The organism is Streptomyces venezuelae, from assembly GCF_008642275.1.
GTDB lineage: Bacteria > Actinomycetota > Actinomycetes > Streptomycetales > Streptomycetaceae > Streptomyces > Streptomyces venezuelae_E.
The window spans coordinates 2,229,000-2,285,502 of sequence record NZ_CP029189.1; the positions used below are offsets into that span (position 1 = coordinate 2,229,000).

Annotated in this window: 50 protein-coding genes (1 of these 50 running past the window's edge); 27 read left to right on the forward strand and 23 right to left on the reverse strand. The window is 72.8% G+C overall.

Features of this window, described 5'->3' with window-relative positions; all coding sequences use genetic code 11:
• The 5 genes from DEJ51_RS09430 to DEJ51_RS09450 all read right to left on the reverse strand — a co-directional run.
• Positions 1-434, reverse strand: partial view of a hypothetical protein gene (locus DEJ51_RS09430; protein ID WP_150257188.1) — the 5' portion only. Its footprint begins 31 nt before the window's first position; only the first 434 of its 465 coding nucleotides appear in the window; its start codon is at positions 432-434; its stop codon lies beyond the left edge, outside the window.
• Between the two features lie 2 nt (positions 435-436).
• Complete coding sequence (locus DEJ51_RS09435; RefSeq protein WP_150257189.1) at positions 437-931, reverse strand: hypothetical protein; 495 nt, start codon at positions 929-931, stop codon at positions 437-439.
• A gap of 29 nt (positions 932-960) precedes the next feature.
• Positions 961-2,268, reverse strand: a complete 1,308-nt coding sequence (locus DEJ51_RS09440) for a hypothetical protein (protein ID WP_223835736.1) — start codon at positions 2,266-2,268, stop codon at positions 961-963.
• A gap of 30 nt (positions 2,269-2,298) precedes the next feature.
• Positions 2,299-2,832, reverse strand: coding sequence for a hypothetical protein (locus tag DEJ51_RS34465; RefSeq protein ID WP_190620274.1), 534 nt, complete (start codon positions 2,830-2,832; stop codon positions 2,299-2,301).
• Positions 2,833-2,959: 127 nt separating this feature from the next.
• Positions 2,960-5,947 (reverse strand): bifunctional [glutamine synthetase] adenylyltransferase/[glutamine synthetase]-adenylyl-L-tyrosine phosphorylase, encoded by a 2,988-nt coding sequence (locus tag DEJ51_RS09450; RefSeq protein WP_150257191.1) that lies wholly within the window; start codon positions 5,945-5,947, stop codon positions 2,960-2,962.
• 220 nt (positions 5,948-6,167) lie between these two features.
• Here DEJ51_RS09450 and DEJ51_RS09455 point away from each other — a divergent pair, with 220 nt between their 5' ends.
• Together DEJ51_RS09455 and DEJ51_RS09460 are read left to right on the forward strand one after the other, a co-directional pair.
• The gene (locus tag DEJ51_RS09455; protein ID WP_190620276.1) at positions 6,168-8,918 is read left to right on the forward strand and encodes a PIG-L family deacetylase; all 2,751 of its coding nucleotides are present in this window, start codon (positions 6,168-6,170) and stop codon (positions 8,916-8,918) included.
• A 241-nt stretch (positions 8,919-9,159) separates the two neighbouring features.
• Positions 9,160-11,226 carry a PIG-L family deacetylase gene (locus DEJ51_RS09460; protein ID WP_150257193.1) on the forward strand — a complete coding sequence of 689 codons (2,067 nt, stop codon included), beginning with the start codon at positions 9,160-9,162 and terminating at the stop codon, positions 11,224-11,226.
• A 13-nt stretch (positions 11,227-11,239) separates the two neighbouring features.
• Here the strand turns inward: DEJ51_RS09460 and DEJ51_RS09465 are convergent, their stop codons facing one another.
• Both DEJ51_RS09465 and DEJ51_RS09470 read right to left on the reverse strand, forming a co-directional pair.
• Positions 11,240-11,764, reverse strand: coding sequence for a hypothetical protein (locus DEJ51_RS09465; RefSeq protein ID WP_150257194.1), 525 nt, complete (start codon positions 11,762-11,764; stop codon positions 11,240-11,242).
• A 135-nt stretch (positions 11,765-11,899) separates the two neighbouring features.
• Complete coding sequence (locus DEJ51_RS09470) at positions 11,900-13,261, reverse strand: glutamine synthetase family protein (RefSeq protein ID WP_030772013.1); 1,362 nt, start codon at positions 13,259-13,261, stop codon at positions 11,900-11,902.
• Positions 13,262-13,432: 171 nt separating this feature from the next.
• On the opposite strand from DEJ51_RS09470, the gene DEJ51_RS09475 reads away from it, so the two are divergent.
• The 4 genes from DEJ51_RS09475 to DEJ51_RS09490 all read left to right on the forward strand — a co-directional run bounded on the left by DEJ51_RS09475 (position 13,433) and on the right by DEJ51_RS09490 (position 15,831).
• Positions 13,433-13,819, forward strand: coding sequence for a hypothetical protein (locus tag DEJ51_RS09475; protein WP_150257195.1), 387 nt, complete (start codon positions 13,433-13,435; stop codon positions 13,817-13,819).
• Between the two features lie 57 nt (positions 13,820-13,876).
• The gene (locus DEJ51_RS09480; RefSeq protein WP_150257196.1) at positions 13,877-14,578 is read left to right on the forward strand and encodes a DUF3105 domain-containing protein; all 702 of its coding nucleotides are present in this window, start codon (positions 13,877-13,879) and stop codon (positions 14,576-14,578) included.
• Between the two features lie 26 nt (positions 14,579-14,604).
• Entirely contained in the window at positions 14,605-15,285 is a 681-nt protein-coding gene (locus DEJ51_RS09485) for a DUF305 domain-containing protein (RefSeq protein WP_150257197.1), read from the forward strand.
• 126 nt (positions 15,286-15,411) lie between these two features.
• Positions 15,412-15,831, forward strand: a complete 420-nt coding sequence (locus DEJ51_RS09490) for a CBS domain-containing protein (RefSeq protein WP_150257198.1) — start codon at positions 15,412-15,414, stop codon at positions 15,829-15,831.
• Here the strand turns inward: DEJ51_RS09490 and DEJ51_RS09495 are convergent.
• Positions 15,816-16,721 carry an alpha/beta fold hydrolase gene (locus DEJ51_RS09495; RefSeq protein WP_223835737.1) on the reverse strand — a complete coding sequence of 302 codons (906 nt, stop codon included), beginning with the start codon at positions 16,719-16,721 and terminating at the stop codon, positions 15,816-15,818. The genes DEJ51_RS09490 and DEJ51_RS09495 overlap by 16 nt on opposite strands.
• Positions 16,718-17,419: a DUF998 domain-containing protein gene (locus DEJ51_RS09500; protein ID WP_150257199.1), complete on the reverse strand. Its 702-nt coding sequence runs from the start codon at positions 17,417-17,419 to the stop codon at positions 16,718-16,720. Before DEJ51_RS09500 ends, DEJ51_RS09495 begins: the two co-directional genes overlap by 4 nt.
• Positions 17,420-17,491: 72 nt before the next feature.
• Here DEJ51_RS09500 and DEJ51_RS09505 point away from each other — a divergent pair, with 72 nt between their 5' ends.
• The 4 genes from DEJ51_RS09505 (at position 17,492) to DEJ51_RS09520 (ending at position 22,747) form a co-directional block, all read left to right on the forward strand.
• A complete protein-coding gene (locus tag DEJ51_RS09505; RefSeq protein ID WP_150257200.1) occupies positions 17,492-17,947 on the forward strand; it encodes a hypothetical protein in 456 nt (151 codons plus the stop codon).
• A gap of 92 nt (positions 17,948-18,039) precedes the next feature.
• A complete protein-coding gene (locus DEJ51_RS09510; RefSeq protein WP_150257201.1) occupies positions 18,040-19,683 on the forward strand; it encodes a multicopper oxidase family protein in 1,644 nt (547 codons plus the stop codon).
• Between the two features lie 95 nt (positions 19,684-19,778).
• A complete protein-coding gene (locus DEJ51_RS09515) occupies positions 19,779-20,921 on the forward strand; it encodes a DUF4352 domain-containing protein (protein WP_150257202.1) in 1,143 nt (380 codons plus the stop codon).
• A gap of 71 nt (positions 20,922-20,992) precedes the next feature.
• A complete protein-coding gene (locus DEJ51_RS09520) occupies positions 20,993-22,747 on the forward strand; it encodes an NAD+ synthase (RefSeq protein WP_150257203.1) in 1,755 nt (584 codons plus the stop codon).
• Positions 22,748-22,811: 64 nt separating this feature from the next.
• Here the strand turns inward: DEJ51_RS09520 and DEJ51_RS09525 are convergent, their stop codons facing one another.
• On the reverse strand, positions 22,812-23,840 hold the full coding sequence (locus DEJ51_RS09525) for an endonuclease/exonuclease/phosphatase family protein (protein WP_150257204.1): 1,029 nt from the start codon (positions 23,838-23,840) through the stop codon (positions 22,812-22,814).
• A gap of 288 nt (positions 23,841-24,128) precedes the next feature.
• Between DEJ51_RS09525 and panB the strand changes: the two genes are divergently transcribed.
• The 3 genes from panB to DEJ51_RS09540 all read left to right on the forward strand — a co-directional run bounded on the left by panB (position 24,129) and on the right by DEJ51_RS09540 (position 26,979).
• Positions 24,129-24,998 (forward strand): 3-methyl-2-oxobutanoate hydroxymethyltransferase, encoded by an 870-nt coding sequence (panB, locus tag DEJ51_RS09530; protein WP_150257205.1) that lies wholly within the window; start codon positions 24,129-24,131, stop codon positions 24,996-24,998.
• A gap of 110 nt (positions 24,999-25,108) precedes the next feature.
• Positions 25,109-26,131, forward strand: coding sequence for an ATP-binding cassette domain-containing protein (locus DEJ51_RS09535; RefSeq protein WP_190620278.1), 1,023 nt, complete (start codon positions 25,109-25,111; stop codon positions 26,129-26,131).
• Positions 26,128-26,979, forward strand: a complete 852-nt coding sequence (locus DEJ51_RS09540; RefSeq protein ID WP_150257207.1) for an ABC transporter permease — start codon at positions 26,128-26,130, stop codon at positions 26,977-26,979. The genes DEJ51_RS09535 and DEJ51_RS09540 overlap by 4 nt, the downstream gene beginning before the upstream one ends.
• Positions 26,980-27,035: 56 nt before the next feature.
• Here the strand turns inward: DEJ51_RS09540 and DEJ51_RS09545 are convergent, their stop codons facing one another.
• Entirely contained in the window at positions 27,036-30,410 is a 3,375-nt protein-coding gene (locus tag DEJ51_RS09545; RefSeq protein ID WP_150257208.1) for an AfsR/SARP family transcriptional regulator, read from the reverse strand.
• A gap of 73 nt (positions 30,411-30,483) precedes the next feature.
• Here DEJ51_RS09545 and DEJ51_RS09550 point away from each other — a divergent pair, with 73 nt between their 5' ends.
• A complete protein-coding gene (locus tag DEJ51_RS09550; RefSeq protein ID WP_150257209.1) occupies positions 30,484-31,284 on the forward strand; it encodes a site-2 protease family protein in 801 nt (266 codons plus the stop codon).
• Between the two features lie 26 nt (positions 31,285-31,310).
• Here DEJ51_RS09550 and DEJ51_RS09555 read toward each other — a convergent pair whose 3' ends face one another.
• A complete protein-coding gene (locus DEJ51_RS09555; protein ID WP_150257210.1) occupies positions 31,311-31,502 on the reverse strand; it encodes a hypothetical protein in 192 nt (63 codons plus the stop codon).
• Positions 31,503-31,740: 238 nt separating this feature from the next.
• Here DEJ51_RS09555 and DEJ51_RS09560 point away from each other — a divergent pair, with 238 nt between their 5' ends.
• Positions 31,741-33,795, forward strand: a complete 2,055-nt coding sequence (locus tag DEJ51_RS09560; protein WP_190620282.1) for a TerD family protein — start codon at positions 31,741-31,743, stop codon at positions 33,793-33,795.
• A gap of 60 nt (positions 33,796-33,855) precedes the next feature.
• On the opposite strand, the gene npdG is transcribed toward DEJ51_RS09560, so the two are convergent.
• Complete coding sequence (gene npdG / locus DEJ51_RS09565) at positions 33,856-34,560, reverse strand: NADPH-dependent F420 reductase (protein WP_150257211.1); 705 nt, start codon at positions 34,558-34,560, stop codon at positions 33,856-33,858.
• 94 nt (positions 34,561-34,654) lie between these two features.
• Between npdG and DEJ51_RS09570 the strand changes: the two genes are divergently transcribed.
• Positions 34,655-35,266 carry a hypothetical protein gene (locus DEJ51_RS09570; protein WP_150257212.1) on the forward strand — a complete coding sequence of 204 codons (612 nt, stop codon included), beginning with the start codon at positions 34,655-34,657 and terminating at the stop codon, positions 35,264-35,266.
• Positions 35,267-35,269: 3 nt separating this feature from the next.
• On the opposite strand, the gene DEJ51_RS09575 is transcribed toward DEJ51_RS09570, so the two are convergent.
• Positions 35,270-35,518 (reverse strand): hypothetical protein, encoded by a 249-nt coding sequence (locus tag DEJ51_RS09575; RefSeq protein ID WP_150257213.1) that lies wholly within the window; start codon positions 35,516-35,518, stop codon positions 35,270-35,272.
• 69 nt (positions 35,519-35,587) lie between these two features.
• Here DEJ51_RS09575 and map point away from each other — a divergent pair, with 69 nt between their 5' ends.
• Complete coding sequence (map, locus tag DEJ51_RS09580) at positions 35,588-36,445, forward strand: type I methionyl aminopeptidase (protein WP_150257214.1); 858 nt, start codon at positions 35,588-35,590, stop codon at positions 36,443-36,445.
• 128 nt (positions 36,446-36,573) lie between these two features.
• On the opposite strand, the gene DEJ51_RS09585 is transcribed toward map, so the two are convergent.
• From DEJ51_RS09585 to DEJ51_RS09600, 4 genes are all read right to left on the reverse strand, one after another.
• Complete coding sequence (locus DEJ51_RS09585; protein WP_150257215.1) at positions 36,574-37,221, reverse strand: heme oxygenase (biliverdin-producing); 648 nt, start codon at positions 37,219-37,221, stop codon at positions 36,574-36,576.
• 149 nt (positions 37,222-37,370) lie between these two features.
• Positions 37,371-38,042: a PhzF family phenazine biosynthesis protein gene (locus DEJ51_RS09590; RefSeq protein WP_150257216.1), complete on the reverse strand. Its 672-nt coding sequence runs from the start codon at positions 38,040-38,042 to the stop codon at positions 37,371-37,373.
• A gap of 19 nt (positions 38,043-38,061) precedes the next feature.
• A complete protein-coding gene (locus tag DEJ51_RS09595; RefSeq protein ID WP_150257217.1) occupies positions 38,062-39,510 on the reverse strand; it encodes an HtaA domain-containing protein in 1,449 nt (482 codons plus the stop codon).
• Between the two features lie 49 nt (positions 39,511-39,559).
• The gene (locus DEJ51_RS09600) at positions 39,560-40,972 is read right to left on the reverse strand and encodes an HtaA domain-containing protein (RefSeq protein WP_150257218.1); all 1,413 of its coding nucleotides are present in this window, start codon (positions 40,970-40,972) and stop codon (positions 39,560-39,562) included.
• 115 nt (positions 40,973-41,087) lie between these two features.
• Here DEJ51_RS09600 and DEJ51_RS09605 point away from each other — a divergent pair, with 115 nt between their 5' ends.
• From DEJ51_RS09605 to efeU, 6 genes are all read left to right on the forward strand, one after another.
• Positions 41,088-42,104, forward strand: a complete 1,017-nt coding sequence (locus DEJ51_RS09605; RefSeq protein WP_150257219.1) for a hemin ABC transporter substrate-binding protein — start codon at positions 41,088-41,090, stop codon at positions 42,102-42,104.
• Between the two features lie 40 nt (positions 42,105-42,144).
• Positions 42,145-43,521 carry an iron chelate uptake ABC transporter family permease subunit gene (locus DEJ51_RS09610; RefSeq protein ID WP_411757298.1) on the forward strand — a complete coding sequence of 459 codons (1,377 nt, stop codon included), beginning with the start codon at positions 42,145-42,147 and terminating at the stop codon, positions 43,519-43,521.
• Between the two features lie 116 nt (positions 43,522-43,637).
• Positions 43,638-44,465 carry a heme ABC transporter ATP-binding protein gene (locus DEJ51_RS09615; protein WP_150261799.1) on the forward strand — a complete coding sequence of 276 codons (828 nt, stop codon included), beginning with the start codon at positions 43,638-43,640 and terminating at the stop codon, positions 44,463-44,465.
• A 188-nt stretch (positions 44,466-44,653) separates the two neighbouring features.
• The gene (efeO, locus tag DEJ51_RS09620; protein WP_150257221.1) at positions 44,654-45,805 is read left to right on the forward strand and encodes an iron uptake system protein EfeO; all 1,152 of its coding nucleotides are present in this window, start codon (positions 44,654-44,656) and stop codon (positions 45,803-45,805) included.
• A 31-nt stretch (positions 45,806-45,836) separates the two neighbouring features.
• Positions 45,837-47,111: an iron uptake transporter deferrochelatase/peroxidase subunit gene (gene efeB, locus DEJ51_RS09625; RefSeq protein ID WP_150257222.1), complete on the forward strand. Its 1,275-nt coding sequence runs from the start codon at positions 45,837-45,839 to the stop codon at positions 47,109-47,111.
• A gap of 26 nt (positions 47,112-47,137) precedes the next feature.
• Entirely contained in the window at positions 47,138-47,995 is an 858-nt protein-coding gene (gene efeU, locus DEJ51_RS09630) for an iron uptake transporter permease EfeU (protein WP_150257223.1), read from the forward strand.
• A 50-nt stretch (positions 47,996-48,045) separates the two neighbouring features.
• Here the strand turns inward: efeU and DEJ51_RS09635 are convergent, their stop codons facing one another.
• From DEJ51_RS09635 to DEJ51_RS09645, 3 genes are all read right to left on the reverse strand, one after another.
• Positions 48,046-48,609 carry a GNAT family N-acetyltransferase gene (locus DEJ51_RS09635; RefSeq protein WP_150257224.1) on the reverse strand — a complete coding sequence of 188 codons (564 nt, stop codon included), beginning with the start codon at positions 48,607-48,609 and terminating at the stop codon, positions 48,046-48,048.
• A 73-nt stretch (positions 48,610-48,682) separates the two neighbouring features.
• A complete protein-coding gene (locus DEJ51_RS09640; protein ID WP_150257225.1) occupies positions 48,683-49,546 on the reverse strand; it encodes a PhzF family phenazine biosynthesis protein in 864 nt (287 codons plus the stop codon).
• 64 nt (positions 49,547-49,610) lie between these two features.
• On the reverse strand, positions 49,611-50,372 hold the full coding sequence (locus DEJ51_RS09645) for an SDR family oxidoreductase (RefSeq protein WP_150257226.1): 762 nt from the start codon (positions 50,370-50,372) through the stop codon (positions 49,611-49,613).
• A gap of 108 nt (positions 50,373-50,480) precedes the next feature.
• Here DEJ51_RS09645 and DEJ51_RS09650 point away from each other — a divergent pair, with 108 nt between their 5' ends.
• Together DEJ51_RS09650 and DEJ51_RS09655 are read left to right on the forward strand one after the other, a co-directional pair.
• Positions 50,481-51,806: a multidrug effflux MFS transporter gene (locus DEJ51_RS09650; RefSeq protein WP_150257227.1), complete on the forward strand. Its 1,326-nt coding sequence runs from the start codon at positions 50,481-50,483 to the stop codon at positions 51,804-51,806.
• Between the two features lie 119 nt (positions 51,807-51,925).
• Positions 51,926-52,924, forward strand: a complete 999-nt coding sequence (locus tag DEJ51_RS09655) for a small ribosomal subunit Rsm22 family protein (protein ID WP_150257228.1) — start codon at positions 51,926-51,928, stop codon at positions 52,922-52,924.
• Positions 52,925-52,930: 6 nt separating this feature from the next.
• On the opposite strand, the gene ddaH is transcribed toward DEJ51_RS09655, so the two are convergent.
• The gene (gene ddaH, locus DEJ51_RS09660) at positions 52,931-53,803 is read right to left on the reverse strand and encodes a dimethylargininase (RefSeq protein ID WP_352338090.1); all 873 of its coding nucleotides are present in this window, start codon (positions 53,801-53,803) and stop codon (positions 52,931-52,933) included.
• 80 nt (positions 53,804-53,883) lie between these two features.
• Here ddaH and DEJ51_RS09665 point away from each other — a divergent pair, with 80 nt between their 5' ends.
• Both DEJ51_RS09665 and DEJ51_RS09670 read left to right on the forward strand, forming a co-directional pair.
• Complete coding sequence (locus DEJ51_RS09665; protein ID WP_150257230.1) at positions 53,884-54,495, forward strand: TetR/AcrR family transcriptional regulator; 612 nt, start codon at positions 53,884-53,886, stop codon at positions 54,493-54,495.
• Positions 54,496-54,665: 170 nt separating this feature from the next.
• The gene (locus DEJ51_RS09670; protein WP_150257231.1) at positions 54,666-55,418 is read left to right on the forward strand and encodes a bifunctional DNA primase/polymerase; all 753 of its coding nucleotides are present in this window, start codon (positions 54,666-54,668) and stop codon (positions 55,416-55,418) included.
• 120 nt (positions 55,419-55,538) lie between these two features.
• Here the strand turns inward: DEJ51_RS09670 and yaaA are convergent, their stop codons facing one another.
• The gene (gene yaaA, locus DEJ51_RS09675) at positions 55,539-56,342 is read right to left on the reverse strand and encodes a peroxide stress protein YaaA (protein WP_150257232.1); all 804 of its coding nucleotides are present in this window, start codon (positions 56,340-56,342) and stop codon (positions 55,539-55,541) included.
• Positions 56,343-56,503 lie beyond the last annotated feature (161 nt).

The following is a 56,503-nucleotide window of genomic DNA, read 5'->3' on the forward strand; positions in this document are numbered from 1 at the left end:
CAGCCGGCCCTGAGGACCGTGTTCTGCAGGGGGTTCCTCACCAGTCCCGTGTCGAAGCGGAACGTCTCCACCTTGCGGCGGCGGCCGTCGGCGCCCCGCTGGAGCTCCCACTGCTTGTAGACCGCCTTGCCCGGACCCCGGCCGTACTGCTGGCCGGAGTGCTCCATCGCGGGCTCCCAGCGCTCTTCGAGCACGCGCACCTCGTGCTTCGCGGGGACCAGTCGCATGCTGGTCTTCAGGGTCAGCCGCATCTCGCTGACGCGGCACTCCACCACCAGGTCGGCACGCTCCCGCGAGGTGCCCTCGCGGACGGCGAACAGCTGGTCCGAACCCCCCAGCGCGAGCAGCGCGTCCCGCAGCTCCTCGGCGGCCCCCGGTGTCACCCCCCGCGCCGGGTGCCTGGTGCCCGTACGGCTGTCCCAGAATCCGCCCACCGTCAGCCCACCGCCCCGGTGTCCGGGCGCACGGTGCGCACGAAGTCCTGGAAGTCGCCGAGGACACTGTCGTGCTGGGCCGCCGTGGAGGTCAGGGCCAGGCGGATCATCGCCCGCTTGCGCGGGTCCCCGGTGTCCACGAGGGACAGGTAGACCTGGGACTGGGTGAGCTCGCGGGCCACGCCGTCGGCCACCGCGGAGAAGCTCAGCCGCTGGGTCAGGGCGGGCGCGTCCTCGGAGCCGACCTCGCGGCGGTGGACCAGCTCCACCGACTCGGCGAACTCGCCCAGTTGCGCCACCGACGCATCGGCGATCTCGGCCAGGGTCACCCCGTCCTTGGGGAACCCGCCGTCGATGGTGATGTTGGCCGTGAACCCGGCGTCCGGCCGCGGATGCACCGCGGCGAAGGCCACTCCTGGGTCGAACTCCTCCGGGCGGGCCGGGAGCCAGCCCTCGGGCAGCCGGAATTCGATCGGTACCGGCAGTGTCGTGGGCATCGGGGGCCCTCCTTCCATGGATACGGACATCAGTCGAGCAGCCAGTCCTTGAAGTCGCCCGCGGCGTCGCCGACGGCGTGCGCCGTGTCGCCCACCGCGTCGGCCACGTCACCGGCGGTCTTGGCCACCTTCGCGGGGTCGACGGTGATCTCCAGGCCTATGGAGCCGCCGAGGAGCGGTGAGGCGCCGGCCTTGCCGCCGAGCTTGTACACCCCGGTCTCCTCGTCCTTCTTGTAGCCCCACCAGGCCTCGGCACCGGGACCCGCCCAGCCTTCGGCCGTCACACCGACGCCGATACCGCCGGACTCCACGCCTCCGTTGAGACTGCCCTTCGCCCCGGCGAACGCCTTGGCGCCGACCGTCACTTCCTCCTTGGTGAACTTGGCGCTGCCCGAGACCTCGCCACCGACGAACCCCTCGGCCCGTCCGTAGGCGCTCTGGTAGTCGCCTCCGACCCGGCCTTCGGCCAGGGCCCGGATTCCCGCGGACCCCTCGGCCTTGGCCACGAATCCCTTGTCGGTGATGCCCCAGTTCGCGGTGGCCCGGCCTCCGCCGTAGATGTCGGCGACCCCGGAGAGCTGCATCGCCCCCCAGCGCCCCTCTCCCTTCGCGGTCTCGTGGAAGAGGTCGGCGTAGGCCTTGACCGAGCCTTCCTTGCCGTACTGGCCCCAGCCGGTACTGCTGAAGCCGGTGTCCCAGGTGTCGGGCCTGGTCTTGATGTCGGCCTCGGCGTGCTTCTTGGCCTTCGCCAGGTCACCCTCGGCGTAGTTGTTGAAGCCCATGAGGCTTTCGTCGGCGCCGCTGCCGCGGCCCATGGCGTCCTTGTTGGTGTCGTACACGGCCGACTCAAGGGCGTCCTTGATGTGCTGGTCGGCGTCGGAGGCGGCCTTGACCCGGTCGTCGATGTGCTTCTGCCACTTGCCGACCGCGGTACGGATGGCCTCCTGGCCGTCGGGGTCGTGGTGGTAGGCGCTGCGCTCGGAAGCCGTCAGCTTGGAGTAGTCGAAGGCGACGCGCCCCTGCTCCGAGACGGTCATGCCGGCGGCGACCGCGTCGTCGCGGGCGCTCTCCAGCTTCTTCTTGAGGTCGGTGAGCTGTTCGTGGGCGCCCCGCAGCAGGCTCGCCACCGCCTTGGCCTGGTTCTGCGCGGCGCCGTACTCGTAGCGGGTCGCCGTGAACTTCACGTGCGCCGCGCCGGAACTGACACCGACCCAGTCGTCGCCCATGGTGATCTTCTGGACGGTGTCCCCGTAGCGGGTCTCGACCTTCTTCAGCTCGCTCGCCATGAGGTCCCACTTGGCGGCGGCCGTCGTGAGCAGGCCCAGGTCGGTGGTCATCACTTCGTAATAGCTCAGCACCACAACCCCCTACATTCCGTGCAGTTGCGACTGCGACGCGAACTGGCTGCCCAGCCCGATGTCGGTGCCGGAGATGGACGCCGAGGCGCGGCGCAGCGCCACCTTCTCCCCGGCGAGGCGGCCCATCAGGGAACCCACCTGCTGGTCCCACGTGTCCGCGACCTTCTTCAGGCCGGCGGCCGTCTCCCAGCCGTCGAAACCCTTCTGGGCCTTGCCGGTGGCCTCGTCCGCGTGCTCCGTCGCCTTCTTGGTGGCGTCCTCCAGCTCGTTCTCGATCGTGTTCGCCGCCGCCTTCTTCGCCGCGGGCGACGAGGCGAAGTCCTTGGGGCCGCCCGTGAGGAACAGGCCCGAGGAGGGCGGGGTGACGCCGGGAGCGTAGGGGACCACCGTCGGTGCGGTGGCGCCCGGAGCGTGCGGGCCGGGCGTCGTGGGCGTGACTCCCGGAGCGTACGGAGTCATCGGCGGGGTGACCCCCGGAGCGTACGGACCCAACGGCGGTCCGCTGTTCAACCGCATGTCCACCTGGCCGAGATCATCTGACATGGTCACGCCTCCCCGTAGTTGAGGGTGATCATATGCAAAATCGCGAAGGAATCGGCCAGCGCCGCCCGGCCTTTCGGGCGGCTCGCCCCGGCGGCCCGGACACGGCCGCCGGGGCGTACGGGAGCGGCTACGCCCCGTAGAACAGTTCGTCCACCACCGCCCGCGCGCGGCGGGTGATGCGGCGGTAGTCGTCCAGCAACTCCCCGACCGTTCCCTCGGCGTAGCCGAGGTAGCGGCCCACGGCCGCGAGTTCCCGGGCCTCGGTCGGGAAGGTGTCCCCGGCCCGCCCGCGCACCAGCATCACGGCGTTGCGGACCCGGGTCGCCAGGACCCAGGCCTCGTCGAGGATCTGTGCCTCCTCGGTCGGGATCAGCCCGGCCGCGTGGGCGGCCGCCAGGGCCTCGCGGGTACGGGTGGTGCGCAGGCCCGGTTCGGCCCACGCGTGCCGCATCTGGATCAGCTGGACGGTCCACTCGACGTCGCTGAGGCCGCCGCGGCCGAGTTTGGTGTGCAGGGTCGGGTCGGCCCCGCGCGGCAGCCGCTCCGACTCCATGCGGGCCTTGAGCCGGCGGATCTCGCGTACGGCGTCCTCGCCGAGCCCCTCCATCGGGTAGCGCAGCGGGTCGATCAGCTCGATGAAGCGGGTGCCGATGTCGGCGTCGCCCGCGACCGGTTCGGCGCGCAGCAGGGCCTGGCTCTCCCAGGTCAGGGACCACCGACGGTAGTAGGCGGCGTAGGAGGCCAGCGTGCGCACCAGCGGGCCGGAACGGCCTTCGGGGCGCAGGTCGGCGTCGATGAGCAGCGGCGGGTCGGTGGTGGGCAGCTGGAGCAGCCTGCGCATCTCGGCGATGACGGTCTGGGCGGCCTTGGCGGCCTCCTGCTCGTCGACGCCCTCGCGGGGTTCGTGGACGAACAGGACGTCGGCGTCGGAGCCGTAGCCGAGTTCGTGGCCGCCGAAGCGGCCGACGCCGATGACGGCGAAGCGGGTGGGCAGGGTGTCGCCGTAGTGGCTGTGGACGGCGGCGCGCAGGGCCCCGGCGACGGTGGCGGCGGTGAGGTCGGAGACGGCTCCGCCGACCCGGTCGACGAGGGCTCCGTGGTCCTCCTCGGCCGGGTTGTCCTCCGTACCGTACGAGCCGATGATGTCGGCCGCGGTGGTCCGGAAGAGCTCGCGGCGGCGCACCCCGCGGGCGGCGGCGACGGCGGCCTCGGGGGTGTCGGCGCGGCCGACGGCGGCGAGGACCTCCTGCTCCAGGGCCTCGTGGGAACGGGGCTGCAGGCCTTCGGGGTCGCCGAGCAGGGCCACGGCCTCGGGGGCGCGCATCAGCAGGTCGGGGGCGAGGCGCCCGGCGGACAGGACGCGGGCGAGGTTCTCGGCGGCGGCGCCCTCGTCGCGGAGCAGGCGCAGGTACCAGGGGGTCTTGCCGAGGGCGTCGGAGACCTTGCGGAAGTTCAGCAGGCCGGCGTCCGGGTCGGCGGAGTCGGCGAACCAGCCGAGCATCACGGGCAGCAGGGTGCGCTGGATGGCGGCCTTGCGGGTGACGCCGGAGGCGAGGGCTTCGAGGTGGCGCAGGGCCGAGGCCGGGTCGGCGTAGCCGAGGGCTTCGAGGCGCTGGCCGGCGGCGCGCGGGGAGAGCCGGGTCTCGCCGGGCGTGAGCTGGGCGACGGCGTCGAGCAGCGGCCGGTAGAAGAGCTTCTCGTGCAGGCGCCGGACCACGGAGGCGTGCCGGCGCCAGGCCTTGTTGAGCTCGGCGACCGGTTCGGTGCGCAGGCCCATGGAACGGCCGAGGCGCCGCAGGTCGTTCTCGTCCTCGGGGACGAGGTGGGTGCGGCGCAGCCGGTAGAGCTGGATGCGGTGCTCCATGGCGCGCAGGAAGCGGTACGCGTCGTGCAGTTGGGCGGCGTCGGCGCGGCCGACGTAGCCGCCGGCGGCGAGGGCGTGCAGGGCGTCGAGGGTGCTGCCGGAGTGCAGGGTGGCGTCGCTGCGGCCGTGCACGAGCTGGAGCAGCTGGACGGCGAACTCGACGTCGCGCAGGCCGCCGGGGCCGAGTTTGAGCTCGCGGTCGACCTGGGCGGCGGGGATGTTGTCGACGACGCGGCGGCGCATCTTCTGGACGTCGGCGACGAAGTTCTCGCGTTCGGCGGCCTGCCAGACCAGCGGGCTTATGGCGGCGATGTACTCGGCGCCCAGGGCCTCGTCGCCGGCCACGGCGCGGGCCTTGAGGAGGGCCTGGAACTCCCAGGTCTTGGCCCAGCGCTGGTAGTAGGCCAGGTGGGAGGAGAGGGTGCGGACGAGGGGGCCGTTGCGGCCCTCGGGGCGGAGGTTGGCGTCGACGGGCCAGATCGTGCCCTCGACGGTGGTCTCCGAGCAGATCCGCATCAGGTGGGAGGCGAGACGGGTGGCGGCCTGGAGGGCCTTGGCCTCGTCGGCGCCGGGGGCCGCGTCGCCGACGAAGATGACGTCGACGTCGGAGACGTAGTTCAGCTCGTTGCCACCGCACTTGCCCATCGCGATGACGGCGAGCCGGCACAGCGCGGCGTCCTCGGGGGCGGCCGCGGAGGCGATCCGCAGGGCCGCGCGGAGGGTCGCGGTGGCCAGGTCGGCGAGCTCGGCGGCGGTCTGGGCGACGTCGATGGTGCCGCAGACGTCGCGGGCGGCGATGGAGAGCAGGCAGCGGCGGTAGGCGACGCGCAGGCCGACGGGGTCGTGCGCGTCGGCGAGTCCGACCTCGAACTCGGGGAGCCCGGGGTGCAGGTCGGCGGCCTCGTAGGTGACGAGGCCGAGCCAGTCGCGGGGGTGGCGGGCGAGGTGGTCGCCGAGGGCCTCGGAGGCGCCCAGCACCCCGAGCAGCCGGTCGCGCAGCGGCTTGGCGCTGACGAGGGTGTCGAGGAGCCCGGGCAGTTCGCCGTCGGGCTGGGCCTCGGCGAGCCGGACGAGGCCGAGGAGGGCGAGGTCGGGGTCGGCGGTCGCGCCGAGGGCGTCGAGCAGCACGGGATCGGCGCGTACGGCCGCCAGCGCGTCGGCGTCGAGCAGCCGGGCGGCGGCGGTGGGGTCGGTGAAGCCGCTGCGCAGCAGCCGGATGAAGGTGCTGCTCCTGCGTCCCGGGACCGTCATCCCGCCGCCTCCCGCGGTTGTCGCTGCCACTGCTTGCCAGTCTCTCCTGAGCCTAGGCCCTGGGACCTGTCGGCGGAGTCCCGCCCTGGCCGCGGTGGAGATTTAGGCGTGTCCGGAGCAAATGTTCGACTGGCGGCACATACGATGCCAAGATTCGTCTGATCATCGGTTTACTTATCGCGCCATGGGGTACTCCCGTCGGCCGGCCGGGAGGAGCCACGTGTCCGACTCCTGGCAGGGCCCCGGGGAACGGAACCCGCAGGGCGTACCGAGCGGATCGGGGTGGGAGCGACAGACCCGGCCGCCGGAGCGGACCCAGCAGCAGCCGCACCCGGCGGAGCAGATACCGCAGCCGTACCCGCCGGAGCAGGCCGCGAGGCCGCACCCGCCGGAACAGGCCCACCGACCGCACCCGGCGGAGCAGATACCGCAGCCGTACCCGGCCGAACAGGCCGCGAAGCCGCACCCGCCGGAGCAGGCCCACCGACCGCACCCGGCCGAGGAGATACCGCAGCCGTACCCGCCGGAACAGGGCTCGCAGGCGCACCCGGCCGAGCGGTCCTACCAGGGGCGCCCGCAGGAGCCGCACCCTTACGCGCACCTGCCCCGGCAGGTCCACCGGGCGGTGTCGCACGGCGAGTTGGCTGCCCCGCGGGCCGAACCGCCCGTCGTGGCCGGGCCGGCCGCCCCGGCTCCGCGCGCCGGAGCGACCGAGGCTCCCGAAGTCCCCGCAGCCCGCGAAGCATCCGCACCCGCACCCGAGGCGTCGGCGGCCGCCGAGGCCGAGACGTCCGGCAGCCGCCGTCAGGCGCGCCGCCGGGCCCGGACCCGCGGCAAGGACGGCGGCGCCGGCGACGGCGCCCGAACCCGGCCTCGCCGTCGCCGCCGCCGGGCCGGCCTCCTCAAGGTCGTCGCCTTCTGCGTGGTCACCGCCGTCGGCGGCCTCCTCCTGCTCCGGGGCAACGAACTCCTCGACCGCCTCGGCTCCCCCACCGCCCCCGACAAGGCGGCCGGCACCCCCACCCCGGCCCCCGATCCGCCCGACCCCGGCCGGGTGCTCCAGGTCGTCGCGCACCCCGACGACGACCTGTACTTCATGAACCCGGACCTGCGGTACTCCATATCCGCCGGCCGGCCCGTCACCTCCGTCTACCTGACCTCCGGCGAGGCCGACGGCATCAACGCCGGCGCCGCCAAAGCGGCCGTCACCAAGCCCGACAAACCCGCCTACGCCGAGGCCCGCCAGAACGGCATCCGCGCCGCCTACGCCAAGATGGCCACCGGCGACCGCGGCAGCCCCTGGACGCGTACCGTCGTCCCGACCAGGGGCGGCGGCCAGGCCGAAGTCGACGTCCTCGTCGCCAAGCCCCAGGTCAACCTCGTCTGGCTGCAGCTCCGCGAGGCCGGCACCGTCTACGACAGCGCCCCGGACAGCCTGCACGGCCTGTGGGACGGCAAGGTTCCCCGCCTGGACTCCATGCTCGCGTCCGGCAGCCCGGTCACGCAGAAGTTCTCGTACTCCAAGGACCAGGTCGTCCAGACCCTCGTCGGCGTCCTGGAGCAGTACCGGCCGACCACCGTCCGTTCCCAGGACCCGACCCCCGGCCGGTACCACGACACCAAGCGGTACACGGACCACCAGGACCACTTCTACGGCGCCCGGTTCGTACAGCTGGCCACCGCCGCCTACGCCGCGGACGTCACGGACCGCCCGCACTTCGCGGTGCAGAACTACGCCGGCTACATAAACGGCTCGCTCCCCAGCGCCCTGGACCCGGACGAGGCCAGGGAGAAGCTGGACATCCTGGGCACCTACGCCTGGCTCGACCAGCAGAACCACTGCAACAGCCCCGCCGGCTGCGGCGACCTCAAGATCTCCGACCAGCCGGGCGGCAACCGCTGGTCGGACTCCATCAACTACACCCGCGGCACCAGCACCAGCTGGCTCACCTCCGACGCCGGGCACGGGCTGTGGGCCTTCAAGGTGCTGGACGGCCAGGTGGCGCTCTGGCACCGGCCCGGTCCCGCCGGCCGCTGGAAGGGCCCGGACCTGCTCCCCGGTACCGGCATGGACCCGGGTGTGAGCACCGTGACCCTGCCGGACGGCCGGATAGCCGCCTTCGGCACCCGCACCTCCTTCGGCGCGAAGCCCACCGACTACACGCGTGAGGTCGTCTACGCCGTCCAGAAGCAGCCGGGGGCCGAGGAGTTCACGCAGTGGCAGTCGCTCGGCACCCCCGAGACCGCGGACGAGACGTGGACCTCCGACATCAGCGCCCCGGCCGTATCGGTCGACGGCACCGGCCAGTTGGCGGCGTACGTCCGTGACGGCGCGAACAGCCTGCGCGGCCGGGTGCAGCGGGCGGACGGCAGCTGGGGGCCCTGGGAGAAGTACGGCGGCACCGACCTGCACGGCTCCCCGGCCACCGCGACCGACGGCGCCGGGCGGCGCATGGTGTTCTCCGCCACCTCCAAGTCGGTGGTGGGCTGGACGCAGCCGAAGCCGGGCGAGCCGCTGGGCCAGGTCACGGCCACCGGACTGCCGGACACCACGCTGCCGCTGACCGCGGACGGCCGCGAGGGCGGGGTACGGCTGTGGTTCCGCAAGCCCGGCTCCGGCAACGTCCGTACCGCGCTGATCACGGGCGAGGGCGGGCTGAAGGTGAGCCAGATGACCGACCTCGGCGGCCTCCAGGGCTTCGGCGCGGTGACGGCGAGCGGGCACGTGCTGGCGGGCCGCACGGCGGGCGGCCAACTGGGCTCGGAGGCCGGGCCGGGACGGCCGTGGGAACGCTCCCCGGTGCTGTTCGTCGGTGCGCCCTCCTCCACGACGACCGGCAAGGGCATGGTCAGCCTGGCGGTGGTGGGGCTCGACGCCCGCCTGTACGTGACCTCCTCGGCCGACGCGCCGAACGCGCACCTCGCGCCGTGGCAGCCGGTGGGCCCGCGCAACGCACCGCCGTCTCCCTGAGGACCGCCCTGGCTCCGCGCCGGCCGTCCCGTCCACGCGCCGGCCGCCCTGGCTCCGCGCCGGCCGCCCTGGCGCGCGCCGGCCGTCCTGCCTGCTGCCGTAGCCGGACGGACAGCGTCCGCATTTTGTTCCGGAAGAGCACCTTTCATCTGCGCATTCGGTGAACCAAGTCCGCTGATTCGCCCTCTCTCTGACTGTTCGACGCTTTCTCCCGACCAGACCGAGCCCGAGGCGTGACCCGATGCCCGTGACCCGTCGCCGCTTCGCGGCCCTGCTCACCGTGCTGACAGCCGGCGCCGCCGGCGTGCTCTCCGTGGCCACCGGGCAGCTGACCACGGCCGAAGCCACCCAGGAGAAGAACCCGGACCCGGCCCGGCCGGCGAGCGTCACCACCGGCCCGGTCGTCCAGATCGTCGCCCACCCCGACGACGACCTGTTCTTCATGAACCCGGACCTCAGCCGATCCCTGCTGTCCGGCACCCAGGTCACCACCGCCTACCTCACCTCCGGCGAGTCCGACGGCCGCAACGAGGCCCACGGCGGCGCCGCCACCGACCCCGAACAGCCCGCCGACCGCGCCCACTACGCGGAGGCCCGGCAGAACGGCATCCGCTCCGCGTACGCGCAGATGGCCACCGGGGACCGCACCAGCGCGTGGAAGCGTACGGTCATACCCACCGAGGGCGGCGGACGCGCCGAGCTCGACGTCCTCATAGCAAAACCGCAGGTCAACCTCGTCTGGCTGATGCTGCGGGAGGCCCGCACCACCGCCGAGGAAACCCCCGAGAGCCTGCGCGGCCTGTGGAACGGCCGGATACCCGCGCTGGACTCGCAGCTCACCTCCGGCACCCCGGTCAAGCAGCCGTTCTCGTACACCAAGGACCAGCTCGTCCAGACGATAGCCGGGGTCCTGGACCGCTACCGGCCGACGACGATACGCATGCAGGACCCGACGCCGAACCGGTACGGCGAGAACGGGACCGGCCGGTTCACCGACCACCAGGACCACATGTACGGCGCCCGCTTCGTGCAGGCCGGCACCGCCGCCTACGCCGCCCAGGTCAGCAGGCGCCCGCACTTCACGGTCCAGAGCTACCTCGGCTACCACAACAGCACCCTGCCGCACTCGCTGGACCCGCAGACCGCCGAGACCAAGACCGGCTTCCTGAGGACCTACGCCTGGCAGGACCGCCAGGACTACTGCGGCAGCCCCTCGGGCTGCGGCGACCGCAAGGTCGCGGGCAACCCGACCGGACGCAACTGGGCCCAGTCGCTGCGCTACACCCGCGCCGACAACACCTCCTGGCTGACGGAGGGAACACCCGGCCGCCTGTGGGCCTTCGCCACCCTGGACGGCCAGACCGCGTACTGGACCCGCACCCCCGGCGGCGACTGGGCGGGCCCGGTGTTGCTCCCGGGCACGGGCATCGACCCGGGCGCCACCGCCGCCCGCCTCCCCGGCGGCCGCGTCGCCGTCCTCGCCACCCGCACCGCCTTCGGTGCCGCGCCCAGGGAGTACCGGCGCGAGGTCGTGTACGCCGTCCAGGCCGTGCCCGACGGCCCGTTCGGCCCCTGGCAGTCGCTCGGCACCCCGGAACGCACCGACGACGAGGGCACCTCGGCGATCAGCGCACCCGCGGTGTCCGTGGACGCGCGCGGCGCCGTCACCGTCTACCTCCGCGACTCGCGCCGCACCCTGCGCGCGAGCACGCAGCAGCCGGACGGCGGCTTCTCTCCGTGGGAACGGCTCGGCGGCGAGGACCTGCAGAGCGACCCGGTGACCGCGATCGACGCGGCCGGGCGGCGCCACGTGTACGCGACCACCACCGACTCCGTCCTCGCCTGGACCCAGCGCACCCCGGACACCCCGCTGCTCGGGCCCGCACCGACGGGCCTGCCCGCCACCACGGTCCCCCTCTCGGCCGCCCCGGACGGCGCGGGCGTCCGCCTCTTCTTCCGCCGCCCGGACTCGGGGGTCGTCCGCACCGCCCTGGTCACGGCGGGCCCCTCGGTCCGGCCGCACGTCTCCAGCGTCACGGAGGCGGGCGGCCGCGCGGGCTACGGCGCGGTCGGCGCGGCGGGCCGCCTCATGGTGGGCCGCGCGGACAGCGGCACCATCAGCACCACGGGCCTCGGCGGCCCGCCGGCGTGGGAGCAGTCCCGCATGCTCTTCGCGGGCGCCCCGTCGGCCGTCCTGGAGCCTTCGGGCACCACCACGACGGCGGTCCTGGGCCTGGACGCCGAACTCCACACGACGACGACCCCCGGCGCCACCAGGCGCCCCACCTGGCACCGCGCGGTCCACTGACGCCGGGCCGGACCTACCCGTGTGGGCCGCGGGTGGCTTCGGCGCGGCGGAAGGCCTCGTCGCAGGTACGGCCGGAGCGGGTGGCCACCAGCGTGAGGGTGTCGACGAGGCCGCCGTTGGTGAACTCCAGTCGCCAGGAGCCGCTCTGAAGCGCCACCGCCGGTACGGGCTCGCCCCGGCGGGCCGTGACCCGCCAGCCGCGCTCCCCCAGGGCGGCTTCGAGCGCCGCCAGCCGTCCGCCCTCGGCGGGGCCGTCGCCCCACCAGTCCGCGATGCAATCGGCGAGTTCCCCCTCCTCCGGGGGAGGCGCGGCGCCCGGGTTCAGCCCGGCCGCGCCGGCGGCGGCGGCGAGCTCCGCCGCGACCGTGCCGCGCGAGGGGTCTCCCCCGGCCCGGGCCGGAACCTTCACTCCCGCGGGCTCCCGTACCCAGCCGTCGCGACCGTCCTCCGCACCGGAAGCCAGCACGGCCCCACCGACGCCGAGCACCACGCCCCCGGCGACGGCCGCCCCCACGACGAGTCCCCTGCTCCTGCCCACGCTCTCCCCCTGCACCCGTGCGCCCCACCCGGGCGGCAGCCACATGCTAGGCGCCGCCACCCCACCCGGAAGCAACGCCTCCGGCCCAGCGGTCGACGACCGCCGGGCCGGAGGGACGCACCCGCTGAACTGCGGTTACAGCACCGGGAGGTTCTTGCGGAGTTCGAAGGCCGTGACCTCCGAGCGGTACTCCTCCCACTCCTGCTTCTTGTTGCGCAGGAAGAAGTCGAAGACGTGCTCGCCGAGGGTCTCGGCGACCAGTTCGCTGCGCTCCATCAGGGAGATGGCCTCGCCGAGGTTCTGCGGGAGGGGTTCGATGCCCATCGCGCGGCGTTCGGCGTCGGAGAGGGCCCAGACGTCGTCGTCGGCGCCCGCCGGGAGTTCGTAGCCCTCCTCGATGCCCTTGAGGCCGGCCGCCAGGAGCACCGCGTAGGTGAGGTACGGGTTCGCGCCCGAGTCGATCGAGCGGACCTCGACGCGCGAGGAGCCCGTCTTGCCCGGCTTGTACATCGGGACGCGGATCAGGGCCGAGCGGTTGTTGTGGCCCCAGCAGATGTACGAGGGGGCCTCGCCGCCCGCGCCGGCGCTGCGGGAGGAGCCGCCCCAGATGCGCTTGTAGGAGTTGACCCACTGGTTGGTGACCGCCGCCGTCTCGGCGGCGTGGCGCAGCAGGCCCGCGATGAAGGAGCGGCCGACCTTGGAGAGCTGGTACTCGGCGCCCGACTCGTAGAAGGCGTTGCGGTCGCCCTCGAAGAGGGAGAGGTGGGTGTGCATGCCCGAGCCGGGGTACTCCGAGAACGGCTTCGGCATGAAGGTGGCCTGGACGCCCTGTTCGAGGGCGACCTGCTTCATGACGAGGCGGAAGGTCATGATGTTGTCGGCCGTGGAGAGCGCGTCGGCGTAGCGCAGGTCGATCTCCTGCTGGCCGGGGGCGCCCTCGTGGTGGCTGAACTCCACCGAGATGCCCATGGATTCGAGCATGGTGATCGCCTGGCGGCGGAAGTCCATGCCCACGTTCTGCGGGGTGTGGTCGAAGTAGCCGGAGTTGTCGGCCGGGACCGGACGGGTGCCGTCCAGCGGCTTGTCCTTCAGCAGGAAGAACTCGATCTCCGGGTGGGTGTAGAAGGTGAAGCCCAGGTCGGAGGTCTTGGCGAGGATGCGCTTGAGGACGTAGCGCGGGTCCGCGAAGGACGGCGAGCCGTCCGGCATCAGGATGTCGCAGAACATCCGGGCGGTCCCGGGGGCCTCCGCGCGCCACGGCAGTATCTGGAACGTGCTCGGGTCCGGCTTGGCGATCATGTCGGACTCGTAGACCCGGGCGAAGCCCTCGATCGCGGAGCCGTCGAACCCGATGCCCTCGTCGAAGGCCTGCTCCAGCTCCGCCGGTGCGACCGCGACGGACTTGAGGAAGCCCAGTACGTCGGTGAACCACAGGCGCACGAAGCGGATGTCGCGCTCCTCAAGCGTCCGGAGGACGAATTCCTGCTGCTTGTCCATGCCTTCATCCTCGCAGTTCAGACGGCCTGTGCACCACCGCCTCGACCGTCGGGGCACACTCGGGCCCGCCCAGTATCACCAGTCGTGGTTTCCGCCACATTACGCACACGGGAAAGCTCGCGGCACCCCGCACTGACCTGGGAGCCGTCATGAGCATTACCATCTGCGCCCATGGGGGGCCGGCAGCACACGCAGCCGGGGCGTCGCGGACGTCCCGGGCTTCGGCGTGCCGCCCTGTTGATCGTCTTCGGGGTGCTGGCCGGCGCGTTGCTGCTGTGTGCGCGCTCGGGTGAGTCGCACGTCCCGTCGCAGGGTGTGCGCATGCAGCAGGCGGGGGCGGTGGCGCACGCCGTGTGCGTGTCGCCGGACGACCTGCCGGGCTGCTCGCCGCTCACCCGCGTCACTCCGGGCGTGCTGCCGGTGCCGCCGCCCGCCGTGACCGGCCCCGTGGGTGCGCCGGCGCCCGCCGCGATCGCCTCCAGGGCGTCGCGGATCCGGCTGTACGGGGCTCCGCCGCGTGCCCCCGACCTGTATGCCCTCCAGGTGCTGCGGACCTGAGCGGTCCGGTTCGGTTTCGCGTTCATCCACCCCCCTCAGCAGAAGGAACCAGGGCACATGGCCAGCAAGTCCGGCAGGACCAACCAGTACACCGACCCCAATTCCCGTCAGGCGCGCATAGCCGAGATGCGCCGCGCCGAGCAGATCCGGGAGCGGCGCAACAAGGCCATCGCGATCACGGCCGCGTCGGCCGTCGTCGTCGGCCTCGTCGGCTTCGGCGCCTGGGTGCTGATCGACCAGAAGCAGGCCGAGCAGCGCAAGGAGGCGGCCGCGGCGAAGATCCGCAAGGAGGCCGAGGAGATCCGCAAGCAGCCCGTCGAGGGCGAGCAGCTGTGGGACGCGAAGACGCTGGGGCGCAACCACGTCGAGACCCCGGTGAAGTACGAGATGAACCCGCCGGTCGGTGGTGACCACCACCCCCGCTGGATGAACTGCAACGGTGACGTCTACAAGAGCCCGGTGCCGGAGGTGAACGCCGTGCACTCGCTGGAGCACGGCGCGGTGTGGGTGACGTACAACGAGAAGGCGCCCAAGGCCGACGTGGACAAGCTCGCCGCGACCGTCGGCAAGACGCCGTACACGCTGATGAGCCCGGTCAAGGAGCAGACCGGGGCGATCATGCTCAGTGCGTGGGGCAAGCAGCTGACCGTGGACAGCGCGGACGACCCGCGGGTGTCGAAGTTCTTCACGAAGTACGTGCAGGGCGAGCAGACCCCGGAGCCGGGCGCGGCCTGCACGAGCGGGCTGGCCGGCAAGTGAGCCGCCCGACGGGCCCGGACCGCCCCGTGCCCCGTACGTACTGGGTCGCGGGCACGGCCGTCCTGCTGGCCCTGCTGTTCGCGGCGGCCGCCACGGTGGCCGCGGCGAGCGGCGGCGGTTCGGCCGGTCCCGGTGCGGGAGCGCCCCGCACCCCGGAGGTCCGGTCCGCGGACGCGGGCTTCGCCCGGGACATGGCGGTGCACCACCAGCAGGCGGTGGAGATGTCCTTCATCGTCCGCGACCGCACCCAGGACGAGCCGGTACGCACCCTCGCCTACGACATCGCCAACACCCAGGCCAACCAGCGGGGCATGCTGCTCGGCTGGCTGGACCTGTGGGGGCTGCCGAAGGTGGTGGCCGGCGAGCCGCCGATGTCCTGGATGGGGACCTCCGGCGGCCATGGCGGGCACGCGGGGCACGGCGCCGACGCGGGCGCCGCCAAGCCCGGCGCGCTGATGCCGGGCATGGCCACCAAGGAGGAGCTGGACCGGCTGGGGGCCGTCTCGGGCCGGGATGCGGAGGTGCTCTTCCTCCAGCTGATGACCGACCACCACAAGGGCGGCGTCGCGATGGCCGAGGGCTGTGCGCAGCAGTGCGAGACCCCGGTCGAGCGGGCGCTGGCGCAGGGCATGGTCGACGCGCAGCGCTCGGAGCTCACCCTGATGGCGGACATGCTGCGGCAGCGCGGATCCGCACCGCGCGGGTGACGGGACACGCCCGTACCGTGGTGAGAGGCGCCCTCTCACCCGTACGGGCGTGTGCTCCGCCGGCGGGGGACGCCACGCCGGACGCGTCCGCGCCCGGTGCCGACGGCGTGCTCAGGAGGTTCAGCGATGACCACCGCCGCAGACATCATGCACCCCGGGGCCCAGTGGATTGCCGCCACCGAGACCCTCGACCGGGCCGCCCAGCTGATGGCCCGGCTCAATGTGGGCGCCCTGCCGATCAGTGACACCGAGGAGCGGCTGTGCGGCATCATCACCGACCGCGACATCGTCGTGAACTGTGTGGCCAGGGGCCACGACCCGGCCAAGGTCACCTGCGGTGACATGGCCCGGGGCACCCCGCGCTGGATCGACGCGGGCGCGGACGTCGGCGACGTGCTGGACGAGATGCAGAGCCACCAGATCCGCCGGCTGCCCGTGATCCGGAACAAGAAGCTGGTGGGCATGATCAGCGAGGCCGACCTCGCCCAGCACCTCTCCGACGACCAGATGGCCACCTTCGTGGAGAAGGTCTACGCGCGGGTCTGACCGGGACGGGGAACGTCCTGCCCGGCCGTTGCCAGGACCGTCCGCGCCACCTGGCCCGGGCGGTCCAGCATGACCAGGTGGCCGGCGGGTTCGGCGACCTCGAAGCGGGCGTCGAGCAGGTCGGCGAGGGCGGCCTGCCGGGACAGCCAGCGCAGCGCCGGGCGCCCGGCGCTGCCGTCGTGGCCGGCGAGGACGGTGGTGGGCGCGTCGAGCGGGTGCGTCCGCCGCAGGGCCTGCAGCTCGGCGGCCATGTCGAGGTAGCGGGAGTTCTCCAGCAGGGCGCCGCGCCAGACCCGGCCGGTGCGGTAGCAGCGGCGTACGAGGTCCCGTGCGGCCGGGTCGGGGCCGCCGGTGCGGGAGGCGCGTACGGTCGCCCGCCGGGCCAGCGGTCCCAGCGCGGCCGGAAGTCCGGCGGCGGTGACGGCCCGGCCGAGGGCGCGGGCGGCCCCGGTGCGCAGTGCGGCGGGCAGGACCGTGTGCGGGGCCTCCTCGACACTGCCGTCGAGCAGGACCAGAGCGGCGGTGCGCCGCGGGTACAGGCGGGCGAAGGCCTCGGCATGGAACGCGGCGATGGAGTGCCCGACGACGGTGACGGGACCGGCGCCCGGCGCGCCGAGTCCCAGCGCGTCGAGCAGCCCGGCGATGCGGCGGGCCTCCCCGGCGGTGGTGGGCGGCTCGGTGGCGGGGCCGCTGAGGCCGTGTCCGGGGCGGTCGAAGCGCACGACGGTGCGGCCCGCGGCGACGAGCGGTGCGACGACCGGGTCCCAGTCGAACCAGGCCATGGCGAGTCCGGCACTGAGGACGCACACGGGTCCCCGGCCTTCGACGACGACGTGCAGGGGGACCCCGTCGCCGGGGTGGGCGGTGACGAACCGGCCGGTGACGCTCACGTACGGCCTTCCTTGTGGACGGAGTGGGCGAGCAGGCCCAGCCAGAGCGCGACGAGGAGCACCTGCATCCGCTGGCCGGCGCCGAGGGCCCAGGTCCCGCGCCCGGCCGTGAACAGGGCTATCGCGGACAGGGTCCAGACGGTGGCGAGGAGTTCGAGGGCGACGAGGGCGGGGCCGTACCGGGCGAGCGGGGCGAACCAGCCGTAGCGGCGGGCGGCGACCGTGAGGGCGACCAGGCCGACGAGGGCCCCGGTCATGGCGAGGCTGCTGCTGACGGCGTGGGCCTGGTGGGTCGCGGGGACCAGGCCGGCGGTCTCCCGGGCCGCGCATTCGGGGTCCACGGTGGGCTGGCAGCTCAGCGGCAGCCAGGCGTCGGCGGCGGTGGCCGCGCCGAAGAGGGCGACCCCGCACCAGCCGGTGACCGCCCAGGCGCGGCGGGACTCCGCGTACTTCAGCAGCCGGACGAGCGCCAGGAGTCCTCCGGAGAAGGCCAGCAGCCCGGCGGTGAAGTCGGTGGCCCGGAAGAGGCCGCCGAGCGGCTGGTCCTGGGCGGCGAGTTCGCTGACGTACGTCTCGATGGGGTTGAGGCCCGTGGAGAGGACGACTTCGAGCACCCACGCCGTGTAGGCGGCCGCTGCGAGACCGATCAGGGTGGCGACCGGCCAGGCGGTCCTCTGCGAGAGTCCATGTGGGGACATAGTGTGACTAATCCTAAGCAGACGTGGGGTCGTTCCTTCGATCGGATACCCACCCCGGGTAGGGTTCCCGTCATGACGCGCAGTGCTCGGCGAGCCGCCCCGGGGGCCCGGTTGCTGCTGCTCGCCGCACTGTTGCTGGGCATCGTCGCCCTGCACGCCTTGGGCCGTCCGACCGAGACCCACGCCGTGCAAGACGTGTCCCCGGCCCACTCCGTTGCTTCGGCGGAGCAGCCGGCCCCCGCCGTCCACGGTGGCGCTCGCCACACCGTGGCCACGGCCGCCGGCGTGCCCCGGCCCGCGGTCCCCGCGTGGGGGTACGAGATGCCCGCGACCGAGACGGACCCCACGTCGGTCTGCCTGGCCGTGCTCGCGGGGCTCGTCGTGCTGCTCATCGGCACCGCCCGGACCGGATCCCGAGGCGCCGCGCCGCTCGGGGGCGCGGCCCGCATACCGGTCCGGTCCGGCGGCGGTCCGGACCCGCCCTCGCCCCGCGAGCTCCTCACCCGGCTGGCGGTCCTGCGGGTGTAGGCCGACGACGCCGCCCCCGCATGCCCGCGCGTGCCGGGGCGGCGCCGAACCGTGCCCATGCATCCGTAACACCACACCCATGAGGTGCTCCCATGCGCTCCCTCCCCACCCGCCGCACCGTGCTCGGCGCATCCGCGGCCGTCCTCGGCTCCGGGCTGCTCGCTTCCTGCGCGGGATCCGCCGGATCCTCCCGATCCGGCGGAGGATCCGGGTCCGGCGGCACCGGCCACGGCTCGATGAACCACGGAGGCTCCATCGGCGACGTGCCCGAGGGGTACGTGGACCCGGCGGGGCCCGAGGTGCGGGCGGCCGAGGCCGCCCGCAAGGCCACCGGCCCCCTCACCGAGGTCAAGGTGACGGCCACCGCCACGCCGCTCGACCTCGGCGCCGGCATCACCGTCCGCTCCTGGGCCTACGGGGACAAGCTGCCGGGCCAGGAGGTCCGGGCCACCGCGGGCGGCACGCTCGCCCTCACCCTGGCCAACAACCTCCCCGAGGCCACCTCCCTGCACTGGCACGGCCTCGCCCTGCGCAACGACATGGACGGGGTCCCGGGACTGACCCAGCGGGACATCGCCCCGGGTGGTTCCTTCCCGTACAGGTTCGCCGTGCCGACCCCGGGCACGTACTGGTTCCATCCGCACACCGGGGTCCAGCAGGACCGCGGCCTGTACGGCGCGCTCGTCATCGAGGACCCCAAGGAACCCCTCTCCTACGACGAGGAGTGGGTGGTGGTCCTGGACGACTGGATCGACGGGGTGGACGGAGCCACCCCGGACGCCGTCCTCGCCGAGCTCCGCAAGGGCATGAACGGCAACGCCGGAGCCCACGCCGTCCACGGCCGGAGCGCCTCCCCCTCCGCCTCCCCCTCCGCCGCGCCCTCCCCCGGCGGCCCGAAGAAGCGCTCCTACGTCGCCATGGGCGGCCACAGCGACTACCTCGGCGGGGACGCGGGCGACGTCGCCTACGCCTACTACCTGATCAACGGGCGGGTGGCCGACGATCCTTCGGTACTCACCGCCAAGCCCGGCGACCGGATCCGGCTGCGCATCGTCAACGCCGGCGGGGACACCGCCTTCCGGATCGCCCTCGGCGACCACGAGATGACGGTCACCCACGCCGACGGATACCCGGTCGTACCGACGCAGACGGGGTCCCTGCTGCTGGGCATGGGCGAGCGGTACGACGTCCTGGTCACCGCCAAGGACGGGGTGTTCCCCCTCACCGCGCTGGCCGAGGGCAAGGAGGGCTCGGCGCTGGCGGTGCTGCGCACCGGGTCGGGAACGGCGCCCACGCCCGCGACCCGGCCGGCCGAACTGGACGCTCCGCCGCTGATGGCGGACGCACTCCGGGCCGCCGAACCGGTCGCCCTGGCCCCGCGCGACCCGGACCGTACGGTGCAGATCCGGCTCACCGGGTCCATGACCAACTACAACTGGGCCTTCGACGGCAAGCCGTACACCCCCGACCAGCGGCACCCGGTCAAGGCGGGCGAGCGGGTCCGGCTGGTGTTCGCCAACGCCACGCCCATGTGGCACCCCGTACACCTGCACGGCCACACCTTCGCGCTGGGCGGGCAGGAGGGCGGGCCGCGCAAGGACACCGCGATCCTCCTGCCCGGGCGCCGGCTGACGCTGGACTTCGACGCGGACAACCCCGGGCTGTGGATGACGCACTGCCACAACGTCTACCACTCGGAGTCCGGGATGATGACGGTGCTCGGCTACCAGCTGTAGGGCGGGCGGAGCGGAAATCCGGCGGGGCCTCGGGCACGGGCATGACACCCTTGCGGTGATCACGACTGCCGCTGCAAAAGGACTGACCCGCCGGTATGAGCACCCCGCCGAACCCGCCCAGCACTCCCGCCGGTCCGCCGACCGGGCCGGCGGACACCCCGACACCCGAGACGGACTCCATACCCGCGCCCGCGCAGCCGCTGTCACTGGAGAAGACCCCGGAGGCCCCGGCGGCCCCCGAGACCCCGGCGGCCCCCGAGACCCCGGCGGCCCCCGAGACCCCGGCGGCCCCCGCGCCCGCGCCCGCGGCACCGGAGCCGGTACGGCCCCCGTCGGCCTTCGCCCCGCCGACGCCGCCCGCTCCCACCCCCGCGGGGGCCCCGGGCTACGGCACCCCGGCACCTCAGAGCCACCAGTGGGGTGCGCCCACCCCCGCCTTCCCCGGAGCCCCGTACCCCGGGTACGCGCAGCCCGCCCCGACCGGAAACGGCCTGGCGGTGGCCGCCGTCATCACCGGTGGCTTCGGCATCGTCCTGGGCGTCATCCCGTTCCTCTTCTGGGCCGGCACCCTGGTCGCCGCCGTCGGCGTGGGCCTCGGCATCGGCGGTGTCGTCCGCGCCAACAAGGGCGCGCCGAACAAGTCGATGGCCGTCGTCGGCACCGTTCTCGCCGTACTCGGCCTGCTCTCCTCGGTCGGCGGCTTCTTCCTCACCTTCCTGGTCGTCGACAGGGCCGAGAGCCGTGCCGACCGGCAGGTCGAGGAGCACCTGGGACGGGACGGACGCCGCCCCGGCAAGGAGCCCCGGCCCTCCACGCCGCCTTCGCCCACCCAGGTCCCCGGGCTGACCAGCGCGCTGCCGTTCGGCGAGACCTTCACGTACTCGAACGGCATCAAGGTGAGCCTCTCGGTTCCGACGGCGTACGAGCCGAAGAGCAAGTACTCCCGCGAGAGGATCAAGAACGCGGTCCAGCTCACCGTCACCATCACCAACGGGTCGACCGAGCCGCACGACGTGATCTTCGCCGTGCCCAACGTCCGTGACGACCAGGGCATGACCGCCGACATCGTCTACGACGGCGGGCAGGTACCGAAGATGCTCTCGGGTTCGGTCCTGCCGGGCGAATCCGCCAGCGGGATCATGGCCTTCGAGGTGCCCGAGGGCACCAGGAGCATCTCCGCGGACATCACCGCCGGGATCATGTTCGACCGCGTGAAGTACGCGGGCCCGATCGGCTGACGTAGCGTCACATCGCAGGAAACAGGCGGGGTCCAGGACATCGCGTCAGAAAGACGATTACACTGGGCCCCGTGCCTCAACTTCGACTCGCTCTGAACCAGATCGACTCCCACGTCGGCGACATCGCCGCGAACGCCGACTCGGTCGTCCACTGGACCCGGCACTCCGCCGAGCAGGGTGCCCACCTGGTGGCGTTCCCGGAGATGATGCTGACCGGGTACCCCGTCGAGGACCTCGCCCTGCGCGGTTCCTTCGTGGAGGCCTCCCGGGCCGCGCTGCGCGGGCTCGCGGAGCGGCTGGCCGCCGAGGGCCTCGGCGAGCTGCCGGTCGTCGTCGGCTACCTCGACCGCACCGAGCGGGCCGTACCCCGCCTGGGCCGCCCGGCCGGCTCCCCCGAGAACGCGGCCGCCGTGCTGCACCGCGGACAGGTCGTCCTGCGCTTCGCCAAGCACCACCTCCCCAACTACGGCGTGTTCGACGAGTTCCGGTACTTCGTGCCGGGCGACACCCAGCCGGTGATCCGGGTGAGCGGGGTCGACGTGGCCCTGGCCATCTGCGAGGACCTCTGGCAGGAGGGCGGCCGGGTCCCGGCCACCCGCTCCGCCGGGGCCGGGCTGCTGATCTCCGTGAACGCGTCCCCGTACGAGCGCGACAAGGACGACCAGCGCCTCGAACTGGTCCAGAAGCGGGCGCAGGAGGCCGGCTGCACCCTCGCCTACCTGGCGATGATCGGCGGCCAGGACGAGCTGGTCTTCGACGGCGACTCGATCGTCGTCGACGCCCACGGGCAGGTCGTCGCCCGCGCCCCGCAGTTCTCCGAGGGCTGCGTCCTGGTCGACCTCGACCTTCCGGCCGCCCGTGCCGACGCCCCCGAGGGCGTGGTGGACGACGGGCTGCGGATCGAGCGCGTGATCCTCTCCGAGGAGCCCGTCGCACCGTACGAGCCGGTGGTCACCGGCGGATACGCCGACCGGCTCGACGACGACGAGGAGGTCTACGACGCGCTCGTCGTGGGACTGCGCGCCTACGTAAGGAAGAACGGGTTCCGCTCGGTCCTGATCGGGCTCTCCGGAGGCATCGACTCCGCGCTCGTCGCCGCCATCGCCTGCGACGCGATCGGCGCGCAGAACGTCCACGGCGTCTCGATGCCCTCGAAGTACTCCTCGGACCACTCCCGCAGCGACGCGGCCGAGCTGGCCGAGCGCACCGGGCTGAACTTCCGGACCGTCTCCATCGAGCCGATGTTCGACGCCTACATGGGCTCGCTGGGCCTGACCGGCCTGGCCGAGGAGAACCTCCAGTCCCGGCTGCGCGGCACCCTGCTGATGGCCCTGTCCAACCAGGAGGGCCACATCGTGCTGGCCCCGGGCAACAAGTCGGAGCTGGCCGTCGGCTACTCCACCCTGTACGGCGACTCGGTGGGCGCGTACGGCCCGATCAAGGACGTCTACAAGTCGGACGTGTTCCGGCTCGCGGAGTACCGCAACCGGGCCGCCGCCGAGCGCGGTGAGGTCCCGCCGATCCCGGAGAACTCGATCGTGAAGCCGCCGAGCGCCGAGCTGCGGCCGGGCCAGGTGGACACGGACTCGCTGCCCGACTACCCGGTCCTCGACGCGGTCCTGGCCATGTACGTGGACCGCGACCAGGGCCTCGACGAGATCGTGGCGGCCGGCTTCGACCCGGAGCTGGTGGCCAGGACCCTGCGGATGGTGGACACGGCGGAGTACAAGCGCCGCCAGTACCCGCCGGGCACGAAGATCTCCGCGAAGGGCTTCGGCAAGGACCGCCGGCTGCCCATCACGAACGGCTGGCGCGAACAGGCGTAGGAACGGCGCGGCCCCGGCCGCTCTCCGGGGAGAGCGGCCGGGGCCTTCGGCGCTTGCGCGTCCGTCAGGGCTTCACGGTGACCCGGGCGGCGACGGGAAGGTGGTCGCTGCCGGTGCGGGGCAGCGTCCAGGAGGCCTCCGGCTTGATCCCGCGGACCATGATCTGGTCGATCCGGGCCATCGGGAACTGCGCCGGCCAGCTGAAGCCGAAGCCGTCGCCCGCCGCGCCCTGGGTGGAGCGCATCTGCGAGGTGACCTCGGAGAGGGCGCGGTCGTTCATCGTTCCGTTGAGGTCGCCGAGCAGGATGACCTTCTTCAGCGGTTCGGCGGCGAGCGCGGCGCCCAGCGCGTCGGCGCTGTCGTCACGCTGGTTTGCGGTGAAGCCGGCGTTCAGCTTGACCCGGACGGAGGGCAGGTGGGCGACGAAGGCGGCGACCGGCCCCTGGGGGGTGGCGACGGTGGCGCGCATGGCCCGGGTCCAGCCCATCCGGATGTCGACGGGCGCGCTCGCGGTGAGCGGGTACTTGCTCCACAGGCCGACGGTGCCCTCGACGGAGTGGTACTTGTACGTGGCCGCGAGGGCCTTCTCGTAGACGGGGACGGCGCTGCCCTTGAGCTCGGTCAGGGCCAGCACGTCGGCCCCGGACCGGGCCACCGACTCGGCGGTGCCGCGCGGGTCCGGGTTGTCGGCGTCGACGTTGTGGGCGGCCACCACCAGGTTGCCGCCGGAGCCGGACTTGTCGCTGACCAGGCCGCCGAAGAGGTTCGCCCAGACCGCGGCCGTCAGCAGTATCGCGAGGAGCGCGGTGGCGGACCTGCGGTAGACGGCCCCCGCCAGCAGCAGCGGGACGGCCAGGCCCAGCCAGGGCAGGAAGGTCTCGGTGAGGCTGCCGAGGTTGCCCACGTGGTTGGGCAGGTCCGCGTGGAAGATCATGACGAGGGAGATCAGCAGGGCGATCCCGGCGAGGACCCAGCCCCGCCGCCAGATACCGGGGTCCCCGCGCAGGGCGGTCAGCCGGCGCCGGAGAGGGGTCCCGGAGGGCTCGTGCTCCGAGCCGCCGTTCCCCGACTCCGTCATGTACGCCTGTGCCATACCGCTGCCCTCACTGCCGTGCTCGCGCTCCGTCCCCGCCCCTTGACCCTAGGCGATGAACCGGAGCCTTCCGTGCCGTACGTCACGACCGCCGGTCACGGTCGTACGTCCGGGAGGACGAACGGCCGTACGCAGGGGGTTCCGCTTGTCACGAAACGCGCACATTGGATCCCGTGGCCAGGCTCGCACCGCGGAGCACTTCCGCCTTTGCCCGCGCGGATGCCACCATGGGGGGTGAGTCCGGGGACGTCGTAAGGGCGCCTCGAGATGACACAAGGAGCAGTTGCAATGACGCCTGCCGTTTCGCCTGCCCGCGAACCCGCATCCGCGGCCTCCGCCACCCTGTACGGAGGCACGGGCACCCGGCGCATCACCGTCCGCGACCTGGCCCTCGCCAAGGAACGCGGCGAGAAGTGGCCCATGCTCACCGCCTACGACGCGATGACCGCGTCCGTCTTCGACGAGGCCGGCATCCCGGTCATCCTCGTCGGCGACTCCATGGGCAACTGCCACCTCGGCTACGACTCCACCGTCCCGGTGACGATGGACCACATGAGCATGCTCTCGGCGGCCGTCGTACGCGGCACGAGCCGTGCGCTGGTCGTCGGCGACATGCCGTTCGGCTCGTACCAGGAAGGCGCGGTGCAGGCCCTGCGCAGCGCCACCCGTCTCGTCAAGGAGGCCGGGGTCGGCGCGGTGAAGCTGGAGGGCGGCGAGCGCTCGCTGGCCCAGACCGAGCTGATCGTGCAGTCCGGCATCCCCGTCATGTCCCACCTGGGCCTGACCCCGCAGTCCGTCAACGCCATGGGCTACCGGGTCCAGGGCCGCGGCGACGAGGCCGCGCACCGGCTGCTGCGCGATGCGAAGGCGGCGCAGGACGCGGGCGCGTTCGCGGTGGTGCTGGAGCTCGTCCCGGCCGAGCTGGCCGCGGAGGTCACCCGGTCCCTGCACATCCCGACGGTCGGCATCGGGGCGGGCGCGGAGTGCGACGCGCAGGTGCTGGTGTGGACCGACATGATGGGCCTGACCGGCGGGAAGATGCCGAAGTTCGTCAAGCAGTACGCGAAGCTCCGCGAGACGATGACGGGCGCGGCGAGGGCCTTCGCCGAGGACGTGGTCGGCGGAACGTTCCCGCAGGCGGAGCACGCCTTCCACTGATCGCACGCGATCGCTCCGACAGCCCGCCGACCGCGTGTCGGCGGGCTGTCGTATGTCTGTCGTACGTTTGTCGGTCGGCTGTCGGTGCTTTGTCAGTGGCGCCTGATCCCATGGGGGGCATGACGCGAAACGACAACAAGCCCAACGCCGTGGAGGTACGGGGGCTGGTCAAGCACTACGGCGAGACCAAGGCCCTCGACGGTGTCGACCTGGACGTACGGGAGGGCACGGTCCTCGGGGTCCTCGGCCCCAACGGCGCCGGCAAGACCACGCTCGTCCGCTGCCTCTCCACCCTGATCGTCCCGGACTCCGGGACGGCGACCGTCGCCGGCTTCGACGTGGTCCGCCAGCCGCGGCAGCTGCGCCGCACCATCGGCCTCACGGGCCAGTACGCCTCGGTCGACGAGAAGCTCTCCGGCTGGGAGAACCTGTACATGATCGGGCGGCTGCTCGATCTCTCCCGCAAGGACTCCCGCCGCCGCGCGGACGAGATGCTGGAGCGGTTCTCGCTGACCGAGGCGGCCAAGAAGGCCGTCATGAACTACTCCGGCGGTATGCGCCGCCGGCTCGACCTCGCCGCCTCCCTGATCGGCAACCCGGCCGTGCTGTACCTGGACGAGCCGACCACCGGTCTCGACCCCCGCACCCGCAACGAGGTGTGGGACGAGGTCCAGCGCCTGGTCGCCGAGGGCGCCACCGTGCTGCTCACCACCCAGTACATGGAGGAGGCCGAGCAGCTGGCGAGCGAGCTGACGGTCATCGACCGCGGCAAGGTCATCGCCAACGGCAAGGTCGACGAGCTGAAGGCGCGCGTCGGCGGCCGCACGCTGAAGATCCGCCCCGTGGCCGAATCCGACCTGCCGGGCATGGCCCGCGCGCTGGCCGAGGCAGGACTGGACGGCGTGGCCGGCAGCCAGGCCGTCCCGGACGAGGGCGTGCTGCTGGTCCCGATCCTGAGCGACGAGCAGCTGACGGCCGTCGTGGGTCTGCTGGCCGCCCGCGGGTACGCCATCGCCGACCTCGGCACCTACCTGCCCAGCCTCGACGAGGTGTTCCTGGCCATCACCGGGCAGAAGCCCCTCTCCGTCGAGGACTCCGTTCCCACCGAGAAGACCGAGGAGGTCGCGGCATGAGCACCGTAACCACGACGAAGCCCGCTCCCACCGCGCCCGCCCCGGCCGCGGCCGCGGTGGCACACGGCGAGGGCCGGATCGGCCTGCGGGGCAACCTGCGGCACATCGGCGCCCTGGTGCGCCGCAACGCCCTGCAGATCAAGCAGGATCCCGAGTCGATGTTCGACGTCGTGTTCATGCCGATCATCTTCACGCTGCTGTTCGTGTTCGTCTTCGGCGGCGCGATCTCCGGCAAGGGGAACCAGGCGGACTACGTCAACTACGTGGTCCCGGGCCTCATGGCGATGATGGGCATGAACATCGCCATGGGTGTCGGCACCGGGGTCAACGACGACTTCAAGAAGGGCGTGATGGACCGGTTCCGGTCCATGCCCATCGCCCGGTCGTCGGTGCTCATCGCCAAGATCGTCGTCGAGCTCGGCCGGATGATGGTGGCCATCGCCATCCTGCTCGCCGTGGGCTTCCTGCTCGGCCTGTCCATCAAGGGTCCGGTCGTGGGCCTGTTCCTCGCCATCGGGCTGTCGGCCGTCTTCGGCGCCTCGCTGATGTGGATCTTCGTCCTGCTCGGCCTCTCCCTCAAGACCCCGCAGGCCGTCCAGGGCATGGCGATGATGGTCCTGATGCCGCTGCAGTTCGGCAGCTCGATCTTCGCCCCGCCGACCACGATGCCGGGCTGGCTGCAGTCCTTCACGGACTACAACCCGCTGTCGAACCTGGCGGACGCCGCCCGTGCGCTGATCAACGGCACCCCGGTCGGCGACTCGGTGTGGATGACCCTGATCTGGTCGCTGGCCATCACCGCGGTCACCATGCCGCTCGCGGTCCGGAAGTTCCGCCAGAAGACCTGATCCGCGGACCGATCCGTTCGGATCGCGTCCCGGACGGGCTCGGGCCGGGGGCCGGATCAGACGAGGGCGGTGGCCTCCTCCAGGGAGAGGCCGCCGCCTTCGGCGTACGCCTTCTCGTAGACGGCGTCGCCCAGCGCCGCCCGGGCCAGCTGCTGCGCCCGGGCGTAGTCCTCCCGTTCCGTCGTCACCGGGAAGTGCGCCGGCGGCAGCAGCGCCCGGTAGGCGCCCAGCAGCCGGGCCGCGTCGTACTCCCGGTGCGGGCCGCCGAGCGAGACCAGCGAGAGGGCCGCCGTCAGCAGGTAGACCGCCGGCATCTGCGGGGCCACCATCCGAGCCATCGGGTCCATGGCGGTGCCCATGGCCTGGCGCAGCCGGCCGAGCGCCTCCTCGTACAGCCCCTGCTGGTTGTCCAGCCAGGCCATCGTGCCGAGCAGGAAGCCGTCGAAGATGGCGAACGCGCCGAAGGCGAACTCGTCCCGCAGGAGCTGCAGCTGGCCGTACGCCTCGGAGATCCGGCCCGTGCGGCCGAGGATGCCCGCGAGGAACATCCGGGCGGCGGGCATGGCCTCGTTGCCGAACCGCTGCACCGTCGCGGTGATCTCGGTGAGGATCTGCTCGGCCTCCTCGATCCGGCCGGCCTCGGTCAGCGTCCCGGCCATCCGGACGCGCAGCACCGTCACCTGGGCCTTGGCGCCGAGGCGTTCGGCATAGGCGATCGCCTCCTCGTAGTCGCGGGCGGCCAGGGCGTACTCGCCGCGTTTCTCCCGGGCCTCGGCGCGGGCGGACAGCGCCTCGGCGCAGCCCCAGGCGTCGCCGAGTTCACGGAACAGCGAGAGGCTCTCGTCGGCGTCGCGCGAGGCGTCGCCGGCCCAGTCGGCCCGGTTGGCGAGGATGTTGGCGCGCAGCTGGAGGCCGGAGGCCAGTTCCCAGCGGTAGCCGAGCTCGCGGGCGGTCGCGACGGTCGCGTCGACGACCTCCCTGAGCAGCCCGGGGTCACCGACGATCATGACCGCGTAGATCCACAGGGAGGCGGGGGTCCGGCAGGTCTGCGGCATCCCGGGCCGGTAGGCCGCGAGGACCCCGTCGATCAGGGCGCGGACCGAGGGGGTGTTCCAGGTCTCGTTGGTCTGGTCGCGGGCGGCCAGCAGGACCAGGTTGACGGCGCGCCAGGCCTCGGTGAGCGTTTCGCCGGAGTAGGGCGGTGGAGAGTCGAGGAGCCGTTCGTAGACGGGCTCGGCGGCGGTGTAGGGCGGCTCGAAGGGGTTGGGGCCGAGGGCCGCGGTGGCCTCGGCCCAGTGCCGGGACTCGGAGCGCAGGTCGTGCATGTGCCAGTACCAGCCCAGCGCGTGGACGAGGCACAGGGCCTCGTCGGCGTCGCGGACGGCGACGGCCCGGCGCAGGGCGGTACGCAGGTTCTCGTACTCGGTGGCGAGCCGGTCGGCGGCCGCCCGCTGGCCGTGGCCGCGCAGCAGCGGCTCGGTGGTGCGGGCGAGCTCCCGGTAGTGGACGAGGTGGCGGTGCTCGGTGGCCTCGCGGTCGCCGTCGGCCTCGGCGAGGCGCTCGGCGGCGTACTCGCCGACCGTCTCCAGCAGGCGGTAGCGCATGCCGAGGCCCTCGGCTCCGGGGGTGGCCACGACGAGTGACTTGTCGACGAGGGAGCCGAGGACGTCGGCGGGATCGTACGAGGGGTCGCGGGCGGGGTCGGTGCAGACGGCCTCGGCGGCGGCGAGGTCGCAGCCGCCGGCGAAGACGGACAGCCGGCACAGGACGGTGCGTTCGGCCTCGTCGAGCAGGTCCCAGGACCAGTCGACCACGGCGCGCAGGGTCTGCTGGCGGGGCAGGACCGTGCGGGCGCCGCTGGTCAGGAGCCGGAAGCGGTCGTCGAGCCGGTCGGCGATCTGGCGCGGCGTGAGCAGCCGCAGCCGGGCGGCGGCCAGCTCGATGGCCAGCGGCAGACCGTCCAGGCGGCGGCAGATCTCGGCGGCCGCCGCCGGGTCCTCCTCGATGGTGAACCCGGCGCGGGCGGCGGCCCCGCGGTCGCCGAGCAGTTGCAGTGCGATGGGGTCGGGCAGTGGTTCCACCGGCCGCAGGGACTCTCCCGGGACGCCGAGGGGTTCGCGGCTGGTGGCCAGGATCCGGATGTCCGGGCAGTGCGTGAGGAGGCGTTCGGCGAGGGCGGCGGCCGCGCCGATGACGTGCTCGCAGTTGTCGAGCAGCAGCAGGAGCCGGCGCCGTGCGCAGTGCTCGGCGAGCCGGTCGAGGGGGTCGTCCGCGGCGCGTTCGGTGAAGGCGCGCAGTTCCTCGGCTGCGGCGCCGCGCAGCTTGGTCTCCCGGGCCCCGAGCGCGGCGAGGGTGGCTTCGGCGACGTCCTCCGGGTCGTCGACGGGGGCGAGCTCGACGAGCCAGACCCCGTCGGGCCAGGCACTCTCGTCCTGGGCCTCGGCGGCCTCCTGGGACAGCCGCGTCTTGCCGGCGCCGCCGGGCCCGAGGAGCGTGACGAGACGGGCCCGCGCGAGGTCGTCCCCGATGACGCGGATGTCGTCCTCGCGGCCGACGAAGGTGGTCAGGCGCGCCCGCAGATTTCCCTTGGACGCGGACGCGGGGGCGGGGGCGGACGCGGGGGCGGACGTCGGCGCGGGCACGGACGCGCCGGCGAAGGCCCCGTCCGCGACAGCGGCGGCAGCGGCGGGAGAGGCAGCGGCGGCGGTCGGCGGCTGTGCGTCCGGGGTCAGCAGCTCGGCGTGCAGGGCGCGCAGTTCCGGGCCCGGGTCCGTGCCCAGCCGGTCGGACAGCTCCCGGCGGAGGCTTTCGTACTCGGCCAGCGCCTCCGCGGGGCGGCCCGCGTCACGCAGGGCCCGGATGCGCAGGGCGTACAGCGGCTCGTCCAGCGGCAGCTGCGTGCACAACGCGTTCAGCTCCGGCAGGCACCGTTCCGCCTCACCCATCGCCAGGGCCGCCGCGAGCCGCCCCCGGCGCGCGTCCAGCCGTACGGCCTCCCAGCGCGCGGCCTCCGCGGCCGGGTCAGGCAGGTCGGCGAGGGCCGGCCCGCGCCACAGGGCGAGGGCCTCCTCGTACAGGGCAGCCGCCTCGGCCGGGTCCGACGCCCGGCCTCCGGCCCGGGCCAGCCTCTCGAAGCGGTACAGGTCGACGTCCTCGCGTTCGGCGGCCAGCTGGTAGCCACCCTCCGCGGAACGCACGGCCGGGTGTCCGAGCGCCCGGCGCAGCCGCGCGACCAGCGCCTGCAGGGCCGCCACCGCATCGGCCGGCGGATGGCCGTCCCACACCTCGGCGACGAGCAGCGGGGCGGGCACCACCCGCCCCGGACGCAGCGCGAGGGCGGTCAGCAGCGCCCGAAGGCGTGCTCCGCCGACGGCGACGGGGGTCCCGTCGTCGTGGGTGGCCTGGGCGGTTCCGAGGATCGCGTAACGCACCGGGCCATTCTCCCCGCACCCGGCACAGGACCCGCACCTTTTTCCCTGCGGCCTGCGGGATAGGTTTCCCGGCATGGGTCATCAGGGGAGCCGCAGCGAGCGGCGCATCAGTTCGGTATTCCTCGGCATTTTCGCGATCATGGCCGTCACGGGCTGGGCGGTGTGGACGGGGTACGCGGCGAGCCCCGGACTCGCCGTGTTCCTCTTCGTGACGTCGGCGTGGATCGTCTCCTTGTGCCTGCACGAGTACGCGCACGCCCGCACCGCCCTGCACGGCGGTGACCTCACGGTGGGCGCCAAGGGGTACCTGACACTGAATCCGCTCAAGTACACGCACGCGCTGCTCAGCATCGTGCTGCCGGTGATCTTCGTGATCCTGGGCGGCATCGGCCTGCCCGGCGGTGCGGTGTTCATCGAGCGGGGCCGGATCCAGGGCCGCTGGAAGCACAGCCTCATCTCGGCGGCGGGCCCGCTGACCAACGTGGCCTTCGCCCTGGTGTGCACGGCCCCGTTCTGGCTGGACGCACTCGACGGGGTGCCCCTCGCGTTCCGCTACGCGCTCGCCTTCCTGGCCCTGCTGCAGGTCTCGGCGGCGATCCTGAACTTCCTGCCGGTACCGGGCCTGGACGGCTACGGGGTCATCGAGCCCTGGCTGTCGTACCGGGTGCGCCGCGAAATGGAGCCGCTGGCGCAGTTCGGCCTGCTGGCCGTGTTCGCCCTGCTGTGGATCCCGGGGGTCAACGCGTTCTTCTTCGGCGTGGTGGACGGCCTGACGTCGGCGCTCGGCGTCTCGGATCTGGAGACGTACTGCGGCCGCGACCTCTACAGCTTCTGGCGGGAATCCGACGGCATCTGCGCCGTCCCCCAGGACTGACGGGGCCGAAGCCGTGCGGAGGCGGCCTAGCCGGCCTGGCGCGCGGCGGAGGCCTTCTCGGCCTTCGCCTTGCGCAGGTAGTACCAGGCCATGTTGGACGTGAGGCCGGCCAGCAGCACCCAGACGATCCCGAGGAAGCTGCCCTCGACGAAGGCGACGACGGCCGCCGCCACCGCACAGACGCAGACGACGATGGCGAAAACGGCAAGGCGGGGCATGGGAAGAGCTCCTCGGAAACACTGAACGGCGTCGAGCCCCTCCAGTGTCCCCCATGCCCCGCAGTGCTGCCGTAAGGGCGTCCGCGATCGCATCCGGCTCGTTTCCGGCTTCACCTGATCTCCCCCACCCCGTGGCGTTAGGTTCGGCGGGTACACGCCGTATTCCACGCGTGACAGAACGAACAGCCCGGTCTGCTCGGCCCGCGACGGACGACGCCGGGCGAGTGGGGGAGCACGTATGCAGGAGATCTCCAAGGGCGCGAACGTCAGCCTGACCGCCCTCAGCGAGGACGCCGGGGCGGTCGTCGTGAGCCTGGGCTGGACCAGCGCCACCGGAGAGGGCGATGCCGACGTCTCCGTCCTGCTCCTGGACGAGAACGGCAAGATCCGCAGCGAGAACGACTTCTACTTCTACAACCACCCCGCCGCCGCGGACGGAAGCGTCCAGCTCCTCGGCAAGACGCCGACCTCGAACGGCGACGAGGACCGCATCAGCGTGGACCTCACCGCGGTCCCCGAGGACGTGGCGCGGATCGTCGTGGCGGCCAGCCAGTACGGCGGCGCGCGCTTCGGAGACCTCGACGATCTGCGGATGACGGTCTCGGACCGGACGGGGGAACCGCTCGTCGGGTATTCCATCGAGGACGCGGGCGTGGAGACGGCCTTCATCTTCGGTGAGCTGTACCGGCGCGGCGAGGAGTGGAAGTTCCGCGCCGTGGGACAGGGGTACGAGACCGGCCTCGCCGGGCTGGCCACGGACTTCGGCATCGACGTACTGGAGGACAGCGAGTCGGCGGCGACAGCGCCGGAAGCCGTGACCGCCGCCGTGACCGCGCCGCCGGAGGAGGGCGGAGCGAGCGTCGCCCCGGCCGAGGCGACGGCGACGGCGACGGCGACGGCCGACCCGACTGCGCCCGAGGCCACTGCGGCGACCGAGGCAGCGGTGGCGAGCGCCACCGTCCCCGCCCAGACCCGCGGCCGCGCACCCCGCACGACGAAGAAGAAGGTCACCCTGCCCAAGGTGGCCAAGAAGTCCCTCGCCGAGAACGACACCTGGCGCACCGCGCGGCTCTTCCCCGTGCCGTCCCTCAAGAGCGACAAGGAGCGCGAGGTCCGGGCGACCTCCGTACTGCTCTCCGTCATGGCGGAGGTGCCCGAGCTGGGCCGCCGACTCACCGCGGGATTCGGGGCACCCGCCGGCCGGATGCAGACCTTCACCGAGGTTCCCCTCCCCCACGGCGACACCCCGAAGCGGCCGGACGGGGTGATCCGGGTGGAACGCGCGGGCAAGCTGTGGACGGCCCTCGTGGAGACGAAGACGCACGGCAATCCGCTCAAGGACGAGCAGGTCCAGCAGTACATGGACATCGCCGCGCGCCGCGGCTACGAGGCGGTGATCACGCTCTCCAACGACGTGGCACTGGACGGCTCGCCCGTGGTGGACGTCAAGATCGACGGGCGGCGCAAGCACAAGGTCAGCCTCTGGCACCTGTCCTGGGCCGAGGTGGCCCACCAGGCCCAGATGCTGATCCGCCACGAGGGCGTCGGCAACGCCGCCCACGCCTGGCTCCTCCAGGAGCTCCTGGAGTACCTCCAGCACGAGAACTCGGGCTGCCACGGATTCCAGAACATGGGCCCCGCCTGGGTGCCCGTGCGCAAGGGCATCGAGGACGAGACCATCAGCCCCGACGACGAACGCGCCGTCGATGTCGTCGAGAGCTGGGAGCGGTTGATCCGCCAGGTCTGCCTGCGCCTCGGCGGCGAGTTGGGGCAGAAGGCCCTGCCCGTGCAGCGCACCCGGCGCGACAGCGATCCGCAGGCCCGCCGGACCGCGGCGGCCGCAGGGCTGTGCACCGACGGGAAGCTCTCCGCCGAACTGCGCATCGACGGAACGAGTTCCGTCATCGCCGTCACCGCGGACCTGCGGACGGGCAAGGTCCGGGCCTCCGTGGACATCCCGGCCCCGGAGGGCTCGTATCCGCTGGCCACGACGAAGCGGCTGCTGCGGGCGCTTGCCGAAGCACCCGCGGACCTGCACGTCCAGACTCTGGTGGAGGGCGAGAACGGGCCTCGCGGCACCCTGGAGCGGCTGCGCCCCGAGCCCGGCGATCTGCTGCCCAAGGACGGGGCCGCGCCGACCGGGTTCCGGCTGTCGCTGATCAAGGGGATGGGGAACACCCGGGGTAACACGGAGTCCGGTTTCATCCGAGGCGTCGACGCCGCGGTCGACCGCTTCTACCACGGTGTGGTGGCCCATCTGGGCGCCTTCGAGGCGCGCGGCGGCCGCCGCTGAGCTCGTTCCCGGCGGTCCGGTTCTGCGGACCGGGCCGCCGGGTGGGGTGTCGGGGCGGGGTCAGAGGTCCGTGACGCGCAGGCCCGCGTGGGCCTTGTAGCGGCGGTTGGTGGAGATGAGGTTGGCCACCAGGGACTCGACCTGGTGGGCGTTGCGCAGGCGGCCGGCGAAGACGCCGCGCATGCCCGGGATACGGGCGGCCAGGGCCTGGACGATGTCCGTGTCGGCGCGGACCTCGCCGAGCACCATCACGTCCGTGTCGATCTCGTCGATCGACTCGTCCTGGAGCAGGACCGCCGAGAGGTGGTGGAAGGCGGCGGTGACGCGGGAGTCCGGGAGCAGGGCGGCGGCCTGCTGGGCGGCGCTGCCCTCTTCGACCTGGAGGGCGTACGCGCCCTGCTTGTCAAAGCCGAGCGGGTTGACGCAGTCCACCACGAGCTTGCCCGCGAGGTCCTCGCGCAGCGCTTCGAGGGTCTTGGCGTGTCCCTCCCACGGCACGGCGATGATCACGATGTCGCTGCGGCGCGCGCACTCGGCGTTGTCCGCGCCCTCCACGCCCAGGCCCAGTTCCCCGGCCGCGGTCCGCGCGCGGTCGGCGGCGCGGGAGCCGATGATCACCTTCTGGCCGGCCCTGGCGAGCCGGTAGGCCAGGCCCCGGCCCTGGTCACCGGTGCCGCCGAGGACGCCGACGACGAGGCCGGACACGTCCGGCAGCTCCCACGGGTCCTTGACCGGCGGCTTCTGCGTGTTGTCTGAGGAAGTCATGGGGGCGAGAGTACTGCCGGGTAGCCCACAGTCGAAGGTGTGGAAGGCGGAAGTAACCGCTCCCCGTGTCCCCCGCATGGTGCAGGATGCCGACATGGACGCCGTGAGGGTCGCGCTGCTGCGCGAGGTGCTCGCCGGTACACAGTGGCCGGCCGCAGCGCGCCGCTTCGCCGGATCGCTGCGCCGGTCCGTCGCACCGGCCGGCGGGCAGCTGCTGCTGGTCGGGACCGAGGGCTACGAGCCCTGGCATCTGGCGGCGCACCTGGTGGACGAGGCCGCCTGGTCGGGCCGGCCGGAGCTGGCGCCCACCCTCGTACGCCACCACGTGCGGCCCGGGGAGCCGCCGCACCTGTCGGTGGGGCTGGGCAGGCTGGCGGCGGCCCGGCGCGGACACTCGCTGCTGGTGGTGGCCCCCGGGGCGCCGGGTGAGGGGCTGCTGGAGCGCGTCCACGACGCGCGGCGCGCGGGGGCGACCGTACTGGCCCTGGACGGCGGGGACCCGGATCTGGGCGCGCTGGCCCACGACGCGCTGTCGGTACCGGATCCGGTGCAGGACGACGGGCTGGACCTGGACACCGTGCAGCACCTGGTCAGCGCGGCGGCCGGGGAGAACACCCTGCCGGTGCGGCGCGGACCGGGCGGGTTCCGGGACCGGCTGGCGCGGCTGGCCGACCACCTGACCGCGCCGCCGCCCAGCCGCTGGTAGGGCCTAGGGGGTGCCCGTTCCGGTGGTGCCCGCTTCGTCCTCGCGGGTCTTGTCGTTCCACTTCGGGTCGTTCTGCCATTCGAGGTTGCGTTCCTGCGCCGTCTCCATGGCGTGGTTCGCCTCCTCGGGGGTCGCGTACGGCCCGAACCGGTCCTTGGCCGGACAGTCGGGGCCTTCCTCGACCTTCTTGTGGACCAGGCAGTAGTACCACTCGCCCGGTTTGCCCACCTGGCGCTTCTTGAACAGGGCCATCGTCGTCGGGCTCCTCTCATACCTCTCTCTCGCCATGCTGCCCCATCACCGCTGGATACACTCGCTCGCATGTCTGGCCAGTCGCTGCTCGTACCAGGCGAGCTCTCTCCCGTCCGTTCCGTTCCCGGAAACATCCGCCGGCCCGAGTACGTGGGCAAGCCGGCGCCCACTCCGTACACCGGACCGGAGGTGCAGTCGGCCGAGACCATCGAGGCCATGCGCATCGCCGGCCGGATCGCCGCCCAGGCGATGGAAGAGGCCGCGAAGCTGATCGCGCCGGGGGTGACCACCGACGAGCTCGACAAGGTCGCCCACGCGTACATGTGCGACCACGGGGCCTACCCCTCGACGCTGGGATACCGGGGCTTCCCGAAGTCGCTGTGCTCCTCCGTGAACGAGGTCATCTGCCACGGCATCCCCGATTCCACCGTCCTGCGCGACGGTGACATCGTGAACCTCGACGTGACCGCGTACATCGGCGGCGTGCACGGCGACAACAACGCGACCTACCTGTGCGGGGAGGTGGACGAGGAGTCGCGGCTGCTGGTGGAACGCACCCGGGAAGCACTGAACCGGGCCATCAAGGCCGTCAAGCCGGGCCGCCAGATCAACATCATCGGCCGGGTCATCGAGTCGTACGCGAAGCGCTTCGGCTACGGCGTGGTCCGGGACTTCACCGGCCACGGCATCAACTCGTCGTTCCACTCGGGCCTGATCGTCCCGCACTACGACAGCCCGCACGCCACCACCGTCATCGAGCCCGGCATGACCTTCACGATCGAGCCGATGCTGACGCTGGGCACCCACGAGTACGACATGTGGGAGGACGGCTGGACGGTCGTCACCAAGGACCGCAAGCGGACCGCACAGTTCGAGCACACGCTGGTGGTCACGGACTCGGGCGCGGAGATCCTGACCCTCCCGTAGGCCCTTCCCTTCGCCGGTACGCGACCGGGCCCGGTGCACCTGTGCGCCGGGCCCGGCCCTGTTTCCGTGATTTCCGTGGTTCTCGGGGTTCTCGTGGTTCTCGTGGTTCCGCCGGCTCCCCCGAGGGGCTACGCGCTGAGCGGGAACTGCTCGCCCAGCTCCCTGAACACCGCCCCGTTGAAGTCGAAGGCGCGCTTGCACTCGTCGATGATGCGCTGCTTCTCCAGGTCGTCCGCCGCTATGGCGTCCAGCAGCTCGCGGTAGGTCCGCTTGAAGGCCGCCGGGTTGGAGATGTCCGCGAAGACGTAGAACCGGACGCCGTCGCCCTTGCGCTCGAAGCCCCAGGTGCGCTCGGCCTTGTCGCGGATGATCTGGCCGCCGGAGAGGTCGCCCAGGTAGCGGGTGTAGTGGTGCGCCACGTACCCGCCCGGCCACTCGGCGGCGCACTGGGCCACCCGGTCGGCGTACGCGCGCGTCGCGGGCAGGGCCACCACGCTCTCGCGCCAGTCCGGGCCCACCAGGTGGGCGAGGTCGCGCTCGATCTCGGCGACGCGCATGAGCTCGGGCTGGATGAACGGGCCCGCCACCGGGTCGTCCTTGAGGGATTCGGCCGCGTCCTCCAGGGCCCGGTACACGAACCACAGCTGTTCGGTGTAGCGCGTGTACGCGTCCACGCCGAGCCGTCCTCCCAGCAGATCGCTCATGAAGGTCGACGTCTCGGCCTCGGTGTGCTGCTCGTGCGAGGCGACGCGGATGACCGTAGAGAAGGCGTCCAAGACGGACCTCCAGGAAGAGGAAACAGGCGTGACGGCATCACCGTCACGCCCGATCCTCCTACTTAGGTTTGCCTAAGTCAATGAGTTGCCGACGCCTTGTCGGTAAAAAATCCGGGGCGGGAGACCCGCGGGACACACAGAGGTGCGGTTCAGATCCCGTCCGGGGTCGGGGCCGGAGCGAAGCGGACGCGGCCGCCGATCTCCACGGTGCCGTCCGGGCCGGGAGCGGTGAGGATCTGGGAGCCCGCGCCCTGGGTGATGTTCAGGGCCCGGTTCAGCTGGGCCGTCAGCAGGATCGCCGCCGAGCCGGTGGCCTCGTCCTCGGTGATGATCCCGTCGGGGCGGCGCGGAAAACCCCGGGCCCGTACGCGGCCCGCGGACTCGTCCTCCCAGGCCCAGGCGTACAGCCAGCCCTCGCCGGGCGGCGGGGAGGGCAGCGCCTCGACCTCGGCGACGGACCCGTACTGCTCGGTGCGCTTGCCCTCGACCCACTCGGGGCGGGCCGTGATCCAGGTGAACTCCCCGTCGTCACGGGCCCATACGGATCCGGCGGGCGGCTGGAGCTCCTCCACGTCCAGCAGCCACGCAGCCCCGACCAGCGGATGCCCCGCGAAGGACAGGCGCGTGCCGGGGGTACGGATGTCGACGACCCCGCGCTCGGGGTCGTCGACGAACACCGTTTCGCTGTAGCCGAGTTCGGCGGCCAGGGCCTGCCGCGACGCGTCGTCGGGGCAGGTCCGGCCGTCGCGTACGACACCGAGCAGGTTGCCGAAGCGGCCGTCACCCGCGCAGAAGACCTTCAGCACGTCCAGATCGTTCACGCGGGAATTCAAACACGGCTCAGACCTGGGACGTACGCCGCCTGCGCGCGAGGTACACCGCGCCCGCGCCGGCCGCGATCACCACGCCGGACGTGGTGAGCAGGGCCCCGGCCGGGACCCCGGCGCCGGTGTTGGCGAGGTTCCCGCCGACGGAGGAGCCGCCGGTGGAGGAGCCGCCGCCGACAGTGCCGCCCGTACCGCCGGTGGTGCCACCGGTCGTACCGCCCGTGGTGCCGCCCGTTCCGCCGGTGGTCCCGCCGTTCGAGCCGCCCGTCGAACCGCCGGTCGTGCCGCCGGTGCTGGGCAGGGTGGCGTCCTTGTCCACCGCCACGGCGAAGGTGAGCGGGTCGATCGCGTCGCCCGCCTTGTACAGGGAGCCGGTGGTGTCGTTGGCGAAGGCGGCCGCGCCCTCGGCGGTGAAGGCCGCCGGGACCGCGTTCAGCGCCAGGACGCCGTTCTTGGTCTTGTAGTCGGTCTTCGACAGGTCGAGCGTGGCGAAGCGCAGGCCCGTCTTGGTGCCGGAGGCGTTCTTGACGTCCACGTAGAGGGTGCCGGTCTTGCCGGTGGCCTCGACGCGGGGGCTGCCGAAGGTCATGTCGATGCCGTGGGCCGCGTACTGGAAGCGGAGGCTGCCCTGGAAGGAGGCGTTCAGCTTCTGCTTCTTGACGTCGAGGTCGCCCTTGCCGAAGGCGAAGTCGAAGGTGTCACCGTTCTTGGCGGCGCCGTCGGCCGGGGTGATCGACCCCGCGTTCAGCACGTACTTGCGGAAGGACTCCTTCACGCCCCACGTCAGCTTGCCGCTGAGCACCTTCTGCGTGTCGTCGGCCGGAGGCGTCGGGTTCTTGGTGGTGTTCGACGGGGTCGGCTCGGGCGCCGGCTTCTCGAACTCCAGCTTGGCGTTGAGCGGGTCGCCCGGCTTGTCCTTGTAGCTCGCGGAACCGAGGGCGTCCGCAGCCTCCTGGGTGAGCGTCGTCGCCAGGTTGGTCATCGACTGGCCGGTGAAGGCCACGGTGGCCATCGGCACGTCCTGGGTGGTCGTGCCGCCCTTGGTGACGTCCGCGGTGAGCTTCTTGGTACCGGTGTCGATACGGATGTCCGAGAGCTTGACCTCGAAGCCGTGGCCGGTCGGCGGCGCGGGCGAGGAGAAGGTGACGCTGCCCTTGAAGGCCGCCTTCACCACGTGCCCGTTGGCCGGCTCGTACGCGCCGGTCGGCTCGACGAACCGCAGGGTGCCGTCCTCGTTCTGCTTGGCCCCGTCCGCGACGGTGATGGTGCCCTTGGCCATGCCGGTCACGTAGGCGCGGTAGCTCGCGAGCACGCCCCAGTCGAGGGTGCCACCGGTGATCTTCATCGGATCGGTGGGCGGGCCGCCCGCGGCGGTGGCGGGCAGGGCGAACGCGGTGGCGCCGAGCGCCGCGGCGGTCAGGACCGCGGCCGCGAGGGAGATCGGGCGTCGGATGGACGACATGGCTGGGTACTCCTGAAGGAACCGGGGGAAAGGGGAGTGAAGGGGGTGGCTACTGGGGCGCGTCGGTCGGCGTGGCCGGGGCGGCTGCCGTACGGCGCTTGCGCACCACCAGGAAGGTGCCGCCGCCGGCCAGGACCAGGACGGCCACGGCGAGGGAGACGAGGAGCCCCGCGTCCGAGGACTCGGCGGCCTTGGCGGCGGGGGCGGGCTCGGCGGACGGCGACGCGGACGCGGGGGCGGGCGAGGCGGTCGAGCCCAGGTCGGGCAGGGCGGGCAGCTGGGCGGTGGAGTCCAGTGCGACGGCGAGCGAGACGGGGTCCATCTCGGTGCCGGCCTTGTACATGGAGTTGAAGGCCTGGGAGCCGCCCTCGGTGAGGGTGGCCGGGGCTTCAGTCAGGGTGGCCAGGCCGCCCTCGGTCTTGAGGCCCGTGGCGTCGAACTCCACGAGCGGGACGGCGTTCTTCGTCGCGCCGCCGGTGGTGACGTCCGCGGACAGGACGCCCTTGCCGTTCTCCACCTTCACGCTCATCTTGCCGAGCGTGAGGTCCAGGTGGGCGCCGGTGAACTGGACCGTACCGGCGAAGGCGGCGTCAAGAGCGCCTTTCGTGCCGTCGAACGAGCCCTTGCCCTGCGGGAAGCGGAACAGCGCGCCGCCGTCCTGCGCACCCTCGGCGAGGGTCCACTTGCCCTGGCCGACCGAGCCGGTGACGTACTCGCGGAAGGTGCGGCGCACCCCCCAGTCGACGGCGGCGTCGACGAAGGCTCCCGGCGCCTGCGGGATCTGCGCGGTGGCGCTCGGCTGCGCGGCCGTCGCCGACGGCGCGGGCGCGGGCACGGCGGCCGGGGCGGCCTTGACGTCGGCGGAGAGCGAGACGGGGTCGAGCTGGGTGCCGGCGCCGTAGTAGCCCGCGAAGGCCTTGGCGCCTTCCCCGGTGAGGGTGGCCGGGATGTTGGTCAGGGACAGCGGGCTGGCGCCGCCCTTCATGTTGATGCCGCCGACGCCGAGCGAGGCGAAGGCGACCTGCGACTGGCTGGTGACCGTGCCGCTGTCCTTGGCCTTGCTGGAGACGTCCACGTACAGCGTGCCCTTGCCGCCGGAGATCTTGACGGTCGGGCGGCTGATGGTCATGTCCAGCTCGTAGACGCCGTCGGGCTTCTGGTGACCCTGGAAGGTCACCCCGCCCGAGTAGGAGGCCTCGAAGGTGCCGGAGTCGGGGTCGTAGGAGCCGGCCGCGGAGTGGAAACGGAAGAGGCTGCCGCCCACGGTGGCCGCACCGCTCTTCAGCTTGAAACCACCTTTTGCCACCGGACCCGTGACATAACTCTGGAAAGACGATTTGATGCCCCAGTCGAGCCGACCCCCCTGTACGGTGCCCGCCTGCGCGGCGGTCGCCGGGAGCAGGGCGCCCAGCAGGGCCGCCAACAGGGCGACGGCGAACGTACGGACGGGTCTCGTGGGCATGAACGCCCCCTCCTCAGGTCTAGCGAGCAAGGTTAGGCTAACCTAAGCTAACCCCGGCCGGTTGAACACCCCCCGGTCTCCAGAACCTCAGTCGGACGATCAGGACGGTGCCTTCGTGCCTACGCCCGCCGCGTCACACCGCTTTCCCCGTCTCGCAGTTGCCGTGGCAGCACTGGCACTCGCGCTGACGGCCTGCGGAGGTACGGCCACCACATCGGGCTCATCCGCCCCGACCGCAGCCGCGGTCCCGGACCGGCTGGAACCCCTCCCGGCGCCGGCGCCCGCCCTGCCGGTCACCGTGCCCTCGGTCGACGGCACCCAGGTCACGATCACGTCCGCGGACCGGGTCGTCCCGCTGAGCGGCAGTCTCAACGAGATCGTCCACACGCTGGGCCTCGGCAAGCAGGTCGTCGCCCGGGACATCACGGCCACCTTCGAACAGGCCGCCCAGCTGCCGGTGGTGACACGTGGACACGACGTCTCCGCCGAGAGCGTCCTGTCCCTGCGTCCGACCCTCGTCATCGCGGAGACCACCAGCGGTCCCGGAGAAGCGATCCAGCAGATCCGGGACGCCGGCGTCCCCGTCCTGGTGGTGGACCCGGCCAAGTCCCTGGACGACGTACCGAAGCGGATCGACACCGTCGCCGCCGCGCTCGGCGTCAAGGAGGCCGGCGCGCAGCTGAACCAGCGCACGGCCGACCGGATCGCCGCCGTCCGCAAGGACATCCCGGCCACCGCCTCCGGCAAGAAGCCCCGGGTGGCCTTCCTCTACCTGCGCGGCACCGCCTCCGTCTATCTGCTGGGCGGTTCGGACTCCGGCGCCGCGTCACTGCTGGAGGCGGCCGGCGCGGTCGACACCGGCAAGGACTCCGGCCTCGGCAAGGACTTCACCCCGATCACCAGCGAGGCCCTGGCCGCCGCCGCGCCCGATGCGATCCTCGTCATGTCCAAGGGCCTCGAATCCGTCGGCGGAATCGACGGCCTGGTGAAGATCCCGGGCGTCGCCCAGACCCCGGCCGGCATGGACCGCCGGGTGGTCACTGTCGACGACGGCGTCCTGCTCAACTACGGCCCCCGCACCGACCAGGTCCTCTCCTCCCTGGTCACCCAGCTCTACGACAAGGCCGCCTGAGGTGACCCTCCACGACCCCGAAGCAAGGACCGCTCCCGGCATGGAGCCCAAGACCCCCCAGGCGACACCACCCACCGCCGACGGAACCGGGGGCGCCCCGGCGCACGAAGGCACACCCCGCACCCCGACCCCGCCAGGTTCCGACGGGGCCGGGGGTGTGTCGGGGCGATCCCCGCAGGGCGCCGAACGCACTGCCGCCGAGCGTCCCGACCCCTCATCACGTTCGGCGTCCGAGGAGACGCCCCGGCGCGCGCCCGGCCCCGTCGGAACCTCCGCCGACCCCGGCCCCGGCCCCGCCCGGACCGAGCCCGCGCCCGCGCCCGCGCCCGCAACGACAGCGACAGCGACAGCGACAGCGACAGCGACAGCGACAGCCGTGCCGCGCAAGCGGAGCCCCAGACCCGCCCTGCTCACCGCCGCCCTCGTCACCACCCTCGCCCTCCTCGCCCTGCTCTCCGCAGGAGTCGGCGCCTACGACATCCCCCTCACGGACGTCCTCGGCTCCGTCCGGCACCACCTCGGCCTCGGCGGAGCCCCCCTCGACCGGGTCGGCGAGAGCGTGCTGTGGAACGTCCGCCTCCCCCGCGTCGTGCTCGCGCTCCTCGTCGGCGCCAGCCTCGGCTGCGCGGGCGCGCTCATGCAGGGCGTCTTCGGCAACCCCCTCGCCGAGCCCGGCGTCATCGGCATCTCGGCCGGCGCCGCCGTCGGCGCGGTCGCCGCCATCGGCCTCGGCCTGAGCTTCTTCGGCAACTGGACGATCACCGTCTGCGCGTTCGTCGCCGGTCTGATCACGGTCAGCTCGGTCTACCTCCTCTCCCGCAACGGCGGGAAGACGGAGGTCGTCACCCTCATCCTGACCGGCATCGCCGTCAACGCCTTCGCCGGCGCCCTCATCGGCCTGTTCGTCTTCTTCGCGGACAGCGGCCAGGTCAACCAGATCACCTTCTGGCAGCTCGGCTCCCTCGCCCAGGCCACCTGGCCCAAGGTCCTCGCCGTCCTGCCCTGCGCCGTCGCCGGCCTGCTGGTCGCCCCCCTCTACTCCCGCCGCCTCGACCTCCTCTCCCTCGGCGAGCGCCCGGCCCGCCACCTCGGCATCGACGTCGAACGGCTGCGCCTCTCCCTCATCCTGGTCGTCGCGCTGCTCACCGCCGCGGCCGTCGCCGTGGCCGGCGTCATCACCTTCATCGGCCTGCTCGTCCCGCACCTGCTGCGCATGGCCAACGGACCCGGCCACCGCTTCCTGGTCCCCGGCAGCGCCCTCGCCGGCGCCGTCGTCCTGGTCGCCGGGGACCTGGCCGCCCGTACCCTCGCCCAGCCCGCCGAGCTGCCGCTCGGTGTACTGACCGCCCTGCTCGGCAGCCCCTTCTTCTTCTGGCTGCTGCGCCGCACCCGCCGCAAGCAAGGAGGCTGGGCGTGACCAGCAAGCCGTCCCGCAAGCCCTCCCGCAAGCCGTTCGCCGAGCCGTCCGACAGGCCGTCCGACAGGCCGTCCGACGAGGCGACGAGCAGCCCGGCAGGCCCCCCGGCCAACCCGCTGACCCGGCTGCTCACCCGCTCACGCAGGACCGTCCCCGCCCGCCCCGCCCCCGGCGCCGCGGTCGCCGAGGCCGTCGACCTGCACCTGCGGCTCGGGCAGCGCGAGGTGCTCGCCGGGATCGACCTGACCGCCCGGGCCGGCGAGGTGCTCGCGCTGGTCGGCCCGAACGGTGCCGGCAAGTCCACGCTGCTGGGCGCACTCGCCGCCGACCTGCCCGCCGCCTCCGGGGTGGTCCGGATCGACGGCCGCCCGGTGGGCGACTGGAGCGCCCCGGATCTGGCGCTGCGCCGCTCCGTACTCCCCCAGTCGGCCGCGCTGTCGTTCCCGTTCCCGGTGGAGGACGTCGTACGGATGGGCCGCGCACCCTGGGCCGGCACCCCCTTCGCCGACGCCGACGAGGAGGCGGTGGCCCTCGCCATGGCCGCCACGGAGGTCACGGATTTCGCCGCACGCCCCTTCTCCGCCCTTTCCGGCGGCGAGCGGGCCCGGGTCGCGCTGGCCCGCGTACTGGCCCAGCGGGCCCCGCTGCTGCTGCTCGACGAGCCGACCGCCGCCCTCGACCTGCGCCACCAGGAGCTCGTACTGCGCATCTGCCGGGAGCGGGCCGCGGCCGGGGACGCGGTCGTCGTCGTCCTGCACGACCTGGGGCTGGCCGCCGCCTACGCGGACCGGGCGGCCGTCCTGCACGACGGGCGGATCGCCACGGACGGACCACCGGCCGAGGTGTTCGAGGGCGAGCTGCTGAGCCGGGTATACCGGCAACCGGTGGAGGTCCTCCCGCACCCGCGCACCGGGGCCCCGCTGGTGGTTCCCGTACGGGCTTGACCTCCGCTTGACCGTGCCATGGGGCTGTCGTGGAGGGTCCGTGACAGGGGCGTGTCCGTGGCCGAAAGGTATGACCTGAATCACGGTACGAGGGGGTATGGGTGAGGTAAGCCTCGGTTAAGTTAGGTGCGCCTCATCGGCCTCTCCCCCTCGGGACGGCCCCTTCGTCCGACGCCAGGAGCCCCCATATGCGCCCCGCCCGCCTCACCGTCATCGCCGCGGCCTCCGTGGCGGCCGCACTGACCGCCGTCACCGGCTGCGCCCAGAAGAGTGACGCGGGCGGCAGCGACGCGATCAAGGTGGTGGCCTCCGACAGCGCCTGCGACGTGTCGAAGACGGAGTTCCCGTCCGGCAAGGTGCAGATCGACGTCGAGAACAAGGGGTCCAAGGTCACCGAGGTCTACGTCCTCTTCCCGGACGCCCGCATCGTGACCGAGCGCGAGAACATCGGCCCCGGCACCAAGGCCTCCATCACCGCCGAGATCAAGGCGGGCGACTACAAGATCGTCTGCAAGCCCGGCATGAAGGGCGACGGCATCGCCAAGGACGTCAAGGCCACCGGCAAGGGCGGCGAGGAGAAGCGCTCCCCCGAGATGGACGCCGCGGTCGCCGCCTACCGCGCGTACGTGGTCCAGCAGGCCGAGGAGACCCTCCCCAAGGCGCAGGCCTTCGCGGACGCGGTCAAGGCCGGCGACGTCGAGGCCGCGAAGAAGGCCTACGCCCCCTCCCGGATCGGCTGGGAGCGCACCGAGCCGGTCGCCGAGTCCTTCGGCGACATCGACCCGAAGGTGGACGTCCGCGAGGACGGCCTGGAGGCCGGCCAGGACCCGGCGAAGGACTGGACCGGCTGGCACCGCCTGGAGAAGGCCCTGTGGGCCGACAACAAGATCGGCGACTGGGAGAAGGAGCTCGCCGACCTCCTGATCACGGACCTCACCGACTGGCAGAAGAAGGTCGGCCAGGCGGAGATCACCCCGACCTCGATCGCCAACGGCGCCAAGGAGCTCCTGGACGAGGTCGCCACCGGCAAGGTCACCGGTGAGGAGGAGCGCTACTCGCGCACCGACCTGGTCGACTTCAAGGCCAACGTCGAGGGCGCGCAGAAGGCGTACGAGCTGCTCAAGCCGATCGCCTCGAAGAACGACCCGGAGCTGGTCAAGCAGCTGGACACCCAGTTCGCGGCCCTGAACACCCTGCTCGACAAGTACCGCGTCGACCAGGCCACCTACGAGTTCACCTCCTACGACAAGGTCGGTGAGCAGGAGCGCAAGGAGCTCTCGGACGGCGTGAACGCGCTCGCCGAGCCCCTCTCCAAGCTCGCCGCCGCGGTCACCAAGTAGCGGACAGGCAGGAAGCAGGCAGGAGAACACGATGAGCGAGTCGGACGCGGCTGCGCAGCAGTCTCAGGAAGCCGGTGGCGCCTCCGCGCCCTCGCGACGCGCGGTGCTGGGCTGGGGCGGGGCCGGGTTCGCGCTCGGTGCCGCCGCGGCCGGCGGCGCGGCGGCGGCCTTCGGCGGCGGCTCGGACATGGTCTCGGCGGCGTCCGCCGGCGCGGCCGTGCCCTTCCACGGCGAGCACCAGGCCGGGATCGCGAGCGCCGTGCAGGACCGCCTGCATTTCGCCGCCTTCGACGTGAAGACGAAGGACCGCGCGGAACTGGTCAAGCTCCTCAAGGAGTGGACCGCGGCGGCCCGCCTGATGACGGCGGGTCTGCCGGTCGGCGACGTCCACGAGGGCCTGCCGGAGGCACCGCCCACCGACACCGGCGAGGCCCTGGGCCTCAAGGCCTCCCGGCTCACCCTGACCATCGGCTTCGGGCCGGGCCTGTTCGCCAAGGACCGGTTCGGGCTGGAGGGCAAGCGCCCCGAGGCGCTGGTGGACCTGGAACTGTTCCCCGGCGACAACCTGGACCCGGCCCGTTCCGGCGGTGACCTCTGTGTCCAGGCATGCGCCGACGACCCGCAGGTCGCGGTTCACGCGATCCGCCAGCTGGCCCGCATCGGCTTCGGCCGCACCGCGATGCGCTGGTCGCAGCTGGGCTTCGGCAAGACCTCGTCGACCACCCCCGACGAGCAGACCCCGCGCAACATGATGGGCTTCAAGGACGGCACCCGGAACATCTCCGGCACCGACAAGGCCGCCCTGGACCAGCACGTGTGGGTCGGCGCGGGCGACGGCAGCGACTGGCTGACCGGCGGCTCGTACCTGGTGGCGCGCCGGATCCGGATGAACATCGAGACCTGGGACCGGACCCCGCTCCAGGAGCAGGAGGACATCTTCGGCCGCGACAAGGGCGAGGGCGCGCCCGTCGGCAAGTCCAAGGAGCGCGACGAGCCCTTCCTCAAGGCGATGAAGCCGGAGGCGCACGTGCGCCTCGCGCACCCGGACACCAACAACGGTGCGACGATCCTGCGCCGCGGCTACTCCTTCACCGACGGCACGGACGGACTGGGCCGCCTGGACGCGGGCCTGTTCTTCCTCGCCTACCAGCGCGACATACGCAAGGGCTTCATCCCGATCCAGCGCAATCTGGCCCGGTCCGACGTCCTCAACGAATACATCCAGCACGTGGGTTCGGCCGTCTTCGCCGTCCCGCCGGGCGTCCGCGACAAGGACGACTGGTGGGGCCGGACGCTGTTCGCGTAAGTCCCCGCCGGAGAGGAACCACCGCCGTGTTCGGCAACTATCTGATCGGCCTGCGCGAGGGGCTGGAGGCCAGCCTGGTCGTCTGCATCCTCGTCGCGTACCTGGTGAAGACCGAGCGCCGGGACGCCCTGCGTCCCGTGTGGCTGGGCATCGCGATCGCCTGCGCGCTCTCCCTCACCTTCGGCGCGATGCTCGAATTCGGCACCCAGGAGCTGACCTTCGAGGCGCAGGAGCTGCTCGGCGGCACCCTGTCGATCCTGTCCGTGGGTCTGGTGACGTGGATGGTCTTCTGGATGAAGCGCACCGCGCGGCATCTGAAGGCCGAGCTGCACGGCAAGCTCGACGCGGCGCTCGCCATGGGCACCGGTGCGCTGGTCGCCACCGCTTTCCTGGCGGTCGGCCGGGAGGGCCTGGAGACGGCGCTGTTCGTGTGGGCGTCGGTACGGGCCAGTGGCGAGGGTTCCTCGGCGCCGCTGATCGGCGTGCTGCTGGGCATCGCCACGGCGATCGTGCTCGGGTACCTCTTCTACCGCGGCGCCCTGAAGATCAATCTGGCGAAGTTCTTCAAGTGGACCGGCGCCATGCTGGTGGTCGTGGCCGCGGGCGTGCTCGCGTACGGGGTGCACGACCTCCAGGAGGCCCGCTTCCTGGGCGGCCTGGGCGACAAGGCCTTCGACATCAGCGAGACGATCCCGCCGGACAGCTGGTACGGGACCCTGCTCAAGGGCGTGTTCAACTTCCAGCCCGACCCGACCGTCCTCCAGCTGACGGTGTGGCTGCTGTACCTGGTGCCCGTGCTGACGCTGTTCCTCGTCGACCGCGGCCGTCCGGCGGCCGCTCCGAAGGTGCGTCCCGCGGACTCGGACTCCAAGACGGCGGGCTGAACGCCGGGCGGAGGCCGCCCGCAGGCCGGGGTGAGGGGCTTTCGGGCCCGTCACCACAGCCTGTCGGTGTCTCCGGGGTGGAGCGGGACGCGGACGCCCGTGAAGGCGGCGCGGTCCCGGCCGGGGCCGTCCGTGAAGAAGGCCGCGAGCACCACCTTGTCGAAGCCGGGGGCGTCGGTGGCCAGGGGATCGTCCGGGGTCCCGCCCACCAGGACCGTGCCGGGCAGCACTTCGAAGCCGGCCGCCTCGTAGAAGGCCGCCAGGGGCCGGTCGCAGCTGAACACCGCCAGGTCCACGGCCGGGTCGGCCGCCAGTTCGGCGCGGGCGGCCGCCACCAGCCGGCCGCCGAGGCCGCGGCCGCGCAGTGCGGCCCGCGTCACGACCGCGCTCAGCCCGGCCGCGCGGTAGGTACGCCCCGCGAGCCGGATCTCCTTGAACAGCAGGGCCAGCGAGGCGGCCACGGTGCCGTCCTCGGCCAGCAGGAGCAGGGCCCGCGGGGCCAGGGCCGGGTCGTGCCCGGGCTCGGCCCCCGGCCACGCCGTGTCCTCCAGCTCCGCGACCTGCCGCGCCAGCCCTGCGGGCAGCTCCGCCTCGGCCCATCCGGCCACCCTCACGAGCCCGGCCCCCGCGACGTTCGAGGAGCGGGGCGCGGGGCGCTGCCCCGGGGACCCGGGCCGGTGGCTCCGCTCACGGGATCCGGACTCCCGCACCGCTCACCCGCACGCGCGGGTCGCCCTCGCGCAGTTCCACGGTGAGCACCCCGGGGCGGCCCATGTCCGTTCCCTGGTGGAGGGTGAGCACGGCGTCCGCCGGGACGAGGCCGCGCTCGCGGGCGTACGCCCCGAAGGCGGCCGCCGCCGCTCCCGTCGCGGGGTCCTCGACCACGCCGCCCACCGGGAAGGGGTCGCGTACGTGGAACTCCGCCGGGCCGGCCCGGTGCACCAGCTGGACCGTGGTGAGGTCCAGGCGCCGCATCAGGGCCTCCAGCCGGGCGAAGTCGTAGGCCAGGTCCGCGAGCCGGGCCCGGGTGCGGGCGCCGAGCACGAGGTGCCGGGCCCCGGCGTAGGCGATCGCCGGCGGGAACTGCGGGTCCAGGTCGGTCTCGGGCCAGTCCAGCGCGGCCAGTGCCTCGGCGAGGTCCGCGGCGGCGATCTCCTCGGAGTGCGGTTCGACGCTGGTGAGGGTGGCCCGCAGCTGCCCGCCCTCCGCGGTGACGGACACCGGTACGGTCCCCGCCCGGGTGGCGAAGAGGAGCTCCCCCGGCCCGATCCGCTCGCCCAGCGCGACGGCCGTGGCCACGGTCGCGTGCCCGCAGAAGGGGACCTCCGCCTTGGGGCTGAAGTAGCGCACGGTGAAGGACCGGCCCTCCTCACCGCCGAGACCCTCGGGCGGGGCGGTCAGGAAGGCCGACTCGCTGTAGCCCAGCCCGGCGGCGATCTCCAGCATGGCGCTCTCGTCCAGTCCGGCGGCGTCGAGCACGACCCCGGCGGGGTTGCCACCGTCCGGGTCGTGGGAGAAGGCGGTGTAGCGCAGTACCTCGGTGTCGGTCATACGATCATGATCGACCGCGTCCCCGCGGCGTGGCAATGCGTTTCGGCAGTGGATCCCGCGTGCCTCAGCCGCGCCCGATGTACGGCATCGAGGTGGCCATCACCGTGGCGAACTGCACGTTCGCCTCCAGCGGGAGCTCCGCCATGTGCAGGACCGTGCGCGCCACGTCGGCGGCGTCCATCACCGGCTCGACGGCCAGCTGTCCGTTGGCCTGGAGGATGCCGGTCTGCATCCGCTCGGTCATCTCGGTCGCCGCGTTGCCGATGTCGATCTGGCCGCAGGCGATCCGGTAGGGCCGCCCGTCCAGCGACAGCGACTTGGTCAGGCCGGTCATCGCGTGCTTGGTCGCGGTGTAGGCGATGGAGTGGGGGCGCGGCACGTGCGCCGAGATGGAGCCGTTGTTGACGATGCGGCCGCCCTGCGGGTCCTGCCGCTTCATCTGCCGGAAGGCGGCCTGTGCGCACAGGAAGGCGCCGGTGAGGTTGACGTCGACGACCGAGCGCCAGTCCTCGTAGCTGATGTCCTCCAGCGGGACGCCGCCCGGTCCGAAGGTGCCCGCGTTGTTGAAGAGCAGGTCGAGGCGTCCGTACCGGGCCCGGACCGACTCGAACAGAGCAGTCACGTCGTCCGGGTCGCTCACGTCCGCCCGTACGCACAGCACGTCGGCGCCCTCCCCGGCGGCCTCGGCGGTCTCCTCCAGCGGCTCGGTGCGGCGGCCGGCCACGGCCACGGCCCAGCCCGCGGCGGCCAGGGTCAGTGCCACGGAGCGGCCGATCCCGGAGCCGGCGCCGGTGACCAGGGCGATCTTCTTCGTACTTTCGTCCATGGGGCCGCAGGGTACGTCACACGGCGCCCCGTTCCCCGGACGTTCCGATTGCTGAGAGCATGGGTCGGTCAGGGGTGCGTAGATCAGATGAAAAGACTGGAGTTCCGCATGTCGGAGAGAGGCCCCGCGACGGCCGCCTCGCACGACTCGTCGCCCGAATCGCCCTCCGCCCCCGCCACCACGGCGCCCCTGACGGCCGCACGCCGCACGGGGCTTCTGGTCACCTTCATACTCGGCGGGCTCACCGCCCTCCCCCCGCTGTCCATGGACATGTACCTGCCGGCCCTGCCCCAGGTCACCGACGTCCTGAACAGCCCGGCCGCCACCATCCAGCTCACCCTCACCGCCTGCCTCGCCGGCATGGCCCTGGGCCAGCTCGTCATCGGCCCGATGAGCGACAAGTGGGGCCGCCGCCGCCCCCTGCTCGCCGGCATGGTCGTCTACGTCCTGGCCACCGCGATCTGCGCGCTCGCCCCGACCGCCGAGCTGCTGATCTCCTTCCGGCTGCTCCAGGGCCTGGCCGGTGCCGCCGCGATCGTCATCGCCCGGGCCGTCGTGCGCGACCTGTACGACGGCGTCGAGATGGCCCGCTTCTTCTCCACCCTGATGCTCATATCCGGGGCCGCCCCGATCATCGCCCCGCTCATCGGCGGCCAGGTGCTGCGCTTCGCCGACTGGCGCGGGGTCTTCGTCGTGCTCACCGTCGTCGGCACGGTGCTCACCCTGATGGTCTGGCGCGGCCTCGGCGAGACCCTGCCGCCCGAGCGGCGGCACACCGGCGGTGTAGGGGCCGCCCTGCGGACCATGCGCGGGCTGCTCGGCGACCGCGTCTTCACCGGTTACACCCTGACCGGCGGCTTCTCCTTCGCCGTGCTCTTCTCCTACATATCCGCCTCGCCCTTCGTGGTGCAGGAGATCTACGGTGCTTCGCCCCAGGCCTTCGCCCTGCTGTTCGGGCTCAACTCCGTCGGCCTGATCCTCGTCGGCCAGATCAACGGCAAGCTGCTGGTGGGCCGGGTCAGCCTGGACAAGGTCCTGGCCGTCGGGATCGGCATCATCACGGCCGCTGCGGTGGCCCTGCTGCTGATGTCGACCGGGGTGTTCGGGGAGGTCGGGCTGACCGCGATCGCCGCGGCCCTGTTCGTCCTGATGTCGGCGATGGGCGTGGTGCTGCCGAACACCAACGCGCAGGCCCTGATGCGGACCCCGCACGCGGCCGGATCGGCCTCCGCACTGCTCGGCACCTCCTCGTTCCTGGTCGGCGCGATCGCCTCGCCGCTGGTGGGGATCGCGGGCGAGGACACGGCCGTGCCGATGGCACTGGTCCAGCTGGCGTGTGCGCTGCTCGCCCTGAGCGCCTTCCTCGGCCTGTGCCGCCCGTGGCGGACCACCCCGTCCGGGCCGGCCGACGCATCCGGCCCCGCCGGCGCCTGAGGCGCGGGGCCGGGGGCCGGGCCCCCGGCCCCACTCCCGCCCCTTCCCCGGCCCGGTCCCTCCTCGTTCCCGGGCCGGACCGGACCGGCGGCCCGGGAACGGCGGCATAAACTTCCCAGGTGAACGCCTCCGCCCCCACCTCCGCCGACACCCTCCGCCGCACGCTCGGCGGGCTGCTCGACGGGCTCCCGCCGAAGCAGGCCACCGCCGCCGTCGAGCGGCTCATCGCCAGCTACCGGGGGCAGACCCCGACCGACGCGCCCGTCCTGCGCGACCGCTCCGACGTGGCGGCGTACGCGGCGTACCGGATGCCCGCCACCTTCGAGGCCGTCCGGGGCGCCCTCGACGGACTGGCCGAGGCCGCGCCCGACTGGGCGCCGGGCTCGCACGTGGACGTCGGCGGCGGCACGGGCGCCGCGACCTGGGCGGTGGACGCCACCTGGGACGGCCCGCGGGAGACCACGGTGCTGGACTGGGCGGAGCCCGCCCTGGCGCTCGGGCGGGAACTGGCGGCCGCCTCGACTTCCGAGGTGCTGCGCAAGGCGGCGTGGCGGCGGGCCGTCATCGGCTCGGGGCTGACCCTCCCCGACGCGGACCTGGTGACCGTGTCGTACGTACTGGGCGAGCTGACCGCGCCGGCGCGCACGGCCGTCGTCGCCGAGGCGGCGCGGGCCGGGCAGGCCGTGGTGCTGATCGAGCCGGGCACGCCCGAGGGGTACCTGCGCATCCGCGAGGCCCGTGACCAGCTGATCGGGGCCGGGCTGCGGATCGCCGCCCCGTGCCCGCACGACGGGACCTGTCCGATCGAGGTCGGCCAGGACTGGTGCCACTTCTCGGCGCGGGTCAGCCGGTCCTCGCTGCACCGGCAGGTCAAGGGCGGCTCGCTCCCGTACGAGGACGAGAAGTTCAGCTACGTCGCCGCGACCCGCTTCCCGACGGAGCCGGCCGCCTCCCGGATCACGCGGAAGCCGCAGATCCGGAAGGGGCTCGTCCTGCTGGAGCTGTGCGGCCCCGAGGGGACCGGCCTGACCCGGGTCAACGTGACCAAGCGCCAGGGCGACCTCTACAAGGCCGCCCGGGACGCCGACTGGGGCCGGGCCTGGCCCCCCGCACCGTGACCGGACCTACGGCCGCAGCTCCTGGGTACAGCACTTCACGCTGCCGCCGCCCTTGAGCAGCTCGCCCAGGTCCATCGGGACCGGTTCGAACCCCCGGTCCCGCAGCGGCTCCAGCAGTCCGGTCGCCGCCTGCGGGAGCAGGACGTGCAGGCCGTCGGAGACCGCGTTCAGGCCGAGGGCGGCCGCGTCCCGGCCGTCGGCGATCAGGGCGTCCGGGAAGAGCCGCCTGAGCACCGCCTGGCTGCCGGGCGAGAAGGCGTCCGGGTAGTACATGATCTCGTCGCCGTCGAGGACGCTGAGCGCCGTGTCCAGGTGGTAGTAGCGCGGGTCCACCAGGTCGAGGCCGATGACCGGGCGGCCGAAGAACTCCTGGGCCTCGGCGTGCGAGAGCGGGCTGGAGCGGAAGCCCCGGCCGGCCAGGATGTAGTTGCCGGTGACCGCGAAGTCCCCCTCGCCCTCGTTGACGTGGGACGGCTCGTGGATCTCGGTGTAGCCGGCGGAGCGGAACCATGCGCGGTGCCGCTCGGCCTCGGCGGTCCGTTCCGGGTAGGCGAACCGGGCCCCGAGGACCCGGCCGTCGACGACGAGGGCGCCGTTCGCCGCGAAGACCATGTCGGGCAGGGCGGGATCGGGGTCGAGGGTCTCGACGATGTGCCCGAGGGAGCGGTAGCGGTCCCTCAGGTCCTCCCACTGGGCCAGGGCGAGGGGCAGGTCCACCGGTTTCGTGGGATCCATCCACGGGTTGATGGAGTACGTGACCTTGAAATGTGCGGGTGGGCACATCAGGTAGCGCCGGGGTGTGGCGTCTCTGCGCAAAGAAGGCTCCTCACGACTTTCACGACTCTGGACGAGTGCTGGAGAGAATCGTCTCTCCTTCACCTGGACAGCACAGTGAACTGATTGGGTGGTTTACGCAAACCTCTGAAAAGACGAGACGTCTCGCTTGATACTTTCGGGCCATGCCCAAGACCCCGGACGCCACCCGCCGCAGCGACCGCTCCCGACGCGCCATCCTCGACGCCTCGCTGGCCCTCGTCGGGGAGGTCGGCTACGACAAGCTGACCATCGAGGCCATCGCGGCCCGCGCCGGCGTCGGCAAGCAGACCATCTACCGCTGGTGGCCCTCGAAGGCCGCCGTCCTCCTCGACGCCTCGCTGGCGCTCTTCGGCGACGCGGCGACGGAGGCCGAGTGGGCCGGCTTCCCCGACACCGGGGACCTCGCGGCCGACCTGAAGCACGTCCTGCGGGCGACGGTCGACCAGTTCAACGACGAGAAGTACGACGCCCCCACGCGCGCCCTGACCGCGGCCGGGGCCACCGACCCCGAACTCGGCGCCCGCTTCACCGAGCAGCTGCTGGAGCCGCAGCTCGCCCTGTACGAGGAGCGGTTGCGCACGGCCCGGGAGGCCGGCCGGCTCGCGCAGGACGCGGACCTGCGCCTCACCGTCGAGATGCTCGTCGGCCCGCTCACCTACCGCTGGCTGATGCGCACCGCGCCCCTGACGCACGCCTACACCGACGCGCTCGTGGACCGGGTGCTGGGCGGCGTGGCCAACGTCACCGCCCGATAGCGGGCAGGGAATCGCGGACCGGCCGAGAACATTTGGCCTGATTCTGCGGTTATGTGGGGGTTTTCGGCCGGGTATCTCCAACCCCCCGGTCGTCAAGAGCGGTCACCCGGGGCTCAGGATGGTGGGACCATGGGTTGGTCCGCCGGGGATACGGTGAGGTGAGGGGATAGATGGGGTCTGAGTCCGGCCGCGTCAAACGCGGCGAGCAGAGCAGGATTTCCCAGTGGCTGCGCCGGCGGCAGAAACCCACCGCCGAGGACCCCGGAGCCGAGCGCGAGGCGCTCCTCCTGGCCGTGGCCGCCGCGGGCCTGCCGCTCGCCCCCGCCGCCCATCCCGCCGGTTACCGATGTTCGTGCGACCGGATCGGCTGCCCGACGCCCGCACGGCACCCCGTCTCCTTCGCCTGGCAGACCCAGTCGACCACCGACCGCGCACAGGTCGAACGCTGGGTACGCAACCAGCCCCAGGCCAACTTCATCACCGCGACCGGCATGGTCCACGACGTACTCGACGTCCCGCTGGAGGCCGGCACCGCCGCCCTCGCGCGACTGCTGGAGGCCGGGATCGACGTCGGCCCCGTCGCGGAATCGGGCGGCACCGGCGAACAGGCCCGGATGCTCTTCTTCACCGCCACCCGCGGCACCCCCGAGGACGAGGACGAGTGGTGGCCGTGCGAACTGGACTGCCACCCCGAGACGATGGACGAACACCCGGGCCTGCGCTGGCACTGCCGCGGCAGCTACGTCCTGGTCCCGCCGGCGGCCCTGCCCGGTGACCAGGCGGTGACCTGGATCCGGGGCATGGAACACGCCCTCCCGGACCCGCTCACCCTCCTGGAAACGCTGACGGACGCCTGCGCCCAGTACGCCGGCACCACGGACCGCGCCCCGGCAGCGGTCGCCTGGCCCCTGGGCCGCGGCTGAAGCACCCCGGAACCCCCACCGCCACCTCCAGCCCAGCCGCCCCCTCAGCCCGGCCGGCGTTTGAGGTGCGGGGGTCCGGCGCCGGCGCCCCGGCAGCGGACCCGCAGCGCCCGCCCCGCGTCAGTGGTGGATCTGCGTCACGACCACGTCGAGGGACCAGGCCTTCGCCGCCTTCGCGGGGGCCTCGGCCTCGACCACGTACCCCAGGTCCCGCAGGGCCGTGACCAGCTCGGCGGGCGAAGCCGGCGCGGCCCCCGCCAGCAGCAGGTCCCGTACCAGCCGCCCCTTGGTCGCCTTGTTGAAGTGGCTCACCACCGACCGCTTCTCCACTCCGTCCACGATCTGCGCGTGCAGCACCCGGACCGTCGCGGTCCGCCCCGCCACCTCGCCCTTCGGCTTCCACGCCGCCCCGTACGCCGCCGACCGCAGGTCCAGCACCAGCCCGTCCCCGGCCGCCTCCGGCATGACCTCCGCCATCGGCCCCCGCCAGTACGCGCCGAGCGCGCCCAGCCCGGGCAGCTTCACCCCCATCGAGCAGCGGTACGAGGGGATCGCGTCGGTGACCCGGACCGCACCCCACAGCCCCGAGAAGACGAGCAGCGCTTCCTCGGCCGATGCCCGTGCCGCCGCGGGCAGGTCGGCCAGACCGAGCGCGTCGTAGAGGACGCCCGTGTAGATCTCGCCCGCCGGCCGCGCCCCGGCCGTCCGCAGCTCCGCGTTCTTGGCGACCTCGCCGCGCAGGCCCTCGCTCAGGCCCAGCACCTCGCGCGCCTTCAGCTCGTCCGCCGCGCACAGCTCGACCAGCTCTTCCAGCACCGCCGCACGGGCCGGGGCCAGACCGGGCAGCGAGAGCGCCTCCGGCTTCAGGGGTGCGCCGGAGCCGCCGGCGGCCTTTCCTTCGGACGGCGGCAGCAGCACGAGCACGGTGGATCTCCTTCGGAACGACGTCGCAGGGGGTGCGGCCCCCGAATCAGGGTAGACGGCCCGGCAACCACCCCGGCCCTCGTACGCGGCCCGCAAGCCGCAGGCCGGCACCCGGCACCCGGCACCCGGCACCCGGCACCCGGCATGATCACGCCAGGCGT

What these genes read in the sequence shown, in the direction of transcription:
- DEJ51_RS09500 (WP_150257199.1), bottom strand. Translation starts at nt 17,419, where the DNA reads ATGTCCCCACATGGACTCTCGCAGAGGACCGCCTGGCCGGTCGCCACC.
- DEJ51_RS34465 (WP_190620274.1), bottom strand. Translation starts at nt 2,832, where the DNA reads ATGTCAGATGATCTCGGCCAGGTGGACATGCGGTTGAACAGCGGACCG.
- efeO (WP_150257221.1), top strand. Translation starts at nt 44,654, where the DNA reads ATGCGCCCCGCCCGCCTCACCGTCATCGCCGCGGCCTCCGTGGCGGCC.
- DEJ51_RS09490 (WP_150257198.1), top strand. Translation starts at nt 15,412, where the DNA reads ATGACCACCGCCGCAGACATCATGCACCCCGGGGCCCAGTGGATTGCC.
- DEJ51_RS09670 (WP_150257231.1), top strand. Translation starts at nt 54,666, where the DNA reads ATGGGGTCTGAGTCCGGCCGCGTCAAACGCGGCGAGCAGAGCAGGATT.
- DEJ51_RS09440 (WP_223835736.1), bottom strand. Translation starts at nt 2,268, where the DNA reads ATGACCACCGACCTGGGCCTGCTCACGACGGCCGCCGCCAAGTGGGAC.
- DEJ51_RS09435 (WP_150257189.1), bottom strand. Translation starts at nt 931, where the DNA reads ATGCCCACGACACTGCCGGTACCGATCGAATTCCGGCTGCCCGAGGGC.
- DEJ51_RS09555 (WP_150257210.1), bottom strand. Translation starts at nt 31,502, where the DNA reads ATGCCCCGCCTTGCCGTTTTCGCCATCGTCGTCTGCGTCTGTGCGGTG.
- DEJ51_RS09575 (WP_150257213.1), bottom strand. Translation starts at nt 35,518, where the DNA reads ATGGCCCTGTTCAAGAAGCGCCAGGTGGGCAAACCGGGCGAGTGGTAC.
- efeB (WP_150257222.1), top strand. Translation starts at nt 45,837, where the DNA reads ATGAGCGAGTCGGACGCGGCTGCGCAGCAGTCTCAGGAAGCCGGTGGC.
- DEJ51_RS09535 (WP_190620278.1), top strand. Translation starts at nt 25,109, where the DNA reads ATGGGGGGCATGACGCGAAACGACAACAAGCCCAACGCCGTGGAGGTA.
- DEJ51_RS09460 (WP_150257193.1), top strand. Translation starts at nt 9,160, where the DNA reads ATGCCCGTGACCCGTCGCCGCTTCGCGGCCCTGCTCACCGTGCTGACA.
- DEJ51_RS09515 (WP_150257202.1), top strand. Translation starts at nt 19,779, where the DNA reads ATGAGCACCCCGCCGAACCCGCCCAGCACTCCCGCCGGTCCGCCGACC.
- DEJ51_RS09570 (WP_150257212.1), top strand. Translation starts at nt 34,655, where the DNA reads ATGGACGCCGTGAGGGTCGCGCTGCTGCGCGAGGTGCTCGCCGGTACA.
- npdG (WP_150257211.1), bottom strand. Translation starts at nt 34,560, where the DNA reads ATGACTTCCTCAGACAACACGCAGAAGCCGCCGGTCAAGGACCCGTGG.
- panB (WP_150257205.1), top strand. Translation starts at nt 24,129, where the DNA reads ATGACGCCTGCCGTTTCGCCTGCCCGCGAACCCGCATCCGCGGCCTCC.
- DEJ51_RS09525 (WP_150257204.1), bottom strand. Translation starts at nt 23,840, where the DNA reads ATGGCACAGGCGTACATGACGGAGTCGGGGAACGGCGGCTCGGAGCAC.
- DEJ51_RS09610 (WP_411757298.1), top strand. Translation starts at nt 42,145, where the DNA reads ATGGAGCCCAAGACCCCCCAGGCGACACCACCCACCGCCGACGGAACC.
- DEJ51_RS09470 (WP_030772013.1), bottom strand. Translation starts at nt 13,261, where the DNA reads ATGGACAAGCAGCAGGAATTCGTCCTCCGGACGCTTGAGGAGCGCGAC.
- DEJ51_RS09505 (WP_150257200.1), top strand. Translation starts at nt 17,492, where the DNA reads ATGACGCGCAGTGCTCGGCGAGCCGCCCCGGGGGCCCGGTTGCTGCTG.
- DEJ51_RS09640 (WP_150257225.1), bottom strand. Translation starts at nt 49,546, where the DNA reads ATGACCGACACCGAGGTACTGCGCTACACCGCCTTCTCCCACGACCCG.
- DEJ51_RS09665 (WP_150257230.1), top strand. Translation starts at nt 53,884, where the DNA reads ATGCCCAAGACCCCGGACGCCACCCGCCGCAGCGACCGCTCCCGACGC.
- DEJ51_RS09540 (WP_150257207.1), top strand. Translation starts at nt 26,128, where the DNA reads ATGAGCACCGTAACCACGACGAAGCCCGCTCCCACCGCGCCCGCCCCG.
- DEJ51_RS09510 (WP_150257201.1), top strand. Translation starts at nt 18,040, where the DNA reads ATGCGCTCCCTCCCCACCCGCCGCACCGTGCTCGGCGCATCCGCGGCC.
- DEJ51_RS09550 (WP_150257209.1), top strand. Translation starts at nt 30,484, where the DNA reads ATGGGTCATCAGGGGAGCCGCAGCGAGCGGCGCATCAGTTCGGTATTC.
- DEJ51_RS09595 (WP_150257217.1), bottom strand. Translation starts at nt 39,510, where the DNA reads ATGTCGTCCATCCGACGCCCGATCTCCCTCGCGGCCGCGGTCCTGACC.
- DEJ51_RS09450 (WP_150257191.1), bottom strand. Translation starts at nt 5,947, where the DNA reads ATGACGGTCCCGGGACGCAGGAGCAGCACCTTCATCCGGCTGCTGCGC.
- DEJ51_RS09560 (WP_190620282.1), top strand. Translation starts at nt 31,741, where the DNA reads ATGCAGGAGATCTCCAAGGGCGCGAACGTCAGCCTGACCGCCCTCAGC.
- DEJ51_RS09480 (WP_150257196.1), top strand. Translation starts at nt 13,877, where the DNA reads ATGGCCAGCAAGTCCGGCAGGACCAACCAGTACACCGACCCCAATTCC.
- DEJ51_RS09645 (WP_150257226.1), bottom strand. Translation starts at nt 50,372, where the DNA reads ATGGACGAAAGTACGAAGAAGATCGCCCTGGTCACCGGCGCCGGCTCC.
- map (WP_150257214.1), top strand. Translation starts at nt 35,588, where the DNA reads ATGTCTGGCCAGTCGCTGCTCGTACCAGGCGAGCTCTCTCCCGTCCGT.
- DEJ51_RS09600 (WP_150257218.1), bottom strand. Translation starts at nt 40,972, where the DNA reads ATGCCCACGAGACCCGTCCGTACGTTCGCCGTCGCCCTGTTGGCGGCC.
- DEJ51_RS09475 (WP_150257195.1), top strand. Translation starts at nt 13,433, where the DNA reads ATGGGGGGCCGGCAGCACACGCAGCCGGGGCGTCGCGGACGTCCCGGG.
- DEJ51_RS09650 (WP_150257227.1), top strand. Translation starts at nt 50,481, where the DNA reads ATGTCGGAGAGAGGCCCCGCGACGGCCGCCTCGCACGACTCGTCGCCC.